This window comes from Aliiroseovarius sp. PTFE2010, from assembly GCF_049943335.1.
Lineage (GTDB): Bacteria > Pseudomonadota > Alphaproteobacteria > Rhodobacterales > Rhodobacteraceae > JBNFVY01.
In genome coordinates, this window is record NZ_JBNFVY010000008.1 from 1 (window position 1) to 56063 (window position 56063).

Below are 56063 nucleotides of genomic sequence, written 5' to 3' on the forward strand. Positions count from 1 at the left end.
GCCCGTCTGGCGTCCCGTTAGCGCCTCAGCGCCGCCGGTGAAGGGGCTTTTACGGATACCTATCAAAACCCGCAAGGGCTTTTTACAAGAAAAGTGACGATTTTTTCTCGCTTCTAACTTATCTTAGTAAAAACAAGGCATTAGGCGGCTGAATTCTTTTCGCCAAACGCTTGGCACTACCATGCTGGCGCTCGCTCTTGCGTGAGGATTCTGGCCCGGCAGGCTTATCCACAGACCTATCCCCCGATTTCCGGGAAAAATCGCTGACTCGCGTGGTGGAATCGGGGCTTCAGGTGCGGATGACTCGCTTGATCTGGGGCAGACGCAGCGCAAGCAGGCCCAGAATGATTCCCAGATAGACCAAAGGTTCGACCTGCCAGCCTTTGACCAGCATCACGAAATGCACAGATCCCAGCACGGCAACGACATAGGTCAGCTTGTGCAATTTGCGCCAGGCCGGGCCAAGCTTACGGATGGACCAGTTATTGGAAGTCGCCGCCAAGGGGATCATCAGGACGAAGGCCGCCATGCCGATCGTGATATAGGGGCGCTTGACGATGTCCTTGAAAATCTGGCTGACGATTTGAACGTCCAGTACCAGCCAGACCAACAGGTGCAGAGCGATATAGAAGAAAGCGATCAGGCCCAAAGCCCGGCGATATTTGATCAGGTTGATGCCGGTGGCCAGTCGCAGCGGCGTGATGGCCAGCGCCAAGATCAGCACCTGGAGGCCCAGTTCACCCAGTTCGTGTTCCAGCGCCTTTATCGGCTCGACGCCCAAACCCCCGGTCATCCCAAGGAAGAAGAACCAGACAGGCGGGATGACCGACAGAAAATAGAGCGGCCATGCGGGCACTTTGCGGGTCGCGCGACTGATGGTTTGCGACAGGGGGGGCAACTGGGGCATCAGAAGTCCTGAGACAGGTCCATGCCCTTGTATAGGCCGGCCACCTGGTCTTCATACCCGTTGAACATCAACGTGGGCTGGCGCTTGGTAAACAGCCCCCCGCCGATCCGGCGTTCGGTTGCCTGGCTCCAACGTGGATGATCGACCTGGGGATTCACATTGGAATAGAACCCGTATTCGCGGTGGTTCTGATCCTTCCACGTGTTCATTGGCTGATCGGTCTGCAGGGTGATCCGCACAATCGACTTGATCGATTTGAAACCGTATTTCCACGGCACGACCAAGCGCAGCGGCGCACCATTCTGGTTCGGCAGGTCTTTTCCGTAGATCCCTGTCGCCACCAGCGTCAGCGGGTGCATCGCTTCGTCCAGACGCAACCCTTCGACATAGGGCCAATCCAAGATCGCGCGGCGTTGACCCGGCATTTCTTCGGGTCGGACCAGCGTTTCAAAGCGCACATACCTGGCCGACGGCTGAACGCCGACCTTGTCCAACAGGTGGCTCAACTGGAAACCGTTCCATGGCACAACCATGCTCCAGGCTTCGACGCAGCGAAAGCGATAGACACGTTCTTCGATTGGCAGGCCGTCCAGCACATCAGCCAGATCGTAGGTGCCCGGCTTGTCGACCAGACCGTCGATCTGCACGGCCCACGGATCGGTCGTCAGCATGTGGGCGTTGCGGGCCGGATCGTCCTTGCCCGTGCCGAATTCGTAAAAATTGTTGTAGTTGGTGATATCTTCAAAGCTGTTCGGGACTTCTTCAACAGAAAACCCCGCAGCGCGGGCCGGGCCCGCGACCAAACCGGCCGCCCCCAAACCCGCCAGTACGGCCCGCCGGTTGAGGTAGGTGCGTTCGGGCGTGATGTCTGAATATTTCAGATCAGGGGTCCAGCGTGCCATCGTTTGTCTCCGTTCTTTGTTGCCCCAGAGCTAGCCCGGGACGGGCGCGACACAAAGCAAACTGTTTTCACGATGGCGTTGGAGAATTGTAACTTGGAAATAACTTGTTGAACGGAATCGAACTGCCGTCGGCCTGCACGATCCGAACATGACGACGGCGCATCTGGCGCGGTTCGGTGACCCCCACGGAATGGGCGATCGTTTCCAGCTCGGATGTCATGGACCGCGCGTAGGCGGCGACTTTCTTGTATTTATCTTCCACAACCAACCCCTTTTGCAGGTGCGGATCGTGGGTCGTGATCCCTGTGGGGCAGGTGTTCTTGTTGCATTTGAGCGCCTGGATACAGCCCAGCGAAAACATGAACCCGCGGGCCGAGGCGACGAAATCGGCCCCCGCGCACAGCGCCCAGGCCAGATCGCCGGGATTGACCAGCTTGCCGGCCGCGATGATCCGGATGCGATCGTGTAGCCCGTGCATGTCGCGCAGATCCACGATGCGGGGCAACGCCTCGCGGATGGGCAGGCCGACCAGATCAATAAGCGGCATGGGCGCCGCGCCTGTCCCGCCCTCGCCGCCATCTATCGTGATGAAATCCGGCGCGCTTTCAGGGCCCCGTTCCTGGATCAGCTGAAAGAACTCTTCCCACGGATCGGCGCTTCCGATCACGGCCTTGAACCCGGTGGGCTTGCCGGTGACCTCGCGCATGCGGGCGATAAAGTCCAAGAGGTCACCGAAATCATCCACCTCGCGGTGGCGGTTGGGGGATATTCCATCTTCGCCGGGTCTCAACCCGCGAATTTCGCGGATTTCCTTGTTGATTTTCTCGGCGGGCAGGATGCCGCCCTTGCCGGGTTTGGCACCCTGGCTCAACTTGATCTCGAACATCTTGATTTCCGGATGCTCGGCAATCCTGCGCAGCTTGTCGTCATCCAGATTTCCGGCCTTGTCCCGGACGCCGTATTTTGCGGTGCCGATCTGGTAGACAAGATCGCAGCCGGATTCCAGATGAAACGGCGACACCCCCCCTTCGCCCGTGTTCATCCAGATGCCTGCGTCTTTCGCACCGCGCGCCAGCGCACGCACTGCGGGTTTGGAAATGGCGCCATAGCTCATGCCCGAGATGTTGAAGATCGACGGTGCCACATACGGGTGCCGGCAATGCGGGCCGATTTCCAGCGGGGCGGTCTTGGCAAACTGGTCCTCTAACGGCGGAAAGGCCGCGTTGACGAAGATCGGGGTGCCGGGGATCGACAGATTGCGGGTCGAGCCGAAAGCCACCGTATTGCTCTTGTCATGCGAGGCCCGGTAGATCCAATCGCGCTGCGCCCGGTTGAACGGCATTTCTTCACGGTCCATGGCAAAGAAGTACTGCCGGAAAAACTCGCCCAGTCCTGAAAACAGGTGCCTGAACCGTCCGATCACCGGATAATTGCGCCGGATGGCATCGCCAGCCTGCGTCGTATCGATGAAGTACATTGCAACCAAGGACAGCATGAAAGCCCCGACGGCGACGACGAAAATCACCGCGAGGATTTCAAGTGCCGTGCCCGTCCAGTCCAGAATTGTCATCAAGCCGCTCCGATCTGCCATTTTCAGACCAACCTTGACGTCATAGGCGTCTGTTTGGAACCCGAATTCTTCCGTGGGCGGGGCCGTGGGTTTGGCACGAAACGCTCGCAAGATGTTCACAACCGATCACACACTTGGGACTTGAAACCAAAAATGCCGCGGGCTTGGTGCAAATTGGCGCCCGTTCAAGCCCGCGCCGCCCGCTTTTTTGGTGATCCAATTCAACGCGGCCTCGTACTCCGGTCACATGATCATCAGAAAGGGAGTTACCTCATGTTCCGCAGAAGCTTCATGGCCCTCGCCGCCACCTCTGTCCTTGCCACCGCAGCCTGTGCCGGCGGTCACGGTATGGATATCGTCGACACCGCTGTCAGCGCAGACGACTTCAACACGCTCGTCGCCGCAGTTCAGGCCGCCGATCTTGTCGACACGCTCAAGAGTGACGGCCCCTTCACCGTATTCGCACCAACCGACGCGGCTTTTGCTGCCCTGCCCGACGGGACGGTCGAAACCCTGCTCAAGCCGGAAAACAAGGATCAGCTGGTGTCGATCCTGACCTATCACGTGGTGCCGGGCAAAGTGATGTCGGGCGATCTGTCAGACGGCATGATGGCCGCCACCGTACAAGGGGACACTGTCACCATCGGCACCATGGGCGGTGTGACCGTCGATGGCGCGAACGTCGTGCAAGCCGACATCGAAGCTTCGAACGGCGTCATCCACGTGATCGACAAGGTGATCATGCCAGGCATGTAAGCCCGCAATACAAGAAAAAACCCGCCGGATCGCTCCGGCGGGTTTGTTTGTCAGTGGACGACCGCGTCGTCTGGTTTGGGCCGGTTTGTGGTCGCGACCTTGTCGCCGATAATCAGCCCATCGGCCCCGGCGCTGACCGTCACGGTATCGCCGTCTTTGATGTCGCCAGCCAGCAGCATCTCGGCCAACGGGTCCTGCACCGCGCGCTGGATCACGCGCTTGAGCGGGCGAGCACCGAACACCGGATCGTAGCCTTCGTCGGCCAGCCACTTTTCGGCCGCCTCGTCCAATTCGATCTCAATGTCGCGCCGCGCCAGCCGCTTGCGCAGCAGACCCAACTGGATCGAAACGATGCCCGACATGTCCTCGCGGCCAAGGCGATCGAAGATGATCGTCTCGTCCAGACGGTTCAGGAATTCGGGGCGGAAGTGCGCCCGCACCGCGTCCATCACATCGCGCTTGGCATCGGCAGCATCAGCCCCATCAGGGAGCTGACTGAGCGCCTGCGCGCCCAGGTTGCTGGTCAGCACGATCAGCGTCTGCTTGAAGTCGACGGTACGACCCTGACCATCGGTCAGCACACCATCATCCAGCACCTGCAACAGCACGTTGAACACATCCGGGTGGGCCTTTTCGACCTCGTCGAACAGGATCACCTGATAGGGGCGCCGGCGCACGGCTTCGGTCAGAACGCCGCCCTCATCGTAGCCGACATAACCCGGGGGCGCACCGATGAGCCGCGCCACCGCGTGTTTCTCCATGAACTCGGACATGTCGATGCGGACCATCGCGCTGTCGTCGTCGAACAGATATTCGGCCACGGCCTTGGTCAGTTCGGTTTTACCCACGCCCGTCGGGCCCAAGAACAGGAAACTGCCCAGCGGACGATTTTCGTCGTTCAGGCCCGCACGCGCACGGCGCACGGCGTTCGCCACGGCGCGGACAGCTTGTTTCTGACCGATCACGCGCTTGCCAAGCTCGTCTTCCATGCGCAGCAGCTTGTCGCGTTCGCCCTCCAGCATCTTGCTGGTGGGAATGCCCGTCCAGCGTTCGACCACCTCGGCGATCTGCTCGGGGCGCACGGCTTCTTCGACCATCAGGTCGCCGTCTTCCTGCACTTCGGCCGCAGCCAGCTTTTTCTCCAACTCGGGGATTACCCCATAAGACAGCTCGCCCGCCTTGCCCAGATCACCGTGCCGCTTGGCGATGTCCAGATCGGCCCGCGCCTGATCCAGCTGTTCTTTCAACTCGCGCGCGCCTTCCAGCTTGTCGCGTTCAGACTGCCATTTGGCGGTCATGGAATCGGATTTTTCCTGCAGACCCGCCAGCTCAGCCTCGAGCTTTTCCAGCCGCGACTTGGACGCATCGTCGTCTTCTTTCTTCAGCGCCTCAGCTTCGATCTGAAGCTGCAGGATCTGGCGATCCAGCTGGTCCAGTTCCTCTGGCTTGCTGTCGACCTCCATCCGCAAACGGCTGGCGGCCTCGTCCATGAGGTCAATCGCCTTGTCGGGCAAGAAGCGGTCCGTGATATAGCGGTGGCTCAACGTGGCCGCCGCCACCAGCGCGCTGTCGGAAATCCGCACGCCGTGGTGCATTTCGTATTTTTCCTTGATGCCGCGCAGAATCGACACGGTGTCTTCCACCGTCGGCTCTTCGACCATCACAGGCTGAAACCGCCGGGCAAGCGCCGCGTCTTTTTCCACGTACTTGCGGTATTCGTCCAACGTCGTGGCACCCACGCAGTGCAATTCACCCCGCGCCAGCGCCGGCTTGATCAGGTTGGCCGCGTCCATCGCGCCATCGGTCTTGCCCGCGCCAACAAGCGTGTGCATTTCGTCGATGAACAGGATGATTTCACCCGCAGCGGCGGTGATTTCGGACAAGATCGCCTTCAGGCGTTCTTCGAATTCACCGCGATATTTGGCACCGGCAATCAACGCGCCCATGTCCAGCGCCAACAAGCGCTTGTTCTTCAGGCTCTCGGGCACATCGCCATTGATGATGCGCAAGGCCAAGCCTTCCGCAATCGCGGTCTTACCCACGCCGGGTTCACCGATCAGCACCGGATTGTTCTTGGTCCGGCGCGACAGCACCTGCATGGACCGGCGAATTTCTTCATCCCGGCCAATGATCGGGTCGATCTTGCCCTGCTCGGCCGCTTCGGTCAGGTCACGCGCATATTTCTTGAGCGCGTCATACCCTTCTTCCGCGCTTGCCGAGTTGGCCGTGCGGCCCTTGCGCAAATCGTTGATTGCGCTGTTCAGCTTCATCGCCGTCACGGCACCAGCATCCAGCGCGTCTTTGGCGCCGGATTTGACCACGGCCAGCGCGGTCAGGATGCGTTCGACCGGCACAAAGCTGTCGCCGGCCTTTTTGGCCAGTTTTTGCGCTTCGTCCAAGACCTTGGCGGTCTGTTGATCCATATAGGTCTGCCCTGCGTCACCACTGACCTTGGGCAGCTTGGCCAGGTTCGCCTCGACCGTTTCGCTGACGCGCGCGGGTTCGCCCCCGGCGCGTTTTATCAAGTTCGAGGCAAGACCTTCTTCATCGTCCAACAGCGCTTTAAGCAAATGCTCGGGCACCAGACGCTGGTGACCTTCGCGCAAAGCAATCGTCTGGGCCGCTTGCAGAAATCCCCGCGACCGCTCCGTGAATTTTTCCATATCCATCGGCAGTTCTCCTTTTATAGCACCCTGACTGCCCGGCACCCACTTGGCGGCGCACCCGGCGATGGGCCTTGATCTTCAGATGGGAAGTTGCGCAGGCCGGTTCAAGTTAGCCTGTGCGAAAATCCACACAGACGGACGCCCGGCGCGGCACGCCAATTCAGGGCCATTCAATTCAGGGCCATTCATGGCTAAATGCCGCCCGCGCATTGAGGGGAACAATTTCGCACCGTCCGCGTTGTCAAATCAGGCCGTCAAACATACGTGGCAGTCAGAGCAGTCAACACGGGGAAGCCCGACATGAATTATGCGACCGAGGTTACCAACCTGACCTACAATGCCGCCGACCAGCAATTCGAGGCGTTGGTGATCCTGCACGAGGCGGGCGACCGATTGGGGTTTCCCACCAGCCTCAAAGCCCCGATCACAGCCGATTTCGAAACCGTGGCGCGGTCATTGGTTGTCCAAGCCAAGGTGCGCCGGGCACAAAACGTGCACGAATTGATGTCGCGGCTGAGGCCGATGACGTCGAAGGTGTCACACGCGGCTTGACGACAATTTCCCAAGTACCGCCCGCGCTGACCGAAACAGCGCAGACTCTGCGCCGTCGTCGTACGGCGGGACATCGTAGCGCTCAAGCAGCCGGTATTCCTCTTCGGTCAGGACGCAGCGCAGGAAATTGAAAACCCTGCGCTTGTCTTGTTCCGACAAACGTTTCTGATGAAACTTGAAATCCCGTGGGGCCTTTTTGGTCTTTGAACCGCCCCCAACCGCCTGTTTAACGTCGTACATATTGCGGCTGGACTCAGCCAGTTCATCCCACCGCCCCCTCAGGACTTCCAGTGAATAGCCTGTCGATCCGGGCAGATCCTTCAGATCCAGAAAATCCAGCAGGCTCATCATGGTTTCGGGGTTGGTTGTCAGATCCTCGTAATAAAAGACGCGAACATCTGCGTCTTGGCACCGCGACAAGAAGCGAATGTTGCCGACATAGCATCCGAAATTCCGCAGCTTGCTATCTGCCATGCGCACATAGCTCTCCAACGGATCACGCAGCACCAACGATACTTTGGCCTGTTGCGCCTCGGATCGCGGAATATTTTGCCACGCCCCGTGTCGCCTGCGCCGCGTCCACCCCAGGGCATCATGCGTCCTTAGAAAGGCCTCTTGCGTGTTTTCGTCACCGGGCAATAGCGATGTCTTTCCCGGCGTTTTGACGCCTGCGAACGTTTCGACACAGTACCTGATCCAGTTCAGCCCACTGCGCGGAGCGGAAACCACGATGTTCTTCGCCATCAGATCCATGCCACCATGCAACAGAAAGAAATCATCATGTTTACTTGACGGCGATTTCCCAATTCTGCAAGTGCATTTCAAACCCACAACCCGGAGCGCCCAAATGTCCGATGACCGCCTGATTGTCGCCCTTGATGTCCCAAATGCAATTGCCGGGCTGGAATTGGCCGACAAACTGGGCGACGCGGTGTCGTTCTACAAAATCGGCTTGGGTATGCTGACGGGGGGTGGCCTTGCGTTGGCGAATGAACTGAAGCAGGCGCGGGGAAAGCGTATTTTTCTCGATATGAAACTCTTTGACATCGGCGCCACGGTGGAAGCCGCCGTGCGTGGGCTGGCACAGTTTGATCTGGATTTCCTTACCGTTCACGGCGACCCCTACGTGGTGCGCGCCGCCAAAGAAGGGGCCGCGGGCAAAGACCTGAAAATCCTTGCCGTGACGATCCTGACATCGCTGGACCGCGATGATCTGGACGGCGCCCTGATCAAAACCGGCGATCTGCGCGAACTGGTGCTGGAACGGGCGGGCAATGCTTTTGCTGCCGGGGCGGACGGAGTCATCGCCTCGCCACAGGAAGCGGCGCTGATTCGTGCGCTGCCCGAGGCCGCCGGCAAGCTGATCGTTACGCCCGGTGTGCGCCCTGTCGGGGCAGCCTTGGGCGATCAGAAACGCGTAGCAACCCCGGCCCAGGCGATCAACGACGGCGCGGACCACATCGTGGTCGGCCGCCCGATCTGGCAGGCGGACGATCCGGCGCAGGCCGCACGCGACGTCGTGGCCGAATTGGCCTGACGCCCCCGCTCCGGCCCTGTCCTTTTGGCACGCCGGACAGTATCATCAAGGTATCGACAGGAGCTTTCGATGCCATCTCTCTGCCGCGACTGCCTGCATCAGTTCGACGCCGGGGCGCGCTGCCCCAATTGCGGTCAGCCGCGTGTCCTTTCGCATCCCGAACTCTTTGACCTGACCATTGCGCACATGGATTGCGACGCCTTCTACGCCAGCGTCGAAAAGCGCGACAATCCCGCCTTGCGCGACAAACCGGTTATCATCGGTGGCGGCAAGCGCGGGGTGGTATCGACCGCCTGCTATATCGCGCGAATCCGCGGTGTGCGGTCGGCGATGCCGATGTTTCAGGCAATGAAACTGTGCCCGGATGCCGTGGTCATCAAAGGCCGGATGCAGGTCTACGCCCAAGTTTCACGACAGGTGCGCGCCCTGATGGACGAACTGACCCCGGTGATTGAGCCGCTGTCGCTGGACGAAGCGTTTTTGGATATGACCGGCACCGCCAAGCTGCACGGCGCGCCCCCAGCGGTGATGCTGGCGCGACTGACCAAACGCATGAAGGACGAAATCGGGATCACAGGTTCAATCGGGCTGTCGCACAACAAATTCCTGGCCAAGGTGGCCTCTGATCTGGACAAACCGCGGGGGTTTTCCGTGATCGGCAAGGCCGAAACCGAAGCCTTTTTGCGCGACAAGCCGGTGCGGATCATCTGGGGGATCGGCCCGGCTGCGCAAGCGTCTCTGGAACGCGCGGGCATTCGCACGATCAACGATATCCTTCGGTGGGACCGGCGCGATCTGGCCCAACGCTTCGGCACGATGGGCGACCGGTTGTGGCATATCGCGCGCGGTCTGGACGGGCGGCGCATTTCGGCCCACGCACCGGTAAAGAGCATTTCCAAGGAAACCACGTTTTCCCAGGACACCGCCGATCGGGATTTGCTGGACGGGCATCTGTGGCGCCTGTCCGAGCAGGTGGCCGACCGGGCCAAGGCCAAGGGCAAGGCGGGGCGGGTGGTCACGCTGAAACTCAAGCGCGCAGACTTTTCGTCGCTCACCCGTCGCCATGCGCTTGGTGATGCGACCCAGATTGCAGATCGCATTTATCGCGAAGTCCGCAGCCTTTTGGATCATGTACAAGACGCCGGCCCCTTTCGGCTGATCGGGGTGGGTCTGTCCGATATCACCAGCGCCGAAGATGCCGATCTGACAGCAGACCTTCTGGACCCCGACGCCGCGAAACGCGCCCGCGCCGAGCAGGCGACAGACGCAATCCGCGCGCGCTTCGGGGCCGACGCAATCGTCAAGGGCCGTGCTCTGCGGTAACGACTCAGTTTCCCGGAATTTTGTTTGCGTTTGTTTGCGTTGTCGACTCTGCGCTGACCTCTGCCCTGATCCATCAGCCGCATCGCTTGCCGGCCGGGCGGTTATTCCGCGGCCATAGGCATATCGGATTCGCACAGCCCGGCGATGCCGGCAACAATGCGTGCCATCATGTCCTTGGTCGCCGCAAAGTCGTCATTCGGCTGAATGGTACTTTCGTCCATATAAAGTGATCGGTCGATTTCGATCTGGATCACGTGCTGCCCGCGCGACGGGCGGCCGTATTGCTGGGCCACATAGGCGCCGGCGAATGGCGTGTTGCGCGCGACCGTCAAACCCTCGCAGGTAAAAAGGTGTTCGATCTCGGCGGTGATCCGCGGATCGGCCGACGCCCCGTAGCGATCCCCCAAAACAACGTCCGGCGTCTTGCGGTGACGCGGCGTATGGTTCGCGACGGCCTCATGCGGCATGGAATGGCAATCGATCAGAATCGCCTCACCGAACAGGCGCCCGGTGTCTTCAAGCAACTGCGTCAGCTTGTCGTGATACGGATGCCAAACGCGCTCCAGCCGGGCCTGCGCCTCACTCAACGGCATCTTGCCCGAATAAATTGCGCGCCCGTTAGAGACCACGCGCGGAATCACCCCAAGTCCCGAACTGACACGCGGGTTGTGCGATGTCCGGCGCACCCCTTCAATCAGGGCCGGGTCCAGTTCCTCGGAGGCGCGGTTCAGATCGACCCAGGCGCGCGGCGCTACGGCTGTCAGGAAAGGTGCGCCCACGTCGGGGGCTGTGTCGAACAACATGTCGACAAAAGCGTCCTCGGATGAGCGCAAGGTGTGGGCGTCCAGAACGGCATTGTTCAGGAAATGGTCGTCATAGTTGCGGCCACTGTGTGGCGATGCGAAAACCACACTTGTCCGTTGAACATCCGGCCTGACAAGGCGATAGGCATGTGCGCTCATTCGTATTCCCTTCATTGGCTCTACTATAGCGGGATTCTTTTCATTGCCAAAAGCTCTTGAAAGCCACACCGACTCCTTTTATACGCTCGCAAACCGGCGCGGGGATTTCCCGCGTCTTGTTTGTTGGGTCGCATGCCCCGGCTGGCAAGACGAACGCGACGGAGGGCGTATAGCTCAGTGGTAGAGCACTTCGTTGACATCGAAGGGGTCACAAGTTCGAACCTTGTTACGCCCACCATTCACCGCCCCGAAAAGGGCACAGGATCAACTGGCGCAGCCAATAGCGCCGCGAAGAAGGAGAAGGGCCATGAAAGTCCGCAACTCGCTCCGCTCGCTTAAGAACCGGCACCGTGATTGCCGCGTGGTGCGCCGTAAAGGCCGCGTCTACGTGATCAACAAGACACAGCGCCGCTTCAAAGCACGTCAGGGCTAAGCCCGATGTCGGCCTTCGGGCCGGACGCGACAGTCAAAGGGCCGCCTCGGGATACCGGGCGGCCCTTTTGGCATGCACGGCGCAGGCTGTATCACCCCGATGGCCGCGAGCGGCGCGCATGTGATGCAGATCAAGGCAAGGTTGGGCGCGGCGCGCAATAGTGGCGCGACCCCAAACCAAAGGCGCGGCTATGCCCGACATCCCCAAACCTGCCCTGCCCGCTTTGCGCCCCGACGCCCCTGTGCCGATGCGTCGGCACGAAGGCTTGGATCGTTCGGTGCGGGCCTCGGTTTCAAGACTGACCGCCGGGGTTTCGCCTTATGCCACCTTCGGCGCGCTCAGCGATTGGACCATGCATCTGGCCCGCGCGCCGGGGCGGCAATTGGAGCTGTTCGAATTGGCGCAGGAAAACACCGCCAAATTGGGATGGTTCGCGCTGGACAGCATGATGCGTCGCGACGACCCGCCACCAGCGCCCTTTGTGCCGCGCAAGCAGGACCATCGCTTTGCCCATCCCGATTGGCAAAAGCACCCGTTCGTGTTCTGGCAGCAGGCTTTTCTGGCCACACAGGAATGGTGGGAAGCCTCGACCAAGGGCCTGCGCGGGCTGCATCCGCGTGATGCAGATCGCACCGGTTTCATTATCCGCCAAACGCTCGACACGTTGTCGCCGTCCAACTTCCCATGGCTCAACCCCGCCATTCTGGAAAAGACCCGCGACACAGGCGGCAAAAATCTGGCCGATGGGGCAATCAATTGGTTGCAGGACGCTCATTCAGCCCTGACCCAGACCCCCAAGACCGCCCCACCGGGCCACAAAATCGGCCGCGACATCGCCTGCACCCCGGGTAAAGTCGTCTACCGAAATGAGATTTTCGAGCTGATTCAGTACAGTCCGACCACCGAAACGGTCCACGCCGAACCTGTGCTGATCATCCCGGCATGGATCATGAAGTACTATATTCTTGACCTGTCGCCCCACAATTCGCTGATCCGATACCTTGTCGATCAGGGCCACACCGTCTTTGCCATTTCATGGACAAACCCGGGCGCGGAAAAGCGTAACCTCGGGCTGGACGACTACCGCCGCGACGGTGTCATGCGTGCGCTGGACGCGGTCGAAGCGATCGTGCCAGGTCAGAAGATCCACGCGGTCGGCTATTGTCTGGGTGGTACAATGCTGGCGATCGCAGCCGCCACCATGGCGCGCGATGGCGATGACCGGCTGGCCAGTGCCACGCTGATGGCCGCACAAACTGACTTCACCGAAGCGGGCGAATTGTTGCTGTTTCTCGACGACAGCCAGGTCGCGTTTCTGGAAGACATGATGTGGGAACAGGGCTATCTGGATCGCCCGCAAATGTCTGGCGCCTTTGCCGCGATACGGGCGGAAGACCTGATCTGGTCGCGCGCAGTCAAACGTTATTTCCTGGGCGAACAGGACGTGCCCAGCGACATTGGCGTGTGGAACGCTGACACCACACGCATGCCCGCCCGGATGCATTCGGAATACCTGCGCGGCCTGTTTCTGGAAAACCGTTTGACCGGCGGGCGCTTTGCAGTCGACGGACGGGTCATCGCGCTCAAAGATATCACCGCGCCGATGTTCGTTGTCGGAACCGAAGCCGATCACATCGCGCCGTGGCGCTCGGTCTATAAGGCAAAGCTATTTACCGACAATGACCTGCACTTTCTGCTGACCAAGGGCGGGCACAACGGTGGCATCCTTTCCGAACCGGGCCACAAAGGTCGGCACTACCGCATTTCGCATCGCAAGGCCGGGGCACTCTATCTGGACCCGGACACGTGGTTGGCGCGACATGACCCCCAAGATGGCTCGTGGTGGCCGGAATGGGCCGGCTGGCTCGCTGCGCATTCTTCTTCGCGCGTCGCGCCGCCCGCTCTTGGTGCGCCGACGGCAGGTTACCCCCCACTCGGTGACGCGCCGGGCACCTATATCTTTCAAAAATGAGCGTTTGGATGCCAAGGTGGGCGCTTGGCCCCTGCCCCCGGTATGGCGGCATGACCATTTCTGTTGAAACGCGCGGCCAGTGACTTGTGGCCCTGAAGCGGCACGAACAATTCGATCCGCGTGCATGGGCACGGACCCGCGCGGCCATTGTTGCCGCGCCGGGAAAGCGCCCGTCTAGTGGTGAGCATAGAGATCGTCAACGTCGTCCTGAATGTCCAATCCCATCGCTTCTGCACCACTTTGAAGATAATCGGACAACAACGGAATACCCAACAGATAGCTAGACGTTTTGGTGATGCGTTCGTTGCGCGCGGTTTGGACGGCTTCGCGCCAGTCGTCTGCCGTGAACGTTTCGCGCCCTATCCAGGTCAAGGCAACCAGTTCAGACTTTTCGTCCGAGTTCATGTCGTCGATGAAGGACGTCAATTCGTCATCGGTCAGGTCGCTGCCACGATTTTCCAGAATCGTGTCCGCATCAGCTACGTCGCCTGGGGCATCCCAGCGGCCGACCTTGGCTTCCAGTTCGCGTGCACGCACCACCACATAGGCAATCTTGCGTTCGCTAAGTTCCATCGCGCGGTCCTTTCGGTTGTTCCGTTGATCAACCTAAGACTAACACGAATGGTTCCAAATGACGTGGATCAATCACGCTTGAGCGGGACAACCTGCGCTTCGGGGGTGTCCAATTCGTCAAATTCGAAACTATCCAACTTCTGCGCACGTTTTCCAGCGCGTTCGGCGGCGGTGGTGATGTCGTCCAGATCTCTGCGGGCCTGGTTGAAATGGGTGTCCAGCTTTCCGACCCGCTCAACGACCAGTTCAACATCCCTGTGGACCAGCTGCAGGGTCTTGCGGATGGCCCCGGCCTGTTCGCGCATTCGGGCGTCCTTCACAATGGCGCGCATCGTGTTCAATGTCGCCATGCATGTGGTGGGCGAGACGATCCAGACACGCGCGGCAAACCCTTCACGAACGACCTCGGGCAGGTTCGCGTGCAGCTCGGCATAGACGGCTTCGGACGGAAGGAACATGATCGCGCCATCGGCAGTTTCCCCGTCGACGATGTAGCGTTCGGAAATATGCTTGATGTGGGTCTTGACGGCTTGGCGCAACAGCTTGGTCGCCTCTGCAACTTGGCCTTGCGTTTCGGCCCGCCTCAGTGTCTCGTAAGCTTCCAGTGGAAATTTGCTGTCGATGACAATTGGGCCGGGCGGATTTGGCAGGTGGATCAAGCAGTCAGCGCGCCGGCCGTTCGACAGGGTGGCCTGAAACGCGTAGCTGTCCGACGGTAGCGCCTTGCTGACGATATCCTGCAGCTGGATTTCGCCAAATGCGCCTCGGGTCTGCTTGTTCGACAGGATATCCTGCAGGCTGAGCACATCGCCCGATAGCTTTTCGATGTTCGCTTGCGCCTTGTCGATCGTCGCCAGTCGCTCTTGCAGTTCGGTCAGGGACTTGGTGGTTTTTTCCGATCCGCCCTTCAGCGTATCATTCATTTTTTCCTGCATCTCGGCCAGGCTGCGCGCGGACCTTAGGGCATTGTCGTGCAGACGGTCATTCATCTGGGCCTGCACCTGCGCCAGACGCTGCTCCATTTGCTGCAACATCTGGCTTTGCCCGGTCTGCTGGGCATCGGACACACTGCGCAGCCCTCCGGCCAATTGCTCTTGCCCACTGCCCAGAGTTTGTACGGATTTGCCCAGTTCGTTCATCTGCCAGATCAATGGCTCGGACATCGACGCCGTCTTGCGGGCGGCCCTGAGCGACAGCGCGAGAAGCAGCAGGATCAATAAAACAATCGCAGCGCCGGCAAGGGTGCCAATGACCAACGGGTCACCGATTGCGAATGTGCGATCGCCGATCTCAATCATGTGCGCCCGAACAGGCGCTCAATGTCGCTCAGCCTCAGCTCTACGTAGGTTGGGCGCCCGTGGTTGCATTGCCCCGAATGCGGCGTTGCCTCCATCTCTCGCAAAAGCGCGTTCATTTCGGCGGCCTGCATCCGGCGGCCCGACCGGATTGAGCCGTGGCAAGCGACACGGCTCAGAACCGCTTCCAGCTTAGTTTGAACCGATAGGCTTTCGCCCTGGTCGGCAAGTTCGTCCAGAATATCCAGAATCATCGCACGCGCATTGATTTCCCCAAGCAAGGCCGGGGTTTCGCGCACCGCGACCGCGCCGCCACCGAACGGTTCGATCACAAGGCCCAGTCGCGCCAGGTCCTCCGCAACGTCAAGAAGACGTTGCGCATCACCGCCTGACAGCTCAACGATCTCGGGGATCAAAAGCGCTTGGCTGGCGACGCCGTTGTCAGCCATCTGGCGTTTCAGTTTTTCGTAGACCAAACGTTCGTGTGCAGCATGCTGATCAACGATCACCATGCCGCGCTCGGTTTGGGCGACGATGTAGTTTTCGTGGACCTGCGCGCGCGCTGCTCCAAGGGGCAACGCCTCAAGCGCGGGTGAATCGTCAACCGGCTCGACCCGCGCCGAATAGCTTGCGGCCATTTCCGCAAATCCCGGCACGTCAGCGGCCTGGGGCGCGTGGGGCTCGATGCCCTGCGCGGTCCATCCGCCGCCCGCCGCTGGTGGGGTAGGATACCGGTTTTGCGGCCGGTCCATCTGGTACACACGCGGCTCTGTGGGCTCCGGTCGAAAGGCCCCAAGCGTGGCGTCTGCTACTGTGGTCGACGCCCGGTGGCCCGCCTCGGCCAAAGCATGGCGCAGCGCGGACACGATCAGGCCACGCACGATACCCGGTTCGCGGAACCTGACTTCGGACTTGGCCGGATGGACATTCACGTCGACAAGATGCGGATCGCAGTCGATGAACAGGCAGGCCGCCGGATGGCGATCGCGCGACAAAAAGTCGTGATAGGCGCCGCGCAGCGCACCGATCAGCAGCTTGTCCCGCACCGGACGTCCGTTCACGAACAGGAATTGTGCAACCGCTGACCCACGCGAATATGTCGGCAGCGCGGCATATCCTGTCAGGTGCAACCCGTCGCGTTCCGCATCGACACGCAGGGCGTTTTCGGCGAATTCCACCCCAAGCACACGCGCCAAACGTCCGTGCAGCGCGTCGAAAAGATCGCCCGATTCCGGATCGCTTCGGAACGTTACCCGGCCGTCGCCGCCAGCGGAGAGATCGCGCAGAGTGAACCCCACGAAGGGTTCGGCCATGGCCAGCCGTTTGACCACATCCGTGATGGCCTGCGCTTCGGCGCGGTCGGTTCGCATGAATTTCAGACGCGCGGGCGTGGCATAAAACAGGTCACGCAATTCAACAACGGTACCGCTGGAATGCGCTGCCGGCTTAACTGGCCCCATCGACCCGCCCGAGACCGCTACGCTGCACCCGTCGCATCCCGACGCGCGCGAGGTGATTGTCAGACGACCGACCGCACCAAGCGATGGCAAAGCCTCGCCCCGAAAGCCGAAGGACTGAATTGCGAGCAAGTCGGACCCATCGATTTTCGACGTGGCATGGCGCGACAGCGCCAGCGGCAGGTCGCGCGCATCCATGCCACACCCATCGTCCGTCACGCGGATCAGTGTCTTGCCCCCATCGGCATACGCCACGTCAATTCTGCGTGCCCCTGCATCCAGCGCGTTTTCGATCAGTTCCTTGACGGCGGATGCAGGACGTTCGACAACCTCGCCTGCTGCAATCCTGTTGATGGCAGCATCATCCAATTGACGGATTACCGGACGGTTTTCGCTTATGTTGGGGTGGGCGGCATTCATGCAGCTAAATCTAGCATGCGATCGGCCGATTCGACCAGTTCAATCCTTGTGCGCTGCGGTGGCTCAGTTGGCTGGCGGTTCGCTCAATCCCTCGGGCTGACCAACGATCACGAAAAACAGGTCTTCAGGCCGGTAAAGGCGGGCTGCGACGCGGTTGATCTCGTCCAAGGTGATGGCGTTCACCCGGTCGTTTCGATCGATAACGTAGTCCTTAGTTTGGCCGCGGAACTGCATGGACGCCAGAATATTCGCAATCGCCGCGTTCGAATCGAACCGCAACGGATATGCGCCCGTCAGGTATTTCTTGGCGTCGTCCAGTTCCTGCTGCGAGATGCCGTTTTCCGAGATTTTGGCCCATTCGGTTTCAATCACCTCAATGGCTTCACCCACGCGCGCGTTGCCCGTGGCAAATTGCCCGCCCAGCGTATCGCCATAGGGGCGCGAGGCCAGCCATGTTCCGATGCCATAGGTCAATCCGCGTTTTTCCCGAACTTCGCTGTGCAACCGACTATCGGTTCCTCCGCCGAAAATTTCGTTCAGAACGTAAGCGGTCAGGAAATCCGGGTCTGTTTCCGCAATACCCCGATGCCCGAACCGCACAACAGATTGTGGCGTTTCATAGGGCACCACTGTGACGCCTGGTTCGGCCTGATAGGTTGCTTGCCCGATCAGCGGCGCGCCTTCGTCTGGCAAGCTGCCCAAAAGCTCGTCGATCAACTGCCCCAGTTCCTGCGCAGTGATATCCCCGACTGCGGATACATACACACGATCTTTTGCCAAAGTTGCCCGGTGTGACGCGATCAGATCATCGCGCGTCAGAGCAGAAACGCTGGCGATGGTCCCGTCCGAGGACGAGCCGTAGGGATGATCACCCCATGTCATCGCCGCGACTTTTCGCGACAGGATATCGCCCGGATCGGTCAAGGACGCCTGGATCGACGAGATCAGTTGCGCCCGCACCCGTTCCACAGCCAAATCGTCGAAATTGGGGGCCGTCAAAGCGGCATTCAGCAAATCGACAGCTTCGTCCCGCGTCTCGGTCAGGAATCGGGCCGATACGGAAATTCCGTCGTTCGAGGCATCGAAACCGAATGATGCGGCGATGCTTTCGGTTGCTTCGGCAAAGGCGCGCGCGTCCATATCGCCGGTGCCTTCTTCGAGAAGCGACACCATCAGGGTCGCAGCGCCGCGCTTACCTTCCGGATCCAGCGACGCGCCGCCCTTGAACCGCATCTCGAGCGCGACGAATGGCAAAGAGTGTTCTTCAACCAACCATGCCTTGATGCCCCCCGGAGTGGTCACGTCCTGAATGGCGATTTCGGCGCGCAAAGGCAGCGCAGTGATCAGCATCACCCCTATGGCAATCATCAATCGGATCATTGCGACACCTCGGCCTGCTCAGTGGTTTCGGGCGACACCCAACCCGTCACGGATTTTCTGGGGTCGAATAGAGCTTTGGCGGCCGCCATCACATCCTGAGCGGTCACCGCATCGATCACGTCCGGCCAAGCCTCCACATCCGCCAATGTCAGCCCCGATGTCAGCGCTGCCCCATATCGCCGTGCCAGACCGTCGATGTTGTCATCACCATAGATCTGCGCGGCGCGCATTTTCATTTTGACGCGGGCCAACTGGTCTGGATCGACCCCTTCGGTCAAAAATTCGGCCAAAGCGGCATCCAGCGCTGTCTCGCCCTGCGCCAAAGACAAACCCGGCCTTGGCACCATGATCAGAGTAAAGGTCGTGTCATCATAGGATTGGCCGCGATAGTAGCTACCCACGTAGACCGCGGCGTCGCTTTCGAATTGCAGTTTGCGGCCCAAAACAGACGTATTTGACGACCCGCCAAGCAATTGCGACAAAATGGTCAAGGCGGCAGCGCCCTGTTGGTCACCGGCGTCGCGCTCGGGCGCGAGGTATGAGCGGCTAAGATAGGGCTGCGCAACGCGTGGGTCGGAAAACATCAGGCGCCGCTCAGAGAGCTGCGGCGGTTCCTGAGGGCGCTGTCGCGCCTCGATCCCTTCCGACGGCGCAAGCGGGCCATAGTGCGTATTCGCAAGTGCGCGAACATCTTGCGGGTCAACATCGCCGGCAACGACAAGGATCGCGTTGTTCGGCGCGTAGTATTTCGCATAAAAATCGTAGGCGTCGTCGCGCGTCAACGCTTCGATCTCATGTTTCCAGCCGATGGTCGGAATGCCGTATGGATGATTCAAATACTGCGCCGCGTCACGCTGTTCACTGAAAAGCGCGTTCGGATCGTTTTCAATCCGCATGTTCCGCTCTTCCAGAACCACCTGCTTTTCCGTCGCAAAATCCTCGTCCGTCATCTTGAGGTTTCGCATCCTGTCCGCTTCCATTTCCATCATGAGTCCAAGCCGGTCGGCGGCGACGCGTTGGAAATAGGCCGTATAATCTTGCGAGGTGAAAGCGTTGTCCGATCCCCCGTTCAACGCCACTGTTTCACTGAATTCCCCAGCGGCCAGCTTGTCGGTCCCTTTGAACAGCAGGTGTTCCAGGAAATGCGCGATTCCCGATTTCCCCGGCGGCTCGTCCGCGGCGCCGACGCGATACCACACCATGTGCACCACAAGGGGCGCGCGGTGATCTTCAAGAACGACGACCTCCATCCCGTTGTCCAAGGTGAACGTCGTCGGGTCTGCGGCGCGCGCAGGCAGGGCAGCAACCACGCCGAGCACGGCGGCGGCGATCAATCTAAACATGGCGTCTCCGGCGCAGGGTCAGCGGATGATCAAGAGCTAGGGTAATCCGTAGGGCTTGCCAAGCGTGCCCGCAAAGGGATGAACGGATCGTTACTGGCTCACCCCTTTTGGCGGCGCGGTCGGCGTGATCACGCCAAGACGGCGCAGACGCTCAAGTTCGGCATAGCTGTCCAATCGCTGGCGATCATACGCCTGCAGATAGGTGTTGCGCCCGACAAGCCGGTCCAGAATGCGGCCGCGAAACCGCCGGCGATAGGCGATATCTTCTTCTTCCAGCGATTCTCGGATATTCGGATCGGTGCCGTAGCGGCTGGCATGGGCCAACAGATCATTGGCCGCCACGCCGTCCGCACGGCCGCCCAGGGCCGCGATTGCGTCGGCGTTTGGTGTTGGGTCGCTGATATTTGTGTACCCTGGGGTCGGCGCCGGCAGTTCGGCATAGGACAGCGGCTCTTGCAGCGGTTTGTTGGGCACGATCGCAAATTCATCCGGCCCGATCTTGCCGCTGTCAGGCAAAAGGCGCGGCGCGCGCGTCCGATCACAAGCCGATACTGTCAACGCAAGCGCTACAACCAACCCAACCCTGATCAACCCTGCCATCATTCAGCACTCCCTTTCGGCCTTTTCTTAGCGCAGAGGCGAGCCGTCGTCACCCAGCCTTTTTCCCGCCCGTAAAAAGGATCAGTCCCGCTGCACCTGCAAAGATCGCAATATCGGCAACGTTGAAACTGTATGGATTGCGAAAACCGCAACAGCTTGTGTTCAGGAAATCGGCCACCGCGCCATAGAACAATCGGTCGATCACATTGCCAACCGCACCGCCCACCAGCAACCCGGCCGAAATGTAGCCTACGCGGCCCAAGGCCTCTTTGCGGGCCCAAATCAGCACCCAGACGCATATCGCCATGGCCAGAACGATCAATACCCACCGCATGGCATCTGCATTGTTGGCAAACAGACCGAAATTCACCCCCCGGTTCCACGCCATGCGAAACACAAGGTATGGGGGGAAAACATCGATCTCGCCGACACTGGCAAGATTCAGCCGCACCACGACCAGCCATTTGGTCACTTGGTCAATCACCAAGGTGACCAGCGCGGAGATCCAGAGCGCACGCATCAGTGGCGAAAGTGACGCATGCCGGTCATGACCATGGCCAGGCCAGCTTCGTCCGCAGCGGCGATCACCTCATCGTCGCGCATCGACCCGCCCGGCTGGATCACGCAAGATGCCCCCGCCGCAGCAGCTTCCTGCAAGCCATCGGCAAAGGGAAAGAAAGCATCCGACGCTACAGCGCTGCCCTGAGTCAACGGCGCGGGCAGCCCCATGGCTTCGGCCATCCGTTCGGCTTTTTTGGCGGCGATCAATGCGCTATCGACGCGGCTCATCTGGCCGGCGCCAACGCCGACTGTGGCCTGATCCTTAACGTAAACGATCGCATTCGATTTGACATGCTTTGCCACCTTCCACGCGAACAGCAGGTCGCGCATCTGGGCTTGTGTCGGCGCCAGTTTGGTGACCACGCGCAGATCGTCCATACCCACGAAGCCGGTGTCCTTGTCCTGCACCAACATGCCGCCTGCCACTTGCCGGAAAGTCAGCCCCTTGCTCTGCGGGTCCGGCAGGGCGCCAGTGGTCAATAGACGCAGGTTCTTTTTGGCGCTGAAGATTTCCCTGGCTTCGTCGGTGGCGCGGGGGGCGATGACAACCTCGGTGAAGATTTCGGTGATGGCGCGCGCGGTCTCGCCGTCAAGTTCGCCGTTCAAAGCCACGATGCCGCCGAATGCCGACGTCCGGTCGCAATCGAATGCGTTGCGGTAGGCCTGGGCCAGCGTCGCACCTTTTGCAACGCCGCAAGGGTTGGCATGTTTGATAATCGCTACTGCCGGGCTATCGGCGGGGTCGAATTCCGCCACCAGTTCGAATGCGGCGTCCGTATCGTTGATGTTGTTGTACGACAGCTCTTTGCCCTGGTGCTGGGTGGCGGTCGCCACGCCGGGGCGATCTGATCCATCCGTGTAGAAGGCGGCAGACTGGTGGGGGTTTTCGCCATAGCGCAGTGATTGTGCCAGCGTCCCCGCGAAGGCCCGGCGCCGCGGCATGTCCTGGCCGATCGCACCGGCCATCCAGGTGCTGACAGCGGCGTCGTAGGCTGCAGTCCGGGCGTAGGCGGTCTGGGCCAGGCGTTGGCGGAACGCCAGCGTGGTGCCTGCGTTTTCGTTCAGCTCGGCCAGCAAGGCGTCATAGTCCTGGACATCAACCACCACGTTGACGAAAGCATGGTTTTTGGCGGCCGCGCGGATCATGGCCGGGCCACCAATATCGATGTTTTCGATACAATCGGCGTAGTCTGCGCCCTTGGCGACGGTTTCCTCGAACGGGTAGAGATTGACGACCAGCAAGTCGATGCCTTCAATCGCGTGCTCGTTCATGGCCGCCACATGGGCATCGTTGTCGCGCAGGGCCAACAACCCGCCATGCACCTTGGGGTGGAGCGTCTTGACCCGTCCGTCCATCATTTCGGGAAAGCCAGTGACCTCGGCCACATCGCGCACCTTCAGACCCGCGTCGCGCAGCGCCTTTGCCGACCCGCCCGTCGACAACAATTCGACCCCCAGGTCGGCCAGCGCGCGGCCCAGGTCGATCAGACCCGTCTTGTCGGATACAGAAAGCAGCGCACGGCGTACGGGTTGGATGTCGGTCATTTTGGCCCCCAGATGGCAATCAATCGTCTGTGCCGTTATCCTTGGGTTCCAGATCGCGCAGCACGCTGGGCGTATCCTGCGCCTTGGCCAAGGTCCAACGGACGCGGCTCGCATAGTCGATTGCGTAGGAAGATAGAACCACTTGTTTCGTCGCACGCGGCTTTAAGCGGCCTTTTTCCAGATAAACGGACGCCTCTAGCGACATTTCGGCCTTGCCGTCATGCCGCATCACCCAGATTTCGCCGGACTTCAGCGCCATGGACAAAGCTGTACCGCCCATATCGATGCTGGCATCGACATCGGGGTGAAGGTGAAAGCGGATTTGGTACGGCACACCGCCAAGACCAATGGCATCCCGGGCCCTGTCGAACCGGCGCTCATCCGTCTTGTCCAACGCGCTCAATGTATCTTCGCCGGATAACATGCGGCTGTCGTCGGTCAACATCAGGTGGCGGATATGCGTCAGTCCGTGACTGCGCACATAACCGTCGTGCCCTGCGACCAGACCAGAGGACGGGCCGGTTTCCCCGTCATCTACCCTGCGTTCAATCCGCACGTCGCGCGGCGTCTGGACCAAACATTCGCGCGGATGGCCATTCATCCCGACCGTCGGCCCGAGCCGCGATGAACTGGCTCCTTCAATACCAAGGGTGGAATGGGACGGTGTGGCGCGCCCCGCCCGGCGCCACTCACTGCCGAAAGACACCCCCGACCCACAGTTGACCACCACCGGACGGCGGCCCGAAGAAAGCTCGAACGCCAAGGTCGAGGCATGTGCATTCGCACTGTCGGCCCCGCCAGGGGGCGCAGATGCATCGACGATCACGCTGGTGCGCCCCGCCGCAAGCCGCGCGTACCCCATGGCCAGCCCGTCTTCGCGCACCTTTTTGACACCGGACGCGGCCAAGGCCTGATCCAGTTTCCCCTCTTGGCCGCGCCCGCCACCGTGAAACCTTGCCAAACCACCATCGGAATGACGCAAGGCCCGCAAGGTGGGCGCGATCCGTTCGATGGCTGCAAGAATATCGCGCGGCGGCAACTTGCCCGATTCTGTCAAAGCGGAAATCGCCCAATTGAGCAGGGTAAACACTTCCAGTAGTTCTTCGGGGTTTCGCGTCGCTATGCCCCCGTCAGTATCGATCTGATCCGAGCAGTCGCGCGCCAGCGCCGTGACCGCTCGATCGACATAACGATCCATGTCGATCAGGGCCAAGCCAGCGTAAATCAGCCCCGTCAGGGCTTCGAACCGGGGCAACCCAAGCGTCGCCGACGGCCAGCGACGCGACAGGTAGATTGTCTGCTGGCCCAAGGAATTGAAGAACGCGCGGGACATGTCAGCATCCGCACCAGGCAAAAGAAAAAGCGCGTTGTTGATCAGGCGGATTAAACGCCGTCCGGTCAGATCCGGGGTCCAGCCCGGCCCGACACCGCCGCCATATTCATCAAGCCATTCCCAGGTCCATTGCTGTGCACGCTTGCGCGCCGCGCCGTCGCCAACCGCGGCCAGATCGTCAAGCCATGTGAACCCGTGGATTTCTTCGGTGAAAGACGGCGTCTGGCCCGGCAAATTCCAGATCGAGCCATGATTGGCCTCGATCAACTGCCCCGCGAACAGGAAATTCCCCGCGATCAATTGACGCCCTTTGGCGAACACGCCGATGGTGCGCGGTTCAGGTGACGTCTGAAACCCAGTTTTCACCCGCGCCATCGCTGCGCGGCGCGCATGAAAGCGGTTCATCCATTGCGCCTGACGCAAGGACCATGTGTCTTTGACTGTCACGGGGCCTGCCTCGCCATTGCCTCGCATCGCGGCTTTGCACCGCCGTTTTGCCGATCATACGCCGCACAGCGCGATCTGTCATTTGCAAAGATCGTCGTCAGGCAGACTTGCGCAGGCAGGCAATGAAAAAGCCGTCCATCCCACCCCGGTCAGCCCAATAGTCCGGGCGCAGTCGCAGGCCTTCGGGGCCGATCCAATCGACTTCAACTCCAGGAACTTTGAGCGATTCGGTATCGATTTCCAGATCGGGATAACGTTGTTTTGCATCGCGAATCTGCTCTTCGCCTTCGTCAATCAACAGCGAACAGGTACAATACACCAACCGGCCACCCGGCTTGAGAAGGGCCCAAGCCTGGTCGAACATGGCTTCTTGCAGCGCGAAAAGTTGGGGAAAGTCGCCCCCGTCCTTTGCGTGCGGAAGATCAGGGTGACGACGAATTGTGCCTGTGGCCGAGCAGGGCGCATCCAGCAAGATTGCATCGAACGCATCACTTTCAAATTCCAAGGCATCCGCCACAACCAGTTCTGCATGCAAGCCGGTCCGCGCCAGGTTTTCCGACACCCGGGCCATACGCTTTTCGGACAGGTCCAAAGCGGTCACCGCCGCACCGCTTGCCGCCAACTGCATGGTCTTGCCCCCCGGCGCGGCGCACATGTCCAGCACACGTTCGCCAGGTTGCGCGGCCAGTACATTGGCCGGGATCGATGCCGCGACATCTTGCACCCACCACGTTCCATGCTGATATCCGGGCAGCGCAGTGACCTGGCCCTGTCCGGGAAGGCGAACCGAACCATTGGGCAGAACCGTCCCCTCGAGCAGTTCGGCAAGTGCCGCGGGATCATTTCGCGCAGTCAGATCAAGGGGCGGGATCTGGGCGTGTACCGCTTCGATCGCTTCCATCGTCCGGCGCCCGTAGTCCGCGACCAAGACCTTTCGCAACCATTTTGGCAGGCGGGACGGAGGAAGCTCATCCCATTTCTGTTGGTTCCCGTCGACCTTGCGAAGAACCGCGTTGACCAATCCGGACAACCGCGCAAGGTACTCGTCCTGCTTGATCAGTGCCACGCAATCATTGACGATACCGTGCGCCGCGCCGCCGGAACAAATCTCGTAAGTTCCGAGGCGCAGAATGGTCATCGCCTTGTCGTCGGGCTTATTGCGCAGAAATGGGCCCAACATCCGGTCGCACCGCTCAAGATGGCGCAATGTCTCGGTGGCCAAACGCTGCGCGCGGGCGCGTTCCTGGACGGGCATGTTTGCCAGAGGCCCGGGAAGCAATTCCGACATCAAACGATGGTCGATGGTCACCCCATCGATGAGTTTTGCAGCTGCGCGACGCGGCGCCAGACCCTGTTCCGACATCAGTGTTTCCTTGCTTCGGCCTCGCCCGGGCGTATATCACCATGCGTGGCTCTACAACAATGGTACGCACCCATGACACACGGTACAGATATTCCCGAAGCTGCCAAACGCGCCTTGGCCGAAGCCAAAGAGCGCCGCGAAAAGGCGGACAAAGCTGCCCAGGAACGACCCGTCGAATTGGGCGGGCGCGATGGACCCGAACCCGTACGTTACGGTGATTGGGAAAAAAAGGGGATCGCCGTCGACTTTTAACGCAGGTCGCGTCCAGTCAAAGCCCCAGAACGTCCATCATGTCGTATTCGCCCGGATCGCGCCCCTGCCCCCAAATTGCAGCTTTGACGGCACCGCGCGCAAACAGGGATCGATCCGATGCCACATGGCGCAGGATGATACGTTCGCCCGGTCCGGCAAACATCACGTCGTGTTCGCCAACAATGTCGCCGCCACGAACGACCGCAAAACCGATATCGCCCCTATTGCGCGCGCCGGTGATCCCGTCTCGGCCTGAATCCCTTACATCGGGCAAGGACACCCCGCGCCCCTTCGCCGCTGCCTCGCCCAGCATCACTGCGGTGCCTGAAGGGGCGTCGACCTTGCGGTTATGGTGGGCTTCAATCACTTCGATATCGTAGTCGTCGTCCAGCGCTTCGGCGACCATTTGTGTCAACTTGGTCAACAGGTTGACACCAAGACTCATGTTGCCAGCGCGCACGACAACCGCGTGGCGGGCGGCGGCGGCGATCTTGCTCAGATCAGCGTCGGACAAGCCGGTCGTTCCGATCACGTGGACCGCACGGGCCTGGGCCGCCAGTTCAGCGAAGTGTACTGTCGCGGCGGGCGCTGTGAAATCGATTACGGCTTGGGCCGTCGAAAAGGCTTCAAGCGCATCGTCTGTCACGGTTACGCCCATCGCGGCCTTGCCCATGGCCGCGCCCAGGTCCTGACCGATCCAGTCATGCCCGGACCGTTCAACCGCGCCAACCAATTTGGCCTTGGGTGACTTTAGGACTTCGTGCACAAGCATCTGCCCCATGCGCCCTGATACGCCAGTGATCACGATTCCGGGTATGTCAGTCATGGTCGGTGTTCCCTTTTGCTTCGGCCCGGTTTAGCCGTCCTTGCGCGTCCTGCAAAGCCCCGGTTGCGCGCAAGCCCTGCGCGGATTATCTGGAGCGCATGGCAAAGAATCCCAACCGATCCGGACGTGCGCCCTCGCAACGACAGTTGCGTGTGGGTGAATTGATCCGGCGCACCCTTTCCGAAACGCTGCAACGCGGCGATATCCACGACCCGGATCTGACCTCCATGTCGATCACGGTCAGCGAAGTGCGCGTGTCGCCCGATTTGCGTGTGGCGACGGCCTATGTGCTGCCATTGGGCGGCAAAGGCGCAGAAGAGGCGCAAGCCGCTCTGCGGCGAAACCGATACGAATTGCGGCGTATCATCGGCAAGGCGCTGCAGATCAAGCATTCCCCGGAAATCCGGTTTGAAGTCGACGACACGTTCGATCGGATGGATTCCACCCGCCGCATGTTCGCCGACGAAAACGTCCAACGTGACCTGCGGGACCAGCCGGAGGACGACTGAATGGCACGCCGTAAGAAAGGGCGCGACATTCACGGCTGGCTGATCGTTGACAAGCCGGCCGGGATGACGTCGACCGCCGTTGTGAACAAGGTCCGCTGGGCGCTGGATGCAAAAAAGGCCGGCCATGCAGGCACATTGGACCCCGATGCGACAGGGGTTCTGGCGGTTGCCTTGGGCGAAGCGACGAAAACCGTTCCGTTCATCACCGACGCGTTGAAATCATACCTGTTTTCGGTGCGTTTGGGATGTGCCACGAAAACGGACGACGCCGAAGGCGAAATCACCGCGTCTTCGGATTTGCGTCCGAATGATGAAGAAATTCGCGCTGCGTTGCCATCGTTCGTAGGCGACATCATGCAGGTGCCCCCCAAGTTTTCGGCTGTCAAGATCGACGGCGAACGCGCCTATAAACTTGCCCGCGAAGAAGAAGATTTCGACATTGCCGCACGGCCTCTGTATGTCGACGAACTGTCTCTGATCGAACGCCCGGACGCCGACCATGTTGTTCTTCAGATGGTATGTGGCAAAGGGGGATATGTGCGTTCCATCGCCCGCGACCTCGGCGAAGCCCTTGGATGCTTTGGGCACGTCGCATGGTTGCGCCGCGACTGGTCGGGCCCGTGGGACGCCAGTGATGGGCTGACAATTGAAGACATCGACAGGATGGCCAAGGCACCGGAGTTGGACGGATATGTTCGCCCCTTGGAAGAAGGGCTGGTCGACTTGCCCATGATGACCACGAACGACGAGGGCGCAGCGCGCCTGCGCAATGGCAATCCGGGATTTGTCTATCCGGCCGACGTCGAATACGGGGACGAAGCCTGGGCGTCATTGGGTGGACAGGCGGTCGCGGTTGGAATTGCGCGCGGTTCGGAATTGCATCCCACGCGCGTCTTCGTACGCTAGGAACGCCGAGTGATTACACGACAGTTTCAGAAGGGCGATGCGCACTCAACTGCGATCTATTCGGATTGTGAAAACTATCGCTATGCTTTGACGCGCATCTGGGATCCGGATGGCCGGCGCGCACTGTTCATCATGCTGAACCCGTCAACCGCGACCGAAGTACAGAATGACCCGACGGTCGAACGGTGCGAAAGGCGGGCGCGCGCTTTGGGTTTCGGGGGATTCCGTGTGACAAATATCTTTGCGTGGCGCGACACCGATCCCAGAAAGATGCGGGCAGCGGCTGACCCCATTGGACCGCAAAACGACCAGACCATCGTCGAAAGCGTTCCGTTGGCAGATCAGGTAATTTGTGCTTGGGGAACCCATGGCGCCCATCTTGAGCGCGGCCCACATGTTGAGCGGCTTCTACGACAAACCGGCGCGCCCTTGTTTCACCTGGGTTTGAGCAAGGCCGGCCACCCCAAGCATCCGCTCTATATTGCCTACGCCGAACAACCGCGTGAATGGTCGCCGACCTGACTTCAGCGTCCGGCCGGAAACACGTCTTCCACCATCTCGACATAGACGTCCGCCATCGTCGCGCCCGCAGCCCCAGTCAACAAGGCGACGGCTTCCCCGTCGACCATGACTTCGGCGTCCAATCCGTTTTCTGCTGTCATGACTTCGACCATCGGGTCATCGTAGCCGGCGTGCGGGTTCAGCGTGATGCGCAGAAAATCCTGCCCCGGTTCGAAATCCGTCACCTCAGCCGCGCCGCCACTATCATATAGCCAGAAAATATCGGCGCCATTCCCGCCCGTGGCCGTGTCGGCACTGTCAAAAACCAGGGTATCGTTGCCGTCGCCGCCTGTCAGTTCATCGGCAGTGTTGTCGATGTGCCAAGCAAATTCGTGATGCTCTTCGCCAGAACGCTCACCCGCATGACCCAGATGATTCACAAGGTCGTCCCCTGCGCCACCATCCAACCTGTCGGCGCCGAAACCGCCGCGTATGGTGTCATTCCCATCGCCGCCAAGCAGCGTGTCGTTCTGCGCAACACTGTCCGAGCTGTGATCGCCGCCTTCGATATATTCGTCGCCACTTCCGCCGAGGATCAGGTCCCGCCCCCCTCCTCCGTCGAGATATAGATTGTCGCTGGCGCTGCCGGTGATGGTGTCACTTCCCATGCCCCCATCAATTGCGCCGGCCCCCTGCCCTGCAGACAGGTCATCATTCCCGGGACCACCATCTATAAAGGCCGCTTCATCCCCAGCGACGACTGTGTCGTTTCCTTCACCCGCGTCCACGTCATGCAACGTTCCATCCGTGGTTATGATCGGATCGCCATTTTCCAAGGTTAGTCGCTGGATATCACCGCTCGGATCATCCGACAGCATTAGCTCGTCGTCCAATTCCGTCAGGGATGTGGCGTTCAGATCGCCATAGGCCAAGGCTGTTTCGGAATCGTCATCTGTCGTCGGCGACAAAATAATGTCGGGATCGACTGCGCCCCCAGGTTCATCAGGTAAATCGGGATCTGTGGGCGCAACCACGCTGCCCGGATCGACATCTGTGTCTGCGGGATCGTCAACGGCATCTGGATCATTCGGGGACAACGCAGCCTGAGCCGTATCGGCGACATCGGAACTGTCATCGCCCAAGTATTCCGCCAAGGACACAGACTGCGCTTCTTCCAATTCGTCTGCGGCGTCCTGAGCATCAAGATCTGCCGCGTCCTCGTCTTGCGATTCAGACAACATGCTTGGCAACACTGCAAGTGGCAAAAGCCCAAGCAAAACCATTGCGATCATCATATCGTCACCTCACCCAACACCGATTGCCTGCATAGCAACTCGGGTCGAATGAAGCACGAAAATTCAAATTCCGATTTTACCTAAAGGTATCGAAATAAATGATAAAATTGAGCCGAAGCTTATAGGGCCTGAAACCGATGGGGCGAAATTGCACCCTGGGTTCTTACCCCGCAAAATACCGTTACAGCTGCGCCATGACACTAGCCAGCACATCCTTGTCCGACTTGCGCTGCTGCGAATTGAAAATCTCGTCGTAGCGCTTGTACTCGCCGTCCAGAAGCCCTGTTTCGACTTTCAGCGGCTCGAACTCCTGCCGCCCGGACATCAATCGAATGGCCTTGGTCGAGTTTCGAATGATCGCCAGCATGGTACCCTCTCTGACTTGCCCCGCATCCGGTTTGCCCCATTTCTGCCATGAATTTCAAATCTTCGCCGCAATTCCGGGGTTTTTGTCGCGAGCTAGGGAACAACATGCATCATTATCAAGTATTGGGTTATGTAGTCAGACAAACAGGCATACGAATCGAAGGACTTTCTTAATGAATGGGGCGCTGATATGTCCGAGGCCATGAACGAAAAAGACCAAATGTCATCCGAAATCGCCGAATTGCGCGATGCTCTGGTTCAATTGAACAACCATCGCTTCGTTCGCATTCACAATTCAACGAAACGGCTGATGTGGTTCCAATTCCTGCGCGGATTGTCGTTCGGACTGGGATCCGTTGTCGGGGCAACGATCCTTGTGTCGGTCCTGGCCTATGTCCTGTCGAATATCGACTTCATTCCGATCATCGGCGATTGGGCGTCCGAAATCGCGCGCCAGATCGACACTGAAAGCAGCGGCACTTATGGCGTGGATGGAGCCGACGAAAATCAATAGGGGGTTTCCTTTGTAGGGGAATCTTCCTATACGCGCGCATCCCCGACTCGCTTGGGGAACAAGGGCCTTGCTGGACGACATCCCGGCTTGTGCCGTCACATATCGAACCAAGGAGATACCCGATGTCGATTACAGCGGAAGAAAAGAACCGTCTGATCAAGGAATACGCAACCAAAGATGGCGACACAGGTTCGCCAGAAGTTCAGGTTGCCATTCTTTCGTCGCGCATCGCGACCCTGACCGAGCACTTCAAGACCCACAAGAAAGACAACCATTCGCGTCGTGGACTTCTGATGATGGTCGCACAGCGCCGCAAGCTGCTGGACTACGTCAAAGGCAAGGATGAGGCCCGCTATCAGGACCTGATCAAACGCCTTGGCATCCGCCGCTAAGGCAACAATATATCGGTTTCGAAACGCCCGCCTCTTCCGGCGGGCGTTTTCATTTCATCACCGTCGTTGACATGAACGACCAAGGGCCGCATGCCATCGCTCATGACTGAACCCACGCAAATTTACCTTGTCGCGACGCCCGGTTTGGAAAGCCCTCTGGCCGAAGAAGCGCGCGAGCTGGGATTTGACAGCGCGACGGTGTCGCCTGGGGGCGTAACGATCACGGGCGGCTGGGCCGACGCCATGCGGGCCAATCTGTGGCTGCGCGGGGCTACGCGTGTGCTGGTCCGTGTGGCCGAATTCCGGGCGATGCATCTGGCGCAATTGGACAAACGGGCCCGCAAACTGCCTTGGGCCGAGTGGCTGCGCCAGGACGTAGCCGTGCGCGTCGAGGCGACGTGCCGCAAGTCGCGCATCTATCACGACAAGGCGGCTGCTCAACGCGTCGCACGCGCCATTGCCGAAACGCTTGGCGCGCCGGTCAAAGACAAGGCCCCGGTGACCGTAAAGGTGCGGATCGACGACGACCTGTGCACGATCAGCATCGATACCACGGGCGCTTCGCTGCACAAACGCGGACATAAACAGGCCGTCAACAAAGCCCCGATGCGCGAAACCATGGCCGCGATGTTCCTGCGCGAGGCAGGCTATCGGGGCGACTGCACGGTGTACGATCCAATGTGCGGCTCAGGCACATTCGTGATCGAAGCGGCCGAGATTGCCCTGGGGCTTGCGCCGGGACGGGCCCGCGATTTTGCTTTTGAAAAGCTGGCGTGGTTTGACGCCGCAGCGTGGGAAAGCATGACGAAAGCCGCCTCAAACGACACGGCGTTGCACTTCCACGGGTCGGATCGCGATGCCGGGGCCATCCGGATGAGCGGCGAGAACGCCGCACGCGCCGGGGTCGAGGCCGTCACGTCGTTTGCCTGCCACCCGATAACCGAAGCCCGCCCCCCCGCAGGGCAGCCGGGCCTGATCATCGCCAACCCGCCTTACGGCGCGCGGCTAAGTGGCAAAGCCAAGGGGCCGCTTTACGCACTATATGGCCAGTTCGGCGACACGATGCGGGATCACTTCAAGGGTTGGCGTGTTGCCCTGGTCACCACGGATGCAGGTCTGGCCAAGGCGTCTGGCCTCGACCTTGAACCCGGACCCATCGTGGCCCACGGCGGGCTGAAAGTACGGCTGTGGCAGTGCGGGTCGATCATCTGATTTGCATTTTTCGGGGATCAGAACGCGCTGAAAACCGCCATCTCTCTGCGATTTCGATGATCGCGCAGCAGTCTCCAGCCGTCTGCTGAGACAGACCTGCGCTGTGGAGCCCTGGGGGTCTGTACGCCTGCTGCGTCGCGTTGCCCACAATTCAGACCTGCCAATGATGACCATACAACACGATCTCAGCAACGACGGCCATCGCGTTTCTTCGCTCGCAAAGCCAAATCACCCCCGTCTATTTACAAGGGCGCCATGCCCACGCGTGGTTCGAACAAATTGTCGCCGGGGCGATGTGTTGTAGGGGCGTTTTCCGGATTCCGCGCGATTCAGGCCCGACTATCCGGCACAATGATCTGTTTTGACGCCGCAAAGCTATGCGACCGCCGGCCTGAGGATATCTTTCCTTCCCAACAAGCCTGCTTTCCTGTATGGCCCCCTCATCTGAAACGTGACGCCTTAGACCCCGGCGCATGAAATGATGATAGGGGTCGGTGGCAATGGGGCCACCCATGAAACGGGAGACATGGGATACGCCCATGAGTGCTCTCAGACAGGATACGCTTTGATGTTCAATGAAGTGAAGAAATCAATCCAGTGGGGCGAAGAAGAGCTCACACTGGAAACCGGCAAGGTTGCCCGTCAGGCTGACGGAACCGTAATTGCCACTTTGGGCGAAACATCGGTCATGGCCAACGTGACCTTCGCCAAGGAACCGAAACCGGGCCAGGACTTTTTCCCGCTCACGGTTCACTACCAAGAGAAATACTACGCCGCCGGCAAGATCCCGGGCGGCTTTTTCAAGCGCGAAGCCCGGCCGACCGAAAAGGAAACGCTGACCGCGCGCCTGATCGACCGTCCGATCCGCCCGCTGTTCGTGCCTGGCTTTAAGAACGAAGTTCTGGTCATGTGCACCGTGCTGAGCCACGATCTGGTGAACGATCCCGACGTGGTGGCAATGATCGCCGCATCGGCAGCTTTGACCATTTCCGGCGCGCCCTTCATGGGGCCGATTGCCGGTTGCCGCGTGGGTTACGAGGATGGCGAATACATCCTGAACCCCGAATGCGACGACATGCACAAACTGCGGGAAAACCCCGATCAGCGCCTGGACCTTATCGTTGCAGGGACCAAGGACGCCGTGATGATGGTGGAATCGGAAGCCTATGAGCTGTCCGAAGCCGAAATGCTTGGTGCCGTCACCTTTGCGCATGAACAGATCCAACCGGTTCTGGACGTGATCATCGAGCTGGCCGAGGAATGCGCCAAAGAGCCGTTCGACTTCCAGGCACCCGATTATTCCGAGCTGTACGAGGCGGTCAAAAAGGCCGGCGAAGCACAGATGCGCGACGCATATGCCACGACCGACAAACAGGAACGTGTGTCCGCTGTTGCCGCTGCCAAGCAGGCAATCAAGGACAGCCTGAGCGAAGAACAGCTGGAAGACCCGAACCTCGGCTCGGCACTGAAAAAGCTGGAATCGACGATTCTGCGCAGCGCCGTCGTCAAGGATGGCAAGCGGATCGATGGCCGCGCGCTGGATCAAGTGCGCCCGATCGTTTCGGAAACAGGCATCCTGCCCCGGACCCACGGTTCGGCGTTGTTCACGCGCGGTGAAACCCAAGGTCTGGTCGTCACGACTCTGGGCACCGGCGACGATGAGCAGATGATTGATGCGCTGACCGGCACCTACAAGTCCAACTTCCTGTTGCACTACAACTTCCCGCCCTATTCGGTTGGTGAAGTGGGGCGTGTGGGGTCTCCGGGCCGTCGTGAAATCGGCCACGGCAAGCTGGCATGGCGCGCACTTCAGGCCGTTCTGCCTGCTGCGACCGATTTCCCCTACACAATCCGCGTCGTGTCCGAGATCACGGAATCGAATGGCTCGTCCTCGATGGCCTCGGTGTGTGGTGGATCGCTGTCAATGATGGACGCCGGTGTGCCGCTGAAGGCCGCAGTTGCCGGTGTTGCAATGGGTCTGGTTCTGGAAGATGACGGATCCTACGCGGTTCTGACCGACATCCTGGGCGACGAAGATCACCTTGGCGACATGGACTTCAAGGTCGCGGGTACGGAAAACGGCATCACCTCGCTCCAGATGGACATCAAGGTGGCCGGCATCACGCCCGAGATCATGGAAAAAGCCCTGGCGCAAGCCAAGGAAGGCCGGTTGCATATCCTGGGCGAAATGAACAAGGCACTGTCCAGCGCTGGCGAATTCAGCGCCCATGCGCCGCGCATCGAAACCATGCAGATCCCGACCGACAAGATCCGTGAAGTGATCGGCTCGGGCGGCAAGGTCATCCGCGAAATCGTGGAGACTTCAGGCGCCAAGGTCGACATCAACGACGAGGGCATCATCAAGATTGCCTCGGCGAACGGTGAAGCCATCCAGAAGGCCTATGACATGATCCATTCGATCGTGGCCGAGCCCGAGGAAGGCAATATCTACAAAGGCAAGGTCGTCAAGATCGTCGATTTCGGTGCTTTTGTGAACTTCTTCGGAAAGCGCGATGGGCTGGTGCACGTCAGCCAGATCGAAAACCGTCGCCTGAACCATCCTTCGGACGTTCTGAAGGAAGGCCAGGAAGTGTACGTCAAGCTTCTTGGTTTCGACGATCGCGGCAAGGTGCGCCTGGCCATGAAGATGGTCAATCAGGACACCGGCGAAGAGATCACGAAAGAACAGGAAGAGTCGGCCGAGTAAGCCAGCTTCATTCCTTTGCGAAAGGCCCCGGCATTGTCCGGGGCCTTTTTCGTTGTGTTCAGCGCTCTGGGATACATTGGGGCAACCTTTCACCCCTTTTCACGACGGGCGAAAACGATCCAGGTTTGGCGGGGCACGGGTGGCGAAAAAAGGCGATCCCACTATCCGCTTGCTTCGCCGGCAAGCCGCAAGCTTGAAACGCGCCGCCCCGGATCCAAACGGCCATCGGACCGGGTTCATAAACGCCTGCGCGCCCCGTGTGATTGTTGTCGGCGACACCCCTTGCGTCCGCTTCAATGCCACGGCGCTGCCGGGGGGAAACTGGCCCTGGGCAGGTTCCCCAGCCCGACCAACGCATGCGTCCCGGCCCGACCGGTCGTGCTGCATCAGCAAATAGTGTGATCGCGGCAGCGCCGGTTGATTTTTCGGCACCGTCCATCTGCCGCCCAGCGGCCCGTTGCGGTTCGGCAGCCGTGGCCTGTTGGCGGAAGGGCACAAACAGGACGTGCGATCCGAAAGGCTATCCTGCCAAACCCGAAAGGATATCAGCGGCTTGGCGCTCACGTTCGACCAAATTCTGGACTGTGTAGGCACCTGAAAGAATAGCGTCTTCGCGCGGGAAATAGACCTGATCCAGATAGGTGCAGAACGTCCCCCGCGCCTCGGCGTCGAAGCCCAAAGCGTCGGGTGTGCGCAGCCACTCTTGTAGCGCCGCGGGAGACTCGACCTTGGTCGCCATATCCCCAAAGCCATAGAAAGCATGCCCCAGCACCAAGACAGGCACGTCACAAAAGAAGGCTTCAAAACCGACCGATGAGTTGATCGTGATCACCCCACGCGCCGCAGCGACTTGGGCCATGGTGTTCGTCTGATTGTCGACACGGAATTTGGCCCCCGAAAGCGCAGAGAGCTTGTCTGAAAAACTGTCCTTGGCGGATGGGTGCTCTTTGATGCGGATAGACCAGCCGTCCGGCAATGCAGCGCTTGCGGTATGTAGCACGTCGATCATGTGGTCGACGCTTTTGATCCAGTCGCCATAGACAGTGATCTGGCTGTCTCCGGGCACTTGCAGGGGCACGAAAATATAGGGCTCGTTGCCCAGATCGCTGTCAGCCGCCACTTGGCCAATGTCACGTCCGCTCTTGGCCTGCCGGGGAACAATACCCCCGCCAATCTGCCGCCAGCCATCAGTGCTTGCGCCGCTCTGCCGCACCCATTGCGCGTAAAAATCGGCCCGTCTCGGCAGGCTGTTCCCGTAGTTCACGCCCTTGAAATCGACGGTCAATCGCCCGGGCAACGGGGCTTCTTCCAAGAAGATGACCGTTATGCCTTGCGCCGCAGCAATGTCCGCAGCCAGTCGGCGGTGGCCCTTGATGCCATTCCAAACCACAAGACAGTCGGCCGACGCGCGCTGTAACCGGGCGTGCAACCAGTTGGCTTGCCCCCTGAGAAAGGCAGCTTTTGCAAATGTGCCGAACGCCGATTGATGTGACCGGGTTGCGCTTTCAAGGGCCGCAGACGTGTCTATTGACGGGCCGCATGGGCGCAATCCGACGGCCGGGATGATGTCGGTATTTTCCGCGCCAAACAGGCCCGCCGCGATTTTGGACACGCGGCGTTTGCCGCTTTCGATGACCACCGCACGGCGAAGCGGTTCAAGGGCGGTCATACCCAAACCCTTCGTAGTCAGCCCGATACAAGTTCCCCAGGATGTCGGCGGTCTGGGGCGACACCTTTGGCGCAGCCCCGCTTGTCCTGTTCATCAAATCGAGGTCCGGCAGACCGATGCCGCGATCCAAACACAGGCGTTGAATATGGGCCCAGTCATCAGCAAGGCTTTCAAGCTTTGCCGCGTAGAACCCCGGCAGGTCGCGAACGTGTTTCAACAGTTCGGATTGCGGGCTGAAATGATCATTGAGCGCCCATGTCGGCCAGCGCGCCAGCCGCGACACAAACTGGTCAAATGGTAGTTTGCGGCGCATGCCCATACGGCGAAGAGGGCCGAAAACCTCGTCCGGCTCATCCATCTTGTTTCGCCACGCTGACTGAATGCGGGCCGTGGGTTCACGCACCACCGCAAAGATCAGCCAATCGGGGCCTGCAAGGTCTTTGGCAAAATGGCTGGACCGAATGGCATGGGGGCGCATTGCTGACGCAATGGGTTCGCTTTTCGTCGGTTGCACCCCGAAAAACGGTGCCATCGCAGTCTGAATCGAAGTCGAGGCCGCCTTTGGGATCACCGCATAGGCCACCCGTTGCTCTGGCATGGCAAAAACCGGGATATCCGCAGGCTCGCGCCCTGAAAGTGCGCGGCGCAAGCAAAGTTCCCAGTAATGCGCGTTCAAGTGATAGCCGGCCATTTGGCCCCCAAGTGCAAGACGCCCCCGCACGACAGGCGGGGGCGTAGGCCGATCAGGCGGGGTTCTTCGCGAAGCGCAGGTACGGCAGCTTCTTGTCGATCTTGCCGTATTTTTCTTCGGCGGCGGCGTCGTCCAACGACAGGGCGACAATCACGTCCTGGCCGGTTTCCCAATTGGCCGGTGTGGCCAGCGGCTGCTCATAAGTCCGCTGCAGCCCGTCAAGCGCGCGCAGAACTTCGGCAAAATTGCGGCCAACGGACATGGGATATGTCATCATCAATTGCACCGTCTTGTTCGGCGCGATGATGAAAACGCTGCGAACGGTCGCAGTGTCGGCAGGGGTGCGCCCATCGGGCAGATAGGCTTCGGCCGGCAGCATATCGAATGCCTTGGATAGTTCCAGCTTGGTATCGGCGACAATGGGAAAGCCGGCCTCGGTGCCCGCGACGCTTTCAATGTCGCCCTTCCATTTCGTGTGCTCGTCGACACTATCGACAGATACACCCAGAACCTTGGTGTTGCGCTTGGCCCATTCGTCACTCAGCTGTGCGACAGCACCAAATTCGGTTGTGCAAACCGGGGTGAAGTCCTTGGGGTGCGAAAAAATGACCGCCCAGCTGTCGCCGATCCAGTCGTGCAGGGTGATCTCGCCCTTGTCGGTTTCGACAGTCAGGTTCGGTACGGTGTCGTTGATACGCAGTGCCATAATTTGCTCCATTGCCTTTTTACGTATGGTCGCGCACAGATAGTGCGGAACGGGGTTTCGGTGACCCAAATGGCCACCAAGATGCCACGTAAGTCTTATCACGTCATTCTTGGGAGGACAGATAATGATCGAGAAAAGGAAATTCTACATCGACGGCCAATGGGTCGCACCCCTGAACGGCACGGATCATTCGGTAATCGATCCGTCAACCGAGGAACCCTGCGCCGTCATATCCTTGGGCGGCCAGCCGGACGTGGACGCGGCGGTCAGCGCAGCCAAGGGGGCATTCGCGGATTGGTCCGCGCGCCCGATGGAAGAGCGCATCGCGTTGATCGAAAAACTGGCCGATGTTTACAAGACCCGGACAGAAGAACTGGCCCAGGCAATCAGCATGGAAATGGGCGCACCCATCGATATGGCCCGCACCCAACAGGTCGGAGCCGGGATCGCTCACATCAAGACATTCATTCACACAGCCAGGAATTTTGAACAGATCCGCCCCTTGGGCGATCACGCGCCGAATGACCGGATCATCTATGAGGCGGCCGGGGTCTGCGGCCTGATCACGCCTTGGAACTGGCCGATGAACCAAATCACGCTCAAGGTCATCGCGGCGATGGCGGCAGGCTGCACGATGGTTCTGAAACCGTCCGAAGAATCGCCTCTGTCAGCCATGGTTTTTGCCGATATGATTCATGACGCCGGGATTCCTGCCGGTGTCTTCAATCTGGTCAATGGTGATGGCGCTGGCGTGGGCACGGCCCTGACGGCCCATCCCGATATCGACATGATATCGTTCACCGGATCGACGCGGGCGGGTATCGCGATCCAGAAAAACGCCGCCGATACGCTTAAGCGCGTGCATCAGGAACTGGGCGGGAAAGGGGCGAATGTCGTCTTTGCCGACGCCGACGAAAAGGCGGTCAAGCGCGGTGTCATGCATATGATGAACAACACCGGCCAGAGCTGCAACGCCCCCAGCCGCATGCTGGTGGAACGCAGCCGCTATGAGCAGGCTGTCGAGGAAGCTGCAGCCACGGCAAATATGGTCACCGTCGGCAATTCACACGAAGAAGGTCGCCACATCGGCCCCGTCGTGAACGAGACACAGTTCAACAAGATCCAGGGGCTGATCCAGAAAGGCATCGACGAAGGCGCGCGCTTGGTGGCGGGTGGCCCCGGGCGCCCCGACGGGCTGAACCGCGGCTTTTTTGTCCGGCCCACGATTTTCGCCGATGTGACCCCCGATATGACCATCTGGCGCGAGGAAATCTTTGGCCCGGTTCTGTGCATGACGCCTTTCGACACCGAAGACGAGGCCATCGCACTGGCAAACGATACGGTTTATGGGCTGACAAATTACGTGCAGTCCGTTGACGATAGCCGCCGGATCCGCATGGCACGCGCGCTGCGATCCGGCATGGTCGAAATGAACGGCCAGCCGCGCGGGGCCGGGGCGCCCTTTGGCGGAGTCAAGCAATCAGGCAACGGTCGCGAGGGCGGAAAATGGGGCCTTGAAGACTTCTTCGAGGTCAAAGCCGTGTCGGGCTGGCCCGCCGAGTAATACGATTAGGGCGCCCCAGCGGCGCCCTTTTCATACCGTCGGGAAAGCTTGTGGCGCGATACCACCCACGTGCACTGGAATGCCTGCTAGCGCGTATCATTGCATGGCAATTGATCCAGCACCCTGATCCGGCGCGGAGCGGTGCAGGTTTATGCAGCAACGGCCTCAGTCTAACTACCAGAGACGTTCACCAAGTTCGGTGTTGGATCGTTGGTGTTTCTCGGCAACTACAAAATATCAGAGGCGCGGCGACCTGTGCGCGGGCGAAAACATCCGCGCCGCCCGCTCGCCCCCGCACGGGCAAGGCCGGAACCGGCGCGATCTTTGGCCATCACGACGCGCGCGAGTAGCGTACCCCCTCGGGCACATGCTGATCCAGAACCGATGCGATGATGCGGGTGAGGGCATAGCCCTTTGGCGCAACCTCCATGCGGGTTCCATCCAACAAGACAAAGGGTGCGAAACGCTCGGCCATCTCTTTCAGATAGGGTGCCAGCTTGTCGGCGGGGGCGCCAAATTCATCGCTCAGCGCGTCCAGGTCGACAGCGAAGGTGCACATCAGCTGTTCGATCGCGCGGGCGTGCAGCCGATCCTCTTCCGTCATCTGGTATCCACGCGCGCCCGGGAAAACGCCTTGCGCGATCCGCTGCTTGTAGGCTGCAGTCGCCGGCGCATTCTGGACATATCCGCCCGGAAAGCGCGAAATCGACGATGCGCCCAGGCCGATCAAAGTCTGGCAGCTGTCCGCCGTGTACCCTTGGAAATTGCGACGCAATCGCCCCTTGTCCAAAGCGGTCGCCAAGCCATCGCCGGGGCGCGCGAAGTGGTCGATGCCGATCGCCGCCAGTCCTGCGTCGACGAAGCGTTCACTGGCACGCGTGGCAAGGCTGTAGCGGGCCAGATCGTCGGGCAACGCGTCTTCGTCAATCAGCTTTTGTCGTTTGGACACCCAAGGCACATGCGCATAGCCAAACAGGGCCACGCGGTCGGGTGCAAAGGTCAGAACCTTGTCGATGGTGTCCTCGATCCGGGCAAGGTTTTGATGCGGCAGACCATAGACCAGGTCGGTGTTGAGCGATGTGATGTCGGCCGCGCGCAGATCATCGACGCAAGCCTGGGTGACTTCGAATGGTTGCAGCCGGCCAATTGCTTTTTGCACTTGTGGGTTGAAATCCTGAATGCCGATGGACGCACGCGTCATACCTTCGGCGGCCAACGCGCCGATCTTGGCTCGATCCACCATCGTCGGGTCGATCTCGACCGAAAATTCAAAATCGTTCGCCGGGGGAAGGACACTGCGGATCGCCTTGGCCAAGCGATGGATCAACGGCGGCGGCAGGATCGTGGGCGTGCCGCCACCCCAATGAAGCCGCCCCATGCGCAGGCCATTGGGCAAGGTGTCGCGCAGCATCTCAAGCTCGGCCTCAAGCGTTTCGATATAGCTTTCCACGGGCCCAAGTGTCTGCGTGCCCTGCGTGTGGCAGGCGCAAAACCAGCATAGGCGCTCGCAAAACGGGATGTGGATGTAGACCGAAACCGGCTCTTTTGGGCTCAACTCTTCAAGACTGCGCTGCTGAAACCCTGCACCCGTCCGGGGCGTGAAAACCGCAGCGGTCGGATAGGACGTGTATCGGGGCACACGCGTGTCAAACAAGCCAAGAGCCCGAAGTGTTTCAATATGTTCCATGTGCTCGTTATGAGCCTGCGCGCGGCGAGCATCTTTGCAATAGATCAAACTTTGCGAATGGTATCTGCCAATTTTGGCAGGGTGCCGCACGGTCACGTCATGTGCGGCCTGACCGCCTGCGGCTTTGGTACTTTACTGCGATCAACGCGAAAGCCATGAGGCATCACGTGGGCAAAACTCGACCGGGGCGGCTGAGGATAAAAGCCGCAGCAAGCAACATGCTTGCAATCTGCACGATCAGGACAAAAACAGGCACCATCAGCGCGACCGAAAGGCCAAGGGCCCCAATCATCATCGACAGTGCAAGCGCCTTGTAGCGGGGCGCGATCACGCCTTGTGCCTGCCAATCCGCGATGATTGGCCCGAATGTCCGGTTCTGCAGCAACCAGCCGTGCAATGCGGGTGAGCTTTTGGCAAAGGCCATTGTCGCCAAGATAACCAGCGGTGTCGTCGGCAACAGCGGAAGCACGACCCCAAGCGCACCAATGCCCAGCGCAACACAACCCAGCGCCTTCCAGCCCACGCGACTCAACAATGCCGCCAGGGGAACACGGGCCGGTTTGGAAAAAGGAGCGGATCGCTTCATCGTCTGCGTCTTGCGAATTGGTATTTTGTATACTAATACCGGCAACACCGCGGTGGGGCAAGATCGCTGATGAACTTGTCATGTGCGGCTTGGGAAAGTGTTACGGGATGACCGAGACCAGTGTTCTGGACGAACTGCCCGGCGAATTGTTGATGTGGATTCTCATCGCAAGCGAGCTGCTTGTGTTTGGGGCCGGTTTGATCGTCTTTCTGTCCGTGCGGATCATGGATCCCGCCGGTTTTGCGGACGCGCAGGATGCACTGGACCGCACCGGTGCCGGCATCAACACGATCGTTCTGATCACAAGCGGCTTTCTTGCTGCGCTGGCGCTTCGTTTGGGGCGCACCGGCGCGCGAACACCTGCGCGCCTTGCTCTTGTCGGAGCGGCATTACTCGGGGCGTTGTTCCTGTGGATAAAAGGCGCCGAATTGGCGTCCCATGCCGCACATGGCATCGTCTGGGACACGCATGCATTTTTCAACTTCTACTTCATGCTGACAGGGTTCCATGCCGCGCATGTCGCGGCCGGCGTCGCGCTGTTGCTGCTGGTTGCCTGGCGCGATCATGTCAACAATATCGAAGACGCGTCAGCATTCTGGCACATGGTCGATCTGATCTGGGTTCTGCTTTTCCCCGTAATCTATCTTCTGCAATGAACAACCGGCCGCTTCATATCGCATGGGTGCTTCTGTTGGCGCTGAGCCTTGGGTCAACGGCCTTGTCGGTATCGTGGATTTGGGCGCAGTGGCCTGCTCTGGCGGGTGTGGCGGTGATGGCGCTTGCCTGGCAAAAGGCGCGGATCATTCTTGCGCAGTATTTGGGGTTGGACCAAGCGCCAAGCTGGCAGCGCGGTTTCAATGGAGCGTTGAGCGGGCTGTGCCTGCTGCTACTGGGTCTCTACCTTGCCCCGCTGGTGCTGTGAGCTTTGCGGATCACCTTGCCCCAAGCCAAGCGCTCCGGCATTTTGGGGGGGCGGATTCTGTACTGATCCGCGGTGAAAATGAGTGGGATTTGTGGCTGCCGCCTAGCAGTGCGCGATATGCGCACAGGTACTCTCTGCAAAATCGGAGTGCGCAGGATCGCGGATGTCGGCATCGGGTTGCGACAGTTTGATCGCGGCCCCTGACATTTTGGCGACAAAGCCAAAATTGTCTTCGGTGTAGCGCTGACCGGGGTGGGCCGCCGTGTTGTCAAAATAGCGCCACTTGTGGCCATCCCGCGTATCTTCAGGCAAAGCTCAGCGGTTCAGACAGGGCAACATCTGCAAGCGTAGAGCGATCCAGATCGGCGATAAACGCATTTTTCGCTGACGCCAACCTGCCTTTCAGACGGCACTGCATGTCAATCGTGCAGCGGGTTTTGTCGGGTCCAAAACATTCCACCAGAGCTTGGTCGGCCTCAAGTACGGAAACCAGCTGACCCAAGCGCAGTTCCGATGCGGGGCGCGCAAGTTTTGCGCCGCCGCCGCCGCCGCGCCGTGTTTCAACGATGCCGGCCTGTGCCAGCTGCTGCATGATCTTGCTCAGATGAGCGCGCGACAGCCCAAATTCGTTGGCAAGTGCCGCGGTGGAATAGACCCGGTCAGGCGCGCTGGCCATCCGCATCAACATGCGCAGGCCATAGTCGGTGAAAGATGTCAGGCGCATGCAGCGTCTCTTCTTTAATTAGTATGTACAATACCATTTACCCGGCCTAGGTTTGAGTGCAACTTAAAAAAGGCCACCGCTTTGCACAACGCTGATACAGACAGCCTCCGCATTTCTTCGGCACGGCCGCAGATGACCCGCACGATCATGGCAAAGACCGGGCTGGATGAAGCAATTCTGAAAGCGCTGGTGCACGGGTTCTACGCCAAAGCCCGCGAAGATGAGGTTCTTGGGCCGATCTTTGCGGAACGCATTTCGGACTGGGGCCCGCATCTGGATAGAATGGTCGATTTCTGGTCATCGGTGGCGCTGATGACCGGACGGTATCACGGCGCACCTGTTCCCGCGCACACCAGCTTGCCGGTGACATCGGCGCATTTTGATCGTTGGCTGGCGCTGTTCCGCGAAACGGCGCACGAGGTGTGCACCGTCCAAGGCGCCGCACATGTTATCACCCGCGCCGAACGCATTGCGCGATCGCTGAACATGGCGGTTCAAGACGCGCAGCGGCTTTGCCCCCATGCCGTTCCTGTGCTGCGCTAGGGGATCGCGCCGATCCACAAGGCGGCTTGGGGCACTGAACCAGGGCACCGGCCCAACGCTTTACCTGTCAACCGCGGCGAAACGTGAACCACGGCCCCATGACGTTTCCTGCTTAACCCGCATCAAAACGTCGATCTAAGTTCAATTTGTTTGCGCTAGATCAACGTTGCCCCCTGCCAGACAAAATAGATCAAGAGTATGCGGACTTTCGTCTCTTTCTTTGTGCTGACATTCCTGTCGCTGGCGCTGATCCTTGCCGGACCGGCATCGCGCGGCACGGCCCTGTCACATACCACGCTGACCGAGCTGTGCATCGACGGCGTGGTCCAGGCCGTGCGCATGGGCCCCGACGGCCAGCCGGTGGCACCTGGCAAAGACTGTGAAACGTCTCACAGTTGCTGCGTTCTGGTGGGCGATCTGGCCTTGCCGGACACCCTGCCCAAACGAACAGCCCTGCTTCCACATCCAGCGCCAGCCCTTGATGTGACGGCCGCATTCGTCCCTCGCTTAGAATTCCTTTTTGCCCATCCGCGCGGCCCTCCGGTGGCGCAGATTGGGCAGATTGACCAAAGGAAAATCCGCTCATGACCGCTTTACGCTCCCTTCTTTGGGTAATGCTCGCGTGCCTCGGCACGTTGTTTTTCGCGCAATCCGCGCAGGCGCAATCCCAGTTAAGCCTTCTTCTGCCGGAAATAGCCGCAGAGGAATTGGTCGAAGGGGCGACAGGGTTCGGTCGCATGCACGACGATCTGCCGATCGTTCAGGTGATGCGCGATCAGGATCCGATCGGGTGGGCCTTTATCACGTCGGATTTTGTTTCGACGACGGGATATTCTGGCAAGCCGATCCATACGATGGTTGCCGTCGATTTTGCGGCGCAGGTGATCGGCGTCGAACTGGTCAAGCACTATGAGCCGATCGTTCTGATCGGTATTCCCGACGCCAAGGTAAAGGCGCTGGTTGCCAACTACCGCGGCCTTGATCTGGTGGCAGAGGCCGAATCCGGCGGCACATCCCACGATCTCGACATCATTTCGGGTGCCACCGTGACGATCATGGTGATCGATGATTCCATCATCCGCGCCGGCCTCAAGATCGCGCGGAAGCTGGGTTTGGGTGGGCTGGCTGTCGAAGTCGAAACCGGGCCGCAATATGAAATAATCCCCGACGCCGCGGCATCCCAGGACTGGATGACGCTTGAAGGCGACGGCACGCTGCGCCGGTTGTCACTGGATGTGGGCCAGGTGAACGCGGCTTTTGCCGCGATGGACGACCCGCGGGCCGAAAAGCGCGCGCTGACAGCCCCCCCGGACACCACTTTCATTGAAATGCAGGCCACACTGATTTCGCATCCAGCGATTGCAACGGCGATCCTGGGCGAAGCGCGGGCCGACAATCTGCAAGCTTGGCTGGATGAAGGCGATCACGCGGTCGCGATCTTTGGCAGGGGGCTCTATTCCTTCAAGGGGTCGGGCTATGTGCGCGGCGGCATTTTTGACCGGATTGTTCTGATTCAGGACGATATCTCGGTGCGTTTTCGCGACCGCATGCATCAGCGCATCAACGGCATCGATGCCCACGGCGCGCCGCAATTCAACGAAGCGGACCTGTTCAAGATCCCGGCGGACAGCGGGTTTGACCCAACCAAGCCATTTCGCATCCAACTTCTGGTGCAGCGCGAAATCGGTGCGATCGAGAAGGTATTCACGACATTCGATCTGGGGTACCGCCTGCCGGACCCGTACCTGCGCATGATCGCGCCAGCGTCCGCCCCCGACCTTTCGCCAGCCGTCAGCGAAGTTACCTCGCAAACGGAAAGCCAGGCGCATCAGGCGCTGTGGAAACGGATCTGGGCGGGCAAGACTGTTGAAATTGCGGTTGTTGCCGGCATGCTGGTGCTTTTGACTGGCGTCTTCTTCTTCCAGAAAATCGCCACCGCGAACGAACGGGCATTCTTTTGGTTCCGCATGTCGTTTCTGACCGTCGTTCTGGTTTATCTGGGATGGTATGCCAACGCGCAGCTGTCCGTTGTCAACCTGATCGCGCTGTTCAACTCTCTGATCTCGGGGTTCAGCTGGCAGGCTTTTCTGCTTGATCCACTGACCTTTATCCTGTGGTTCGCGGTCGCCGCAGCGCTGCTGTTCTGGGGCCGTGGGGCCTATTGCGGCTGGCTTTGCCCCTTTGGCGCGCTGCAAGAGCTGACCAATCGGATCGCCCGTGCCCTGCATATCCCCCAATGGACCTTGCCCTGGGGGCTGCACGAACGGCTTTGGCCGGTGAAATACATGATCTTCCTGGGCCTGTTCGGCGTATCGCTCATGAGCATTGAGCAGGCCGAACGTCTGGCCGAGGTGGAACCGTTCAAAACCGCGATCATTCTGAACTTCGTGCGCGCCTGGCCATTCGTGGCCTATGCCGCGGCGCTGCTGATAGCCGGGCTTTTTGTCGAGCGGTTCTTTTGCCGCTATCTCTGCCCGCTTGGCGCGGCACTGGCGATCCCTGCACGGTTGCGCATGTTCGACTGGCTCAAGCGGTATCGCGAATGCGGAAACCCCTGCCAGACCTGCGCGCATCAGTGCCCGGTTCAGGCGATCCACCCAACCGGAGAGATCAACCCGAACGAATGCATCAACTGTCTGCACTGCCAGGTGCTCTATCAGTCGACCACGGTCTGTCCGGTCGTCATCAAAAAGATGAAGCGGCGCGCCAAGGATGCCGCGGCCTCGGATCCTGGCCGGTACATCGCCGGCCATCCAAATCAACCCAAGACTCAACCCACCAGCTGAAAGGAAAACTTATGTCAGAGGGAAAGAAATTGCCGATCACACGCCGGGGCCTTCTGGGCGCCACGGCAGGTGGCGCCGCGCTGGCCGGGACCTTCGGCACCCGCGCGATGTTGACGGGCACGGCCACTGTCGGTGCGGCGACTGTTGCCGGAACGACCAGTGCACGCGCGGCCACCGGCGCTGAGGTTGGGCCGGGTCAGCTTGATGAATACTACGGCTTCTGGTCGTCGGGCCAGGCCGGCGAAATGCGCATTCTGGGCGTGCCGTCGATGCGCGAGTTGATGCGCATTCCGGTGTTCAACACCTGTTCAGCCACCGGCTGGGGCATTTCGAACGAATCAAAGAAGATCTTGACCGAAGGCCTGCTGCCCAAAACCAAGGAATACCTGGCTGCCAACGGGCATGAATTCCCACCAAATGGCGACCTGCACCACCCGCATATGTCCTTCACCGAAGGCACCTATGACGGGCGCTATCTGTTCATGAACGACAAAGCGAACACCCGCGTCGCACGCGTGCGCTGCGATGTGATGAAATGCGACAAGATCATCGAAATCCCCAATGCCAAGGCGATCCACGGCCTGCGCCCCCAGAGATGGCCGCGCACCAACTATGTCTTTGCGAATGGCGAAGACGAGACGCCGATGATCAATGACGGCAAGATCCTGGACGAACCCGACAAGTACGTGAATTTCTACACCGCTATTGATGCCGATGAAATGAAGGTTGCATGGCAGGTGATGGTGTCTGGCAACCTGGACAATACCGATTGCGACTATGACGGCAAATACGCTTTCTCGACGTCTTATAACTCGGAAATGGGTATGAACCTGCCTGACATGACCGAAAAGGACATGGATCATGTTGTGGTGTTCAACATCAAAGAAATCGAAAAAGGTATCGAAGCGGGCGATTTCCAGGAATTGAACGGCGTCAAGGTGCTGGACGGGCGCAAGGGCACGAACAACAAATACACCCGCTACATTCCAATCCCGAATAACCCGCACGGCTGTAACATGGCCCCCGACAAGATCCACCTGTGCATCGCGGGCAAACTGTCGCCCACGGTGTCGATCATCGACGTGCGAAAGATCGACGCGCTGTTCGACAGCGATGCCGATCCGCGCAGCGCCGTGGTGGGCGAGCCGGAACTGGGGCTTGGGCCGCTTCACACCTGTTTTGATGGCAAGGGCAACGCTTACACCACGCTGTTTCTCGACAGCCAGGTGGTCAAGTGGAACATCGAAAAAGCCAAGCAGCTTTATGCGGGCGAAGATGTCGATCCGATCATCGTCAAGAAGGATGTGCACTACCAGCCCGGTCACAATTCGACCGTGATGGGTGAAACACTTGAGGCGACCGACAAATACTATCTGACGATGAACAAGTTCTCTAAGGACCGGTTCCTCAATGTCGGCCCTCTCAAGCCTGAAAACGAGCAGTTGTTTGCAGTCGATGGCGATGAGATGACGCTGATCCACGATGGCCCGACCTTTGCCGAACCACACGATTCCATCATCGTCGATCCGGCCAAGCTAAACCCGAAATCGGTCTGGGATCGCAACGATCCAATGTGGGCAGACGCCCGCCGCCAGGCCGAAGCAGATGGCGTCGATCTGGATGACTGGCAGGAAACGGTGATCCGCGATGGCAACAAGGTGCGTGTCTACATGTCGGCCAACGCACCGACCTTCGCGCTTGAATCATTCACTGTGAAGCAGGGCGATGAGGTGACAGTCATCGTGACCAACCTGGATGACATCGACGACCTGACCCACGGCTTTACCATGGGCAACCACGGTGTCGCGATGGAAGTCGGGCCGCAGGCGACGGCGTCGGTGACCTTTGTTGCGGCGCAGCCGGGCGTATTCTGGTATTATTGCCAGTGGTTCTGCCATGCACTGCACATGGAAATGCGCGGACGGATGTTCGTGGAACCGCGTGCGAGCTAAGCCATGATGCGTGCCCTGTCTCTTGTTCTGTCATTGCTCTTTGCGCTACCCCTTTGGGCGGCCGAATTTGCAGTGCCAGCGGGACAGGGCACGCTTGCCAAAGCCATTGCCGGGGCCAACCCCGGCGATGTGCTGACCCTTAGACAGGGCCGGTACAAAGGCGCAATCATCATTGATCGCCCGCTTACCCTGGCCGGAACAGACGGCGCAATCATCGATGGAATGGGCCAGGGGACCGTCCTGACCATAGATGCCCCGGATGTGACCGTGCGCGCACTGACAGTGACCGGGTCCGGCACAAACAGCGAAGCGCTTGATGCCGGGATCAAGATACTGAAAGGCGCGGATCGCGCCGTGGTCCGGGACAACAAGGTGCTGGGCAATCTGCACGGTGTCGACATACACGGTGGGCGCGATGCGCAGGTGATCAACAACACCATCGAAGGCACGCGGCAAACCCGCGTGAACGACCGCGGCAACGGCATCTATGTCTGGAATTCGCCCGGCGCGCTGGTCGAAGGCAATTCCGTACGCTGGGGCCGCGACGGCATCTTTTCGAATGCGTCGCGCACGGGCATCTATCGCAACAACCTGTTCCGCGACCTGCGTTTCGCCGTGCACTACATGTACACCAACGATTCCGAAGTTTCGGGCAACGTGTCCATCGGCAATGGCCTTGGCTATGCGATCATGTTCTCGAACAACATCGTGGTGAAGGACAATCTGAGCCTGTCTGACATCAGCCACGGCATGATGCTGAACTATGCCAACAACGCCGAAGTGTCCGGCAATCTGGTGCGTGGTGGCACGAACCGCTGCACTTTCATCTACAATGCCCACAAGAACCTGATCTATGGCAACCGCTTTGAAGGCTGCGCGATCGGGATCCACTTTACCGCCGGATCCGAACGCAATGTGCTGACGGGCAATGCCTTTATCGGCAACCGTGAACAGGTGAAATACGTAGGCACCCGCGATATCGAATGGAGCTTTGAGGGCCGCGGCAATTACTGGTCCGACCATCCTGGCTTTGATCTGGGTGGCGACGGGATCGCCGACAGCCCCTTTCGCCCCAACGATCTGATGGACCATATTCTGTGGTCGCAACCTGCCGCGCGGCTGCTGACCGGTGCACCCGCCGTGCAGCTGATCCGCTGGGCACAATCCAGTTTCCCAGCCACCCTGCCCAGAGGTGTCGTCGACAGTGCCCCCCTGATGGTCGCGCCGCAAATTACGGTGCCCGATGAATACGCCGCGATGGAGGCCGAAGCCGCCGCACGCCGCGATGAAAGCGATATGAATGACCTCGACGTTAACGATCTCTCATCTCATTAAGACCTTTGGCGGGGTGCATGCCCTGTCGGATGTCTCTTTGACCGTGGCGCCCGGCGAACGGGTCGCCCTGCTTGGCCATAACGGCGCAGGCAAGTCCACGATGATGAAGATCATCCTCGGCCTGATCGCGCCCGACAGCGGCGAAATCACCGTCTGTGGCGCCCACCCCGGCGACGCCGTAGCGCGGTCAAAAGTTGCCTATTTGCCCGAAAACGCGGCGTTTCATTCGGCGCTGACCGGGTTGGAACAGATCACATTTTACATGCAGTTGCGCGGCGTCGACCCCAAGGGCGGGCAGGATCTTTTGGCGCGGGTGGGGCTGGCCGATGCCGCCCGCCGCAGGATTGGAACCTATTCCAAGGGGATGCGGCAGCGCGTCGGGCTGGCGCAGGCGCTGATCGGACATCCCAGTCTTTTGATTTTGGACGAACCCACAAGCGGTCTGGACCCTGTGTCGCGGCGTGACTTTTACGAATTGCTGGATGGACTGGCCGCAGAGGGCGCGGCGATCCTTCTGTCGAGCCATGCACTGACCGAAGTAGAGGCGCGCACCGACAGGCTGCTGATCTTGTCTGGCGGGCGCATGGTGGCCGAAGGGTCACTGCCCGATCTGCGCAGCCAAGCCGCCTTGCCCATCGCGCTGCACGTGACCGCGATCAATGGCTATGCGCCCGAACTGATGAAGGCGTTTCCCAATGCGATCCAGACCAATACAGGCCTGCAGTTAACCTGCGCCCAAGAAGACAAGCTGGCCACGCTTGCCCGAATTTCCAATCTGCGCAGCAAAGTGGCCGATCTCGAGGTGATCCCGCCCAGCCTCGAAGACATTTACAGCCACTTCAGCCGGAGAGACGGCCAATGATGAGGCGCATCCTTGCCACCGCCCGAATCGAGGCCAAAATCGCGGGGCGCAACCGCTGGGTGCTGATCGCTGTACTGTTGATGGTGGTTTTCTCGCTGGTCCTGTCGGCTGCGGGTTCGGCCCCGACGGGGGCATTGGGGGCCGACCGGCTTTCGGTGGTGGTGGCGTCGCTCACGTCACTGTCGGTTTATCTGGTTCCGCTGGTGGCGCTGCTCATGTCCTTTGATGCCATCGCGGGCGAGGTCGAACGCGGCACGCTGCCCCTTTTGTTGACCTATCCTGTCGCCCGGTGGGAGGTTCTGACCGGCAAATTGCTGGCCCATGTGACGATCCTGATCCTGGCGATGGTTGCCGGCTATGGCGCGGCAGCGATCTTGGCCATTGCCACGGACGCGCAGGCAGTTGACGGTCTGAATGCGCTGTGGCGGCTGACCTGGACATCCGTTCTGCTAGGGGCAACGTTTCTTGGTCTTGGCTATGCGGTTTCTGCTTTGTCGCGACGGGCGTCGGGGGCGGCCGGCCTGGCCATCGGTATCTGGCTGGGGCTTGTTGTGCTCTACGATCTGGGCCTTTTGGCGGCGGTAGTTGCCGATGACGGCGGATTTTTCACCACCCAGATTTTTCCCGCAGCGCTATTGGCCAACCCCGCCGATGCGTTCCGCCTGTTCAACCTCAGCGCTGCCGAATCCAGTTCTGCTGCCTTTGGGGTAGCCGGCGCGGCAGGGACAATCCCGCAATGGCAATCGCTTGGATCGGTTGTCATCTGGCCTTTCGTCGCGCTGATGCTGGCCGCGCTGACCTTTAGAAAGGTTGAGGCATGAAACGCTTGGCGCCTATCCTGATGTGCCTTCTTTTGGCGGCCTGTAAAGAAGAGCTGGCACAGGACACCACGCCGTTGCCTCTGAATGCCGATGCGGTGGGGCATTACTGCCAGATGAATCTTCTCGAACATGACGGGCCCAAAGCACAGGCCCACCTGGCCGGGCTTCCCGGTACGCCGCTTTTCTTTAGCCAGGTGCGCGATGCGGTCGCATATCTGCGAATGCCCGAGCAAAGCCACAAGGTTATCGCCGTCTGGGTCAACGACATGGGCGCTGCAGGCGCGCGTTGGGATGCGCCCGGCGCTGACAACTGGATCGACGCAAATGAAGCCATCTATGTGGTGGGCGCGGATGTCATTGGTGGTATGGGCGCGCCTGAACTGGTGCCCTTTTCACGCCTCGCGGCGGCACAGGCATTTGCGGCGGCCCACGGCGGCGCCGTGATGACACTGGACGAAATACCTGACTCGGCCGTTCTCGCGCCGGTCGAATTGAATCAAGACAGCGATGACAGCGCGTTTCGCGAACGCCTACGCGCCCTGTCGGACGAAATGGGAGACTGACATGAACATGATATCCCGACGCCGGGCCCTGACGATCCTGGCTGCTGCGACAACCTTGCCCGCATCCGCAATGGCCGATGTGCCGATATATACATGGCAAGGAAGGGCTCTGGGCGCGCGCGCGACGCTGCGTCTGGCCCATCCTGACGCTGGCGCCATCGCGGCGCGGGCCGCATCCGAAATTGACCGCCTTGAAGATGTGTTCAGCCTGTTTCGCCCGCAAAGTGCGCTATCACGACTGAACCGGCAGGGATCGCTTGAGGCCCCGCCGTTTGAGCTGTTGCAATGTCTTTCATTGGCGGGGCGCGTCCACGAGGCGACACAAGGTCTCTTCGATCCGACGGTTCAACCGCTCTGGCGTGTCTATGCGGATGCAGCCGTTGACGGGCGTTCACCGCGCACCGTCGATCTGTCCAAGGCCCGCGATAAAATTGGTTGGAACGGCGTGCACTTTGCGCCTGACCAGATCACGCTGGAACCCGGCATGGCTCTGACACTGAATGGCATTGCGCAGGGCTGCATCGCCGATCGTCTTGCCGATCTGCTTGCGGCAGAAGGTTTGGACAACATCCTGATCGACACCGGTGAACTGCGCGCCATGGGCGGCGATCCAAACGGGAAATCCTGGAATGTACAACTGGTCGATGGACGCCAGGTTCCGCTGAAAGCACGGGCTCTGGCGACATCTGCACCGCGCGGCACAACGTTCGGTGAGGGGACCAGCGGGGCAAGTCACATACTGGATCCAAAGCGCGGTGTGCCTGTTCCAGCGCAGTGGCGCGAAATTTCCATTTCTGCACCATCGGCAGGCTTGGCCGACGCCCTTTCGACGGCGGCCTGCTTGTTTCCCACCAAATCTGGGATCCAATCCTGCGTGCGATCATTCCAAGACGTCCGTGTTGAAAGGATTTCCGCCGCTTAGGATAGCTGGTCAATCTGGCGAGACAGCGCAAGCCGGGCGCTGACAAATCGCATCGACTGAGCGATCATGGTACGCGGTCTTTTTGGGCCGAATTGGCGGCTGACCCGGATCTGCGCAGTGCTCTCTTGCGCGCGCCGAAGCCATGGCGCGGCTGTTGAGACCGGCCACCGAAACGCAGCTGTGCGATGTCCTGTGTCGCGTTTTAGCTCCCGGGCATCGGCTGCGTGCTCGCAGTGGCCGCTTTGGTCTCGGCCATCATGCCATGGATGAAAACCTTTTTGAAATGCTCTGAAATTTCGTCGGCCGAGGTGGCCGATGACCCATAGTTCCAGAAGGGAAGCCAGTTGAGCGCGCCAAACAGTGCCGCCGAAGTCAGGCGCGGATCACAGCTGTCACGAAATTCGCCGGTTTTTATCCCCTCGGTGATCGCATTGCGGATCAACCAATCCAGACGATTTTTCTTGGACCGCAACTCCAGGCGGACCTCATCTGTCAGCAAATTTTCGCGTGTGAGAACCAGGCAAGCCCCGAAATCAGTCGCCATCCAGCGCGAGTATTCGTCAATGATGAGTTCAACCTTTTTCCCGGCACTGCAACGTTCTCTTTCGACCGAATGCGCAATCCGATCAAGAATCACTACGCTGTGACCCAAGATCTCCATCAAGATCTGGTCTTTGCTTTGAATATAATAGTAAATCGTGCGTTTTGTGATCCCCAGAGACTTTGCAACATCATCCAACGAAGTCTTTTCGTAGCCGTTTTTATTGAACAGGCTAGCACTGGCTTCTACGAGAGCCTGGCGTTTTTTTCGCCGTAATTCATCGCGGCTTTCGACCACGTGATTCCATTGATCTGTACTCATAAAAGTCGCCTAAAATGCTCTTTGATCTCTGAAACTCATGCCGGAGTTTTGTCTCCGTGTAAATCGTTACACTCACAAGTTACATAAACTTGTTGACAGGTATCTCATCGTAGGTGAACTTCACCGCAGAGTGTAATAGGCAAGTCATCAAGGGCGCAAAAATGGCTTATAGCGTTTTGATCGCCGATGTCGGATTGACGAAATTCGGCGCGGCGGGGGGGACAGTTCCCTTTCCAGTTTTCGGCGCCGCGGATGCGGTGACCGTGCCTGCGGCCTTTGCCGAAAACCCTGGACCGCGCACAGATGATCGCAGCGCGGGTCACACGATGACCGCCGATATACACAGCGCGTTCGACGCCTATAACGTGATGCAAATCGTCGGCCATGACATGACCGCCGCTGCATCAAAGCAGCTTGTCGATCAGACGGGTCTGGGTGCCAAGGATCTGGACCTAGTCAAAGCAGACGACTGCTTCGCCCAAAACGAACTGACACATCCGCTAGCGGGCACTTCGAACAAGCAACAGGTCGAAGACGCGCGCACACAGTTCAATGCAAACCTGGCGTGGGCGGAGCCCGTGCCATGACCGTTTTCTAGAACCAAAAATAAGGGGGGGAATATGATTGATAAATCTTACATCGGCTACACGCCGAAACCATTCACCGTTGACATCGAAAAAGGCCGGCTGCGGTTTTTTGCCCGTGCCACCGGACAGGACGATCCGATCTATCTGGATGAGGACGCTGCAAGAGCTGCCGGATATTCCGCCCTGCCCGCTCCGCCAACCTTCCTGTTTTCTATCGACCTAGAGCAGGACAACCCGATGGAATTCCTGGACGTTCTGGGTGTCGATATCGCGCGCATTTTGCACGGGGAACAAGAATTCACCTATCACAAGCCGATCTGCGCCGGAGATCGTATCACGATGCAGTCCCGTGTTGCCGATATCTACGACAAAAAGAACGGCGCGATGGAATTCGTGGTTCAGGAATACAAAGCGACCAATCAACACGGCGAGCATGTTGCCGATATGACCCGCACGATTGTGGTGAGGAACTGATTATGGCCGATACCCTTAGCAACATCGAAGTGGGCGACGCGATCCCCAGCTACACGACCAAGCCAATCACCCGCACCACACTGGCGCTATTTGCCGGCGCGTCGGGGGATCACAACAGGATCCACATCGACATTGATTTCGCGAAAAAGGCAGGCATGGACGACGTTTTTGCGCAAGGAATGCTGCCGATGGCCTATCTGGGCCGTTTGTTGACAGACTGGGTGCCGCAGACAGCGATCCGCAAGTTTTCCTGCCGTTTCAGATCGATCACCCATCTGGGCGACGCAATCACCTGTTCCGGTGAAGTCACTGAAAAATGGGACGATAACGGTGAGACCCTTGTAAAGCTGGCGCTGCAAGCCGCGGACGGCACTGGCGATGTAAAACTAGCTGGCGAGGCGGTCGTTGCGCTGCCAACGAATACCTGAGG

At 59.7% G+C, this 56063-nt stretch carries 55 protein-coding genes and 1 tRNA gene; 30 read left to right on the forward strand and 26 right to left on the reverse strand.

Annotation, left to right across the window (positions count from 1 at the left end; all coding sequences use genetic code 11):
• Positions 1–289: 289 nt before the first annotated feature.
• From msrQ to ACP2AV_RS11530, 3 genes are all read right to left on the reverse strand, one after another.
• Positions 290–907, reverse strand: a complete 618-nt coding sequence (gene msrQ, locus ACP2AV_RS11520; protein ID WP_426372875.1) for a protein-methionine-sulfoxide reductase heme-binding subunit MsrQ — start codon at positions 905–907, stop codon at positions 290–292.
• Positions 907–1809: a protein-methionine-sulfoxide reductase catalytic subunit MsrP gene (gene msrP, locus ACP2AV_RS11525; RefSeq protein ID WP_426372876.1), complete on the reverse strand. Its 903-nt coding sequence runs from the start codon at positions 1807–1809 to the stop codon at positions 907–909. Before msrP ends, msrQ begins: the two co-directional genes overlap by 1 nt.
• A 67-nt stretch (positions 1810–1876) precedes the next feature.
• A complete protein-coding gene (locus tag ACP2AV_RS11530) occupies positions 1877–3379 on the reverse strand; it encodes an FMN-binding glutamate synthase family protein (RefSeq protein WP_426372979.1) in 1503 nt (500 codons plus the stop codon).
• Positions 3380–3652: 273 nt separating this feature from the next.
• On the opposite strand from ACP2AV_RS11530, the gene ACP2AV_RS11535 reads away from it, so the two are divergent.
• Positions 3653–4135 (forward strand): fasciclin domain-containing protein, encoded by a 483-nt coding sequence (locus tag ACP2AV_RS11535; protein ID WP_426372877.1) that lies wholly within the window; start codon positions 3653–3655, stop codon positions 4133–4135.
• Positions 4136–4185: 50 nt separating this feature from the next.
• Here ACP2AV_RS11535 and clpB read toward each other — a convergent pair whose 3' ends face one another.
• Complete coding sequence (gene clpB / locus ACP2AV_RS11540; RefSeq protein ID WP_426372878.1) at positions 4186–6804, reverse strand: ATP-dependent chaperone ClpB; 2619 nt, start codon at positions 6802–6804, stop codon at positions 4186–4188.
• Positions 6805–7101: 297 nt separating this feature from the next.
• Here clpB and ACP2AV_RS11545 point away from each other — a divergent pair, with 297 nt between their 5' ends.
• Positions 7102–7353 carry a hypothetical protein gene (locus tag ACP2AV_RS11545; protein WP_426372879.1) on the forward strand — a complete coding sequence of 84 codons (252 nt, stop codon included), beginning with the start codon at positions 7102–7104 and terminating at the stop codon, positions 7351–7353.
• Here ACP2AV_RS11545 and ACP2AV_RS11550 read toward each other — a convergent pair.
• Positions 7339–8097 carry a hypothetical protein gene (locus tag ACP2AV_RS11550; RefSeq protein ID WP_426372880.1) on the reverse strand — a complete coding sequence of 253 codons (759 nt, stop codon included), beginning with the start codon at positions 8095–8097 and terminating at the stop codon, positions 7339–7341. The genes ACP2AV_RS11545 and ACP2AV_RS11550 overlap by 15 nt on opposite strands.
• 103 nt (positions 8098–8200) lie before the next feature.
• Here ACP2AV_RS11550 and pyrF point away from each other — a divergent pair, with 103 nt between their 5' ends.
• Together pyrF and ACP2AV_RS11560 are read left to right on the forward strand one after the other, a co-directional pair.
• Positions 8201–8890: an orotidine-5'-phosphate decarboxylase gene (pyrF, locus tag ACP2AV_RS11555; RefSeq protein ID WP_426372881.1), complete on the forward strand. Its 690-nt coding sequence runs from the start codon at positions 8201–8203 to the stop codon at positions 8888–8890.
• A 69-nt stretch (positions 8891–8959) separates the two neighbouring features.
• Positions 8960–10213 carry a DNA polymerase IV gene (locus ACP2AV_RS11560; RefSeq protein WP_426372882.1) on the forward strand — a complete coding sequence of 418 codons (1254 nt, stop codon included), beginning with the start codon at positions 8960–8962 and terminating at the stop codon, positions 10211–10213.
• Between the two features lie 101 nt (positions 10214–10314).
• Here ACP2AV_RS11560 and ACP2AV_RS11565 read toward each other — a convergent pair whose 3' ends face one another.
• Positions 10315–11175: an N-formylglutamate amidohydrolase gene (locus ACP2AV_RS11565; RefSeq protein ID WP_426372884.1), complete on the reverse strand. Its 861-nt coding sequence runs from the start codon at positions 11173–11175 to the stop codon at positions 10315–10317.
• Positions 11176–11338: 163 nt separating this feature from the next.
• On the opposite strand from ACP2AV_RS11565, the gene ACP2AV_RS11570 reads away from it, so the two are divergent.
• The 3 genes from ACP2AV_RS11570 (at position 11339) to ACP2AV_RS11580 (ending at position 13580) form a co-directional block, all read left to right on the forward strand.
• Positions 11339–11413 (forward strand) — tRNA-Val (locus tag ACP2AV_RS11570).
• A 69-nt stretch (positions 11414–11482) separates the two neighbouring features.
• On the forward strand, positions 11483–11608 hold the full coding sequence (gene ykgO / locus ACP2AV_RS11575) for a type B 50S ribosomal protein L36 (protein WP_005850168.1): 126 nt from the start codon (positions 11483–11485) through the stop codon (positions 11606–11608).
• 190 nt (positions 11609–11798) lie between these two features.
• Positions 11799–13580, forward strand: a complete 1782-nt coding sequence (locus tag ACP2AV_RS11580; protein WP_426372885.1) for a PHA/PHB synthase family protein — start codon at positions 11799–11801, stop codon at positions 13578–13580.
• Between the two features lie 174 nt (positions 13581–13754).
• Here ACP2AV_RS11580 and ACP2AV_RS11585 read toward each other — a convergent pair whose 3' ends face one another.
• From ACP2AV_RS11585 to ACP2AV_RS11630, 10 genes are all read right to left on the reverse strand, one after another.
• Entirely contained in the window at positions 13755–14153 is a 399-nt protein-coding gene (locus ACP2AV_RS11585) for a DUF3775 domain-containing protein (RefSeq protein WP_426372886.1), read from the reverse strand.
• Between the two features lie 68 nt (positions 14154–14221).
• Entirely contained in the window at positions 14222–15451 is a 1230-nt protein-coding gene (locus ACP2AV_RS11590) for a DNA recombination protein RmuC (protein WP_426372887.1), read from the reverse strand.
• Positions 15448–17325 carry a DNA mismatch repair endonuclease MutL gene (mutL, locus tag ACP2AV_RS11595; RefSeq protein ID WP_426372888.1) on the reverse strand — a complete coding sequence of 626 codons (1878 nt, stop codon included), beginning with the start codon at positions 17323–17325 and terminating at the stop codon, positions 15448–15450. The genes ACP2AV_RS11590 and mutL overlap by 4 nt, the downstream gene beginning before the upstream one ends.
• A 63-nt stretch (positions 17326–17388) precedes the next feature.
• On the reverse strand, positions 17389–18705 hold the full coding sequence (locus ACP2AV_RS11600) for a M16 family metallopeptidase (RefSeq protein ID WP_426372889.1): 1317 nt from the start codon (positions 18703–18705) through the stop codon (positions 17389–17391).
• Positions 18702–20048, reverse strand: a complete 1347-nt coding sequence (locus ACP2AV_RS11605; RefSeq protein WP_426372890.1) for a M16 family metallopeptidase — start codon at positions 20046–20048, stop codon at positions 18702–18704. Before ACP2AV_RS11605 ends, ACP2AV_RS11600 begins: the two co-directional genes overlap by 4 nt.
• A 90-nt stretch (positions 20049–20138) precedes the next feature.
• Positions 20139–20651 (reverse strand): DUF3035 domain-containing protein, encoded by a 513-nt coding sequence (locus ACP2AV_RS11610; protein WP_426372891.1) that lies wholly within the window; start codon positions 20649–20651, stop codon positions 20139–20141.
• Positions 20652–20697: 46 nt separating this feature from the next.
• Positions 20698–21168 carry a signal peptidase II gene (gene lspA / locus ACP2AV_RS11615; RefSeq protein ID WP_426372893.1) on the reverse strand — a complete coding sequence of 157 codons (471 nt, stop codon included), beginning with the start codon at positions 21166–21168 and terminating at the stop codon, positions 20698–20700.
• Positions 21168–22754 carry a bifunctional phosphoribosylaminoimidazolecarboxamide formyltransferase/IMP cyclohydrolase gene (gene purH / locus ACP2AV_RS11620; protein ID WP_426372895.1) on the reverse strand — a complete coding sequence of 529 codons (1587 nt, stop codon included), beginning with the start codon at positions 22752–22754 and terminating at the stop codon, positions 21168–21170. Before purH ends, lspA begins: the two co-directional genes overlap by 1 nt.
• Positions 22755–22773: 19 nt before the next feature.
• The gene (locus ACP2AV_RS11625; RefSeq protein ID WP_426372980.1) at positions 22774–24492 is read right to left on the reverse strand and encodes a heparinase II/III family protein; all 1719 of its coding nucleotides are present in this window, start codon (positions 24490–24492) and stop codon (positions 22774–22776) included.
• A gap of 139 nt (positions 24493–24631) precedes the next feature.
• On the reverse strand, positions 24632–25897 hold the full coding sequence (locus ACP2AV_RS11630; protein ID WP_426372896.1) for an RsmB/NOP family class I SAM-dependent RNA methyltransferase: 1266 nt from the start codon (positions 25895–25897) through the stop codon (positions 24632–24634).
• A 72-nt stretch (positions 25898–25969) separates the two neighbouring features.
• Between ACP2AV_RS11630 and ACP2AV_RS11635 the strand changes: the two genes are divergently transcribed.
• Positions 25970–26149: a DUF1674 domain-containing protein gene (locus tag ACP2AV_RS11635; RefSeq protein WP_426372898.1), complete on the forward strand. Its 180-nt coding sequence runs from the start codon at positions 25970–25972 to the stop codon at positions 26147–26149.
• A 16-nt stretch (positions 26150–26165) separates the two neighbouring features.
• Here ACP2AV_RS11635 and dapB read toward each other — a convergent pair whose 3' ends face one another.
• Positions 26166–26975, reverse strand: a complete 810-nt coding sequence (gene dapB, locus ACP2AV_RS11640; RefSeq protein ID WP_426372899.1) for a 4-hydroxy-tetrahydrodipicolinate reductase — start codon at positions 26973–26975, stop codon at positions 26166–26168.
• 98 nt (positions 26976–27073) lie between these two features.
• Between dapB and rbfA the strand changes: the two genes are divergently transcribed.
• The 3 genes from rbfA to ACP2AV_RS11655 are packed head-to-tail and all read left to right on the forward strand — an operon-like array spanning position 27074 to position 28912.
• Positions 27074–27484: a 30S ribosome-binding factor RbfA gene (gene rbfA / locus ACP2AV_RS11645; RefSeq protein ID WP_426372900.1), complete on the forward strand. Its 411-nt coding sequence runs from the start codon at positions 27074–27076 to the stop codon at positions 27482–27484.
• On the forward strand, positions 27485–28390 hold the full coding sequence (gene truB, locus ACP2AV_RS11650) for a tRNA pseudouridine(55) synthase TruB (RefSeq protein WP_426372901.1): 906 nt from the start codon (positions 27485–27487) through the stop codon (positions 28388–28390). It begins immediately after the preceding gene.
• Positions 28391–28399: 9 nt separating this feature from the next.
• Positions 28400–28912, forward strand: a complete 513-nt coding sequence (locus ACP2AV_RS11655) for a DUF1643 domain-containing protein (RefSeq protein ID WP_426372902.1) — start codon at positions 28400–28402, stop codon at positions 28910–28912.
• A gap of 2 nt (positions 28913–28914) precedes the next feature.
• On the opposite strand, the gene ACP2AV_RS11660 is transcribed toward ACP2AV_RS11655, so the two are convergent.
• Positions 28915–30186 carry a calcium-binding protein gene (locus ACP2AV_RS11660; RefSeq protein WP_426372903.1) on the reverse strand — a complete coding sequence of 424 codons (1272 nt, stop codon included), beginning with the start codon at positions 30184–30186 and terminating at the stop codon, positions 28915–28917.
• A 181-nt stretch (positions 30187–30367) separates the two neighbouring features.
• Positions 30368–30553, reverse strand: coding sequence for a hypothetical protein (locus ACP2AV_RS11665; RefSeq protein ID WP_426372904.1), 186 nt, complete (start codon positions 30551–30553; stop codon positions 30368–30370).
• A gap of 189 nt (positions 30554–30742) precedes the next feature.
• Between ACP2AV_RS11665 and ACP2AV_RS11670 the strand changes: the two genes are divergently transcribed.
• The 4 genes from ACP2AV_RS11670 to pnp all read left to right on the forward strand — a co-directional run bounded on the left by ACP2AV_RS11670 (position 30743) and on the right by pnp (position 35377).
• Positions 30743–31066, forward strand: a complete 324-nt coding sequence (locus tag ACP2AV_RS11670; protein ID WP_426372905.1) for a DUF5665 domain-containing protein — start codon at positions 30743–30745, stop codon at positions 31064–31066.
• 122 nt (positions 31067–31188) lie between these two features.
• Complete coding sequence (gene rpsO, locus ACP2AV_RS11675) at positions 31189–31458, forward strand: 30S ribosomal protein S15 (RefSeq protein ID WP_426372906.1); 270 nt, start codon at positions 31189–31191, stop codon at positions 31456–31458.
• Positions 31459–31560: 102 nt separating this feature from the next.
• Entirely contained in the window at positions 31561–32670 is a 1110-nt protein-coding gene (locus tag ACP2AV_RS11680; protein WP_426372907.1) for a THUMP domain-containing class I SAM-dependent RNA methyltransferase, read from the forward strand.
• A gap of 568 nt (positions 32671–33238) precedes the next feature.
• On the forward strand, positions 33239–35377 hold the full coding sequence (gene pnp, locus ACP2AV_RS11685; protein ID WP_426372909.1) for a polyribonucleotide nucleotidyltransferase: 2139 nt from the start codon (positions 33239–33241) through the stop codon (positions 35375–35377).
• A 520-nt stretch (positions 35378–35897) separates the two neighbouring features.
• Here pnp and ACP2AV_RS11690 read toward each other — a convergent pair.
• The 3 genes from ACP2AV_RS11690 to ACP2AV_RS11700 are packed head-to-tail and all read right to left on the reverse strand — an operon-like array spanning position 35898 to position 38443.
• Positions 35898–37046, reverse strand: a complete 1149-nt coding sequence (locus ACP2AV_RS11690) for a capsular biosynthesis protein (RefSeq protein WP_426372910.1) — start codon at positions 37044–37046, stop codon at positions 35898–35900.
• Positions 37033–37737: a sulfotransferase family 2 domain-containing protein gene (locus ACP2AV_RS11695; RefSeq protein WP_426372912.1), complete on the reverse strand. Its 705-nt coding sequence runs from the start codon at positions 37735–37737 to the stop codon at positions 37033–37035. The genes ACP2AV_RS11690 and ACP2AV_RS11695 overlap by 14 nt, the downstream gene beginning before the upstream one ends.
• 52 nt (positions 37738–37789) lie before the next feature.
• The gene (locus ACP2AV_RS11700) at positions 37790–38443 is read right to left on the reverse strand and encodes a peroxiredoxin (RefSeq protein WP_426372913.1); all 654 of its coding nucleotides are present in this window, start codon (positions 38441–38443) and stop codon (positions 37790–37792) included.
• Between the two features lie 124 nt (positions 38444–38567).
• On the opposite strand from ACP2AV_RS11700, the gene ACP2AV_RS11705 reads away from it, so the two are divergent.
• The gene (locus ACP2AV_RS11705) at positions 38568–40007 is read left to right on the forward strand and encodes an aldehyde dehydrogenase family protein (protein ID WP_426372914.1); all 1440 of its coding nucleotides are present in this window, start codon (positions 38568–38570) and stop codon (positions 40005–40007) included.
• A gap of 331 nt (positions 40008–40338) precedes the next feature.
• Here the strand turns inward: ACP2AV_RS11705 and hemN are convergent, their stop codons facing one another.
• A complete protein-coding gene (gene hemN, locus ACP2AV_RS11710; RefSeq protein ID WP_426372915.1) occupies positions 40339–41694 on the reverse strand; it encodes an oxygen-independent coproporphyrinogen III oxidase in 1356 nt (451 codons plus the stop codon).
• 163 nt (positions 41695–41857) lie between these two features.
• Positions 41858–42280: a YbaN family protein gene (locus ACP2AV_RS11715; RefSeq protein ID WP_426372916.1), complete on the reverse strand. Its 423-nt coding sequence runs from the start codon at positions 42278–42280 to the stop codon at positions 41858–41860.
• 107 nt (positions 42281–42387) lie between these two features.
• Between ACP2AV_RS11715 and ACP2AV_RS11720 the strand changes: the two genes are divergently transcribed.
• Complete coding sequence (locus tag ACP2AV_RS11720) at positions 42388–42936, forward strand: cytochrome c oxidase subunit 3 (RefSeq protein ID WP_426372917.1); 549 nt, start codon at positions 42388–42390, stop codon at positions 42934–42936.
• On the forward strand, positions 42933–43202 hold the full coding sequence (locus tag ACP2AV_RS11725; protein WP_426372918.1) for a nitric oxide reductase F protein: 270 nt from the start codon (positions 42933–42935) through the stop codon (positions 43200–43202). The genes ACP2AV_RS11720 and ACP2AV_RS11725 overlap by 4 nt, the downstream gene beginning before the upstream one ends.
• Positions 43203–43506: 304 nt before the next feature.
• Here ACP2AV_RS11725 and ACP2AV_RS11730 read toward each other — a convergent pair whose 3' ends face one another.
• The gene (locus ACP2AV_RS11730) at positions 43507–43926 is read right to left on the reverse strand and encodes an RrF2 family transcriptional regulator (RefSeq protein WP_426372919.1); all 420 of its coding nucleotides are present in this window, start codon (positions 43924–43926) and stop codon (positions 43507–43509) included.
• Between the two features lie 132 nt (positions 43927–44058).
• On the opposite strand from ACP2AV_RS11730, the gene ACP2AV_RS11735 reads away from it, so the two are divergent.
• The 9 genes from ACP2AV_RS11735 (at position 44059) to ACP2AV_RS11775 (ending at position 53710) form a co-directional block, all read left to right on the forward strand.
• The gene (locus ACP2AV_RS11735; protein ID WP_426372920.1) at positions 44059–44469 is read left to right on the forward strand and encodes a group III truncated hemoglobin; all 411 of its coding nucleotides are present in this window, start codon (positions 44059–44061) and stop codon (positions 44467–44469) included.
• A 198-nt stretch (positions 44470–44667) separates the two neighbouring features.
• Positions 44668–45057: a hypothetical protein gene (locus tag ACP2AV_RS11740; protein WP_426372921.1), complete on the forward strand. Its 390-nt coding sequence runs from the start codon at positions 44668–44670 to the stop codon at positions 45055–45057.
• Positions 45054–47255 carry a 4Fe-4S binding protein gene (locus ACP2AV_RS11745; RefSeq protein ID WP_426372922.1) on the forward strand — a complete coding sequence of 734 codons (2202 nt, stop codon included), beginning with the start codon at positions 45054–45056 and terminating at the stop codon, positions 47253–47255. Before ACP2AV_RS11740 ends, ACP2AV_RS11745 begins: the two co-directional genes overlap by 4 nt.
• A gap of 11 nt (positions 47256–47266) precedes the next feature.
• Entirely contained in the window at positions 47267–49207 is a 1941-nt protein-coding gene (gene nosZ, locus ACP2AV_RS11750; protein ID WP_426372923.1) for a TAT-dependent nitrous-oxide reductase, read from the forward strand.
• A 3-nt stretch (positions 49208–49210) separates the two neighbouring features.
• Positions 49211–50542 (forward strand): nitrous oxide reductase family maturation protein NosD, encoded by a 1332-nt coding sequence (locus ACP2AV_RS11755; protein WP_426372924.1) that lies wholly within the window; start codon positions 49211–49213, stop codon positions 50540–50542.
• Entirely contained in the window at positions 50508–51404 is an 897-nt protein-coding gene (locus ACP2AV_RS11760) for an ABC transporter ATP-binding protein (protein WP_426372925.1), read from the forward strand. Before ACP2AV_RS11755 ends, ACP2AV_RS11760 begins: the two co-directional genes overlap by 35 nt.
• Positions 51404–52225 carry an ABC transporter permease gene (locus tag ACP2AV_RS11765; RefSeq protein ID WP_426372981.1) on the forward strand — a complete coding sequence of 274 codons (822 nt, stop codon included), beginning with the start codon at positions 51404–51406 and terminating at the stop codon, positions 52223–52225. The genes ACP2AV_RS11760 and ACP2AV_RS11765 overlap by 1 nt, the downstream gene beginning before the upstream one ends.
• Positions 52222–52788, forward strand: coding sequence for a nitrous oxide reductase accessory protein NosL (locus ACP2AV_RS11770; protein ID WP_426372926.1), 567 nt, complete (start codon positions 52222–52224; stop codon positions 52786–52788). The genes ACP2AV_RS11765 and ACP2AV_RS11770 overlap by 4 nt, the downstream gene beginning before the upstream one ends.
• 1 nt (position 52789) lies before the next feature.
• The gene (locus ACP2AV_RS11775; RefSeq protein WP_426372927.1) at positions 52790–53710 is read left to right on the forward strand and encodes an FAD:protein FMN transferase; all 921 of its coding nucleotides are present in this window, start codon (positions 52790–52792) and stop codon (positions 53708–53710) included.
• A gap of 202 nt (positions 53711–53912) precedes the next feature.
• On the opposite strand, the gene ACP2AV_RS11780 is transcribed toward ACP2AV_RS11775, so the two are convergent.
• Positions 53913–54572 (reverse strand): TetR/AcrR family transcriptional regulator, encoded by a 660-nt coding sequence (locus ACP2AV_RS11780; protein WP_426372928.1) that lies wholly within the window; start codon positions 54570–54572, stop codon positions 53913–53915.
• 161 nt (positions 54573–54733) lie between these two features.
• Between ACP2AV_RS11780 and ACP2AV_RS11785 the strand changes: the two genes are divergently transcribed.
• The 3 genes from ACP2AV_RS11785 to ACP2AV_RS11795 are packed head-to-tail and all read left to right on the forward strand — an operon-like array spanning position 54734 to position 56061.
• On the forward strand, positions 54734–55159 hold the full coding sequence (locus ACP2AV_RS11785) for a hypothetical protein (RefSeq protein ID WP_426372929.1): 426 nt from the start codon (positions 54734–54736) through the stop codon (positions 55157–55159).
• Between the two features lie 33 nt (positions 55160–55192).
• Positions 55193–55633: a MaoC family dehydratase N-terminal domain-containing protein gene (locus ACP2AV_RS11790; protein WP_426372930.1), complete on the forward strand. Its 441-nt coding sequence runs from the start codon at positions 55193–55195 to the stop codon at positions 55631–55633.
• A gap of 2 nt (positions 55634–55635) precedes the next feature.
• Entirely contained in the window at positions 55636–56061 is a 426-nt protein-coding gene (locus ACP2AV_RS11795; RefSeq protein WP_426372931.1) for a MaoC family dehydratase, read from the forward strand.
• The last annotated feature ends 2 nt before the right edge of the window (positions 56062–56063 follow it).

Bases quoted from the DNA above. Each gene is read 5' to 3' on its own strand.
- ACP2AV_RS11740 (WP_426372921.1), top strand. From the start codon at position 44,668: ATGCGGACTTTCGTCTCTTTCTTTGTGCTGACATTCCTGTCGCTGGCG.
- ACP2AV_RS11530 (WP_426372979.1), bottom strand. From the start codon at position 3,379: ATGACAATTCTGGACTGGACGGGCACGGCACTTGAAATCCTCGCGGTG.
- ACP2AV_RS11790 (WP_426372930.1), top strand. From the start codon at position 55,193: ATGATTGATAAATCTTACATCGGCTACACGCCGAAACCATTCACCGTT.
- pnp (WP_426372909.1), top strand. From the start codon at position 33,239: ATGTTCAATGAAGTGAAGAAATCAATCCAGTGGGGCGAAGAAGAGCTC.
- ACP2AV_RS11735 (WP_426372920.1), top strand. From the start codon at position 44,059: ATGACCCGCACGATCATGGCAAAGACCGGGCTGGATGAAGCAATTCTG.
- ACP2AV_RS11730 (WP_426372919.1), bottom strand. From the start codon at position 43,926: ATGCGCCTGACATCTTTCACCGACTATGGCCTGCGCATGTTGATGCGG.
- ACP2AV_RS11775 (WP_426372927.1), top strand. From the start codon at position 52,790: ATGAACATGATATCCCGACGCCGGGCCCTGACGATCCTGGCTGCTGCG.
- ACP2AV_RS11600 (WP_426372889.1), bottom strand. From the start codon at position 18,705: ATGATCCGATTGATGATTGCCATAGGGGTGATGCTGATCACTGCGCTG.
- ACP2AV_RS11695 (WP_426372912.1), bottom strand. From the start codon at position 37,737: ATGGCCGGCTATCACTTGAACGCGCATTACTGGGAACTTTGCTTGCGC.
- ACP2AV_RS11630 (WP_426372896.1), bottom strand. From the start codon at position 25,897: ATGTCGGAACAGGGTCTGGCGCCGCGTCGCGCAGCTGCAAAACTCATC.
- ACP2AV_RS11625 (WP_426372980.1), bottom strand. From the start codon at position 24,492: ATGAACCGCTTTCATGCGCGCCGCGCAGCGATGGCGCGGGTGAAAACT.
- dapB (WP_426372899.1), bottom strand. From the start codon at position 26,975: ATGACTGACATACCCGGAATCGTGATCACTGGCGTATCAGGGCGCATG.
- ACP2AV_RS11560 (WP_426372882.1), top strand. From the start codon at position 8,960: ATGCCATCTCTCTGCCGCGACTGCCTGCATCAGTTCGACGCCGGGGCG.
- ACP2AV_RS11690 (WP_426372910.1), bottom strand. From the start codon at position 37,046: ATGACCGCCCTTGAACCGCTTCGCCGTGCGGTGGTCATCGAAAGCGGC.
- lspA (WP_426372893.1), bottom strand. From the start codon at position 21,168: ATGCGTGCGCTCTGGATCTCCGCGCTGGTCACCTTGGTGATTGACCAA.
- ACP2AV_RS11715 (WP_426372916.1), bottom strand. From the start codon at position 42,280: ATGAAGCGATCCGCTCCTTTTTCCAAACCGGCCCGTGTTCCCCTGGCG.
- msrP (WP_426372876.1), bottom strand. From the start codon at position 1,809: ATGGCACGCTGGACCCCTGATCTGAAATATTCAGACATCACGCCCGAA.
- pyrF (WP_426372881.1), top strand. From the start codon at position 8,201: ATGTCCGATGACCGCCTGATTGTCGCCCTTGATGTCCCAAATGCAATT.
- mutL (WP_426372888.1), bottom strand. From the start codon at position 17,325: ATGAATGCCGCCCACCCCAACATAAGCGAAAACCGTCCGGTAATCCGT.
- ACP2AV_RS11670 (WP_426372905.1), top strand. From the start codon at position 30,743: ATGTCCGAGGCCATGAACGAAAAAGACCAAATGTCATCCGAAATCGCC.
- nosZ (WP_426372923.1), top strand. From the start codon at position 47,267: ATGTCAGAGGGAAAGAAATTGCCGATCACACGCCGGGGCCTTCTGGGC.
- ACP2AV_RS11780 (WP_426372928.1), bottom strand. From the start codon at position 54,572: ATGAGTACAGATCAATGGAATCACGTGGTCGAAAGCCGCGATGAATTA.
- ACP2AV_RS11605 (WP_426372890.1), bottom strand. From the start codon at position 20,048: ATGTTTAGATTGATCGCCGCCGCCGTGCTCGGCGTGGTTGCTGCCCTG.
- ACP2AV_RS11665 (WP_426372904.1), bottom strand. From the start codon at position 30,553: ATGCTGGCGATCATTCGAAACTCGACCAAGGCCATTCGATTGATGTCC.
- ACP2AV_RS11610 (WP_426372891.1), bottom strand. From the start codon at position 20,651: ATGATGGCAGGGTTGATCAGGGTTGGGTTGGTTGTAGCGCTTGCGTTG.
- ACP2AV_RS11705 (WP_426372914.1), top strand. From the start codon at position 38,568: ATGATCGAGAAAAGGAAATTCTACATCGACGGCCAATGGGTCGCACCC.
- ACP2AV_RS11580 (WP_426372885.1), top strand. From the start codon at position 11,799: ATGCCCGACATCCCCAAACCTGCCCTGCCCGCTTTGCGCCCCGACGCC.
- ACP2AV_RS11745 (WP_426372922.1), top strand. From the start codon at position 45,054: ATGACCGCTTTACGCTCCCTTCTTTGGGTAATGCTCGCGTGCCTCGGC.
- ACP2AV_RS11585 (WP_426372886.1), bottom strand. From the start codon at position 14,153: ATGGAACTTAGCGAACGCAAGATTGCCTATGTGGTGGTGCGTGCACGC.
- ACP2AV_RS11680 (WP_426372907.1), top strand. From the start codon at position 31,561: ATGACTGAACCCACGCAAATTTACCTTGTCGCGACGCCCGGTTTGGAA.
- ACP2AV_RS11725 (WP_426372918.1), top strand. From the start codon at position 42,933: ATGAACAACCGGCCGCTTCATATCGCATGGGTGCTTCTGTTGGCGCTG.
- clpB (WP_426372878.1), bottom strand. From the start codon at position 6,804: ATGGATATGGAAAAATTCACGGAGCGGTCGCGGGGATTTCTGCAAGCG.
- ACP2AV_RS11635 (WP_426372898.1), top strand. From the start codon at position 25,970: ATGACACACGGTACAGATATTCCCGAAGCTGCCAAACGCGCCTTGGCC.
- truB (WP_426372901.1), top strand. From the start codon at position 27,485: ATGGCACGCCGTAAGAAAGGGCGCGACATTCACGGCTGGCTGATCGTT.
- rbfA (WP_426372900.1), top strand. From the start codon at position 27,074: ATGGCAAAGAATCCCAACCGATCCGGACGTGCGCCCTCGCAACGACAG.
- ACP2AV_RS11765 (WP_426372981.1), top strand. From the start codon at position 51,404: ATGAGGCGCATCCTTGCCACCGCCCGAATCGAGGCCAAAATCGCGGGG.
- ACP2AV_RS11795 (WP_426372931.1), top strand. From the start codon at position 55,636: ATGGCCGATACCCTTAGCAACATCGAAGTGGGCGACGCGATCCCCAGC.
- ACP2AV_RS11550 (WP_426372880.1), bottom strand. From the start codon at position 8,097: ATGGCGAAGAACATCGTGGTTTCCGCTCCGCGCAGTGGGCTGAACTGG.
- ACP2AV_RS11565 (WP_426372884.1), bottom strand. From the start codon at position 11,175: ATGAGCGCACATGCCTATCGCCTTGTCAGGCCGGATGTTCAACGGACA.
- ACP2AV_RS11700 (WP_426372913.1), bottom strand. From the start codon at position 38,443: ATGGCACTGCGTATCAACGACACCGTACCGAACCTGACTGTCGAAACC.
- ACP2AV_RS11785 (WP_426372929.1), top strand. From the start codon at position 54,734: ATGGCTTATAGCGTTTTGATCGCCGATGTCGGATTGACGAAATTCGGC.
- ACP2AV_RS11720 (WP_426372917.1), top strand. From the start codon at position 42,388: ATGACCGAGACCAGTGTTCTGGACGAACTGCCCGGCGAATTGTTGATG.
- msrQ (WP_426372875.1), bottom strand. From the start codon at position 907: ATGCCCCAGTTGCCCCCCCTGTCGCAAACCATCAGTCGCGCGACCCGC.
- ACP2AV_RS11660 (WP_426372903.1), bottom strand. From the start codon at position 30,186: ATGATGATCGCAATGGTTTTGCTTGGGCTTTTGCCACTTGCAGTGTTG.
- purH (WP_426372895.1), bottom strand. From the start codon at position 22,754: ATGACCGACATCCAACCCGTACGCCGTGCGCTGCTTTCTGTATCCGAC.
- ACP2AV_RS11755 (WP_426372924.1), top strand. From the start codon at position 49,211: ATGATGCGTGCCCTGTCTCTTGTTCTGTCATTGCTCTTTGCGCTACCC.
- ACP2AV_RS11545 (WP_426372879.1), top strand. From the start codon at position 7,102: ATGAATTATGCGACCGAGGTTACCAACCTGACCTACAATGCCGCCGAC.
- ACP2AV_RS11535 (WP_426372877.1), top strand. From the start codon at position 3,653: ATGTTCCGCAGAAGCTTCATGGCCCTCGCCGCCACCTCTGTCCTTGCC.
- ACP2AV_RS11770 (WP_426372926.1), top strand. From the start codon at position 52,222: ATGAAACGCTTGGCGCCTATCCTGATGTGCCTTCTTTTGGCGGCCTGT.
- rpsO (WP_426372906.1), top strand. From the start codon at position 31,189: ATGTCGATTACAGCGGAAGAAAAGAACCGTCTGATCAAGGAATACGCA.
- ACP2AV_RS11590 (WP_426372887.1), bottom strand. From the start codon at position 15,451: ATGATTGAGATCGGCGATCGCACATTCGCAATCGGTGACCCGTTGGTC.
- ykgO (WP_005850168.1), top strand. From the start codon at position 11,483: ATGAAAGTCCGCAACTCGCTCCGCTCGCTTAAGAACCGGCACCGTGAT.
- ACP2AV_RS11760 (WP_426372925.1), top strand. From the start codon at position 50,508: ATGACCTCGACGTTAACGATCTCTCATCTCATTAAGACCTTTGGCGGG.
- hemN (WP_426372915.1), bottom strand. From the start codon at position 41,694: ATGGAACATATTGAAACACTTCGGGCTCTTGGCTTGTTTGACACGCGT.